Origin of the sequence: Parvibaculum sp. (assembly GCF_045863935.1) — a bacterium.
Taxonomy (GTDB): domain Bacteria; phylum Pseudomonadota; class Alphaproteobacteria; order Parvibaculales; family Parvibaculaceae; genus Parvibaculum.
Genome location: NZ_BTVP01000029.1, coordinates 1 through 46289 on the forward strand (window position 1 = coordinate 1; position 46289 = coordinate 46289).

Below are 46289 nucleotides of genomic sequence, written 5' to 3' on the forward strand. Positions count from 1 at the left end.
AGGGAATCATCAATCAACACCAGCCGCCACCCTCTTTTGCAGAGAAATCCGCAGGAGGGCTTGAGCGGGCCGGTCGCTCATGCGAGCTGCACCTATTCGATCCCGCCGCGCTAGAAATTGGGGTATCCTGTTACCGCATCGATAAAAGCCTGCGAATAAAGCGTTTTTCGGGCCATGGCCCGGTTCAATGCTGTTGACAGGGCGCACGCGACGCCCTAGAAGCAGCGCCGAACCGGGGCCGCGAGACGCGGCCCTCAGCCTTTTCATGATGCCCGGGATTTTCGCCATGAAGACCTACTCCGCGAAAGCCTCCGAAATCGAGAAGAAGTGGATCGTGATCGACGCCGAAGGCGTCGTGCTCGGCCGCCTTGCGTCGCATGTCGCCAATATCCTGCGCGGCAAGCACAAGGTGACCTACACGCCCCACATGGATTGCGGAGATCATGTCATCGTCGTGAACGCGGGCAAAGTCGCGCTCACCGGCAAGAAGTATGACGACAAGCGCTACTACCGCCACACGGGTCATCCCGGCGGCATCAAGGAAACGAGCCCGAAGCGCATTCTCGAAGGCCGTTTCCCCGAGCGCGTGCTCGAACTCGCCGTGAAGCGCATGATCCCGCGCGGACCGCTGGGCCGCCAGCAGATGACGCATCTGCACATCTATGGCGGCGCGGAGCATCCGCACGAGGCGCAGCAGCCGGTGAAGCTCGACTTCGCCGCCCAGAACCGCAAGAACGTCAGGATCGCATAGTCATGTCCGAAACAACCACGCTCGAAGACCTGAAGGGCGCAATGGAAGGCACGGCCGCGGCGCCGGCGGCGAGCGCCGCTCCCGCCGAACCGAAGCTCGACAAGTTCGGCCGCGCCTATGCGACCGGCAAGCGCAAGAACGCCGTTGCCCGCGTCTGGATCAAGCCGGGCTCCGGCCGCATCAAGATCAACGGCCGCGAGCTCGAAGTCTATTTCGCGCGTCCGGTGCTGCGCATGATCCTGAACCAGCCGCTCGTCGTGACCGCGCGCGAGAAGCAGTACGACATCACCGCGACGGTGGTGGGCGGCGGCCTCTCCGGTCAGGCCGGCGCGATCCGTCACGGCCTTTCGAAGGCGCTGACCTATTTCGAGCCCGGCCTGCGCGCCGCGCTCAAGAAGGAAGGCTTCCTCACGCGCGACAGCCGCGTGGTCGAACGCAAGAAGTACGGCAAGGCGAAGGCCCGCCGCAGCTTCCAGTTCTCGAAGCGCTGATCAGCGTTTACGGCGACGATCAGGGGCGCTTCGGGATTACCGGAGCGCCCTTTTTGTTTTGTATGCTTTCCCATTGCCGTCATGACCCGGCTTGTCCGGGTCATCCACGTCTTTGGCAAGAAGAGAAAAGAAAGACCCCGGCTTTCGCCGGGGCAGGCGTGGATGGCCCGCATAAAGCGGGCCATGACGAGTTGGTGGTTGGAGATGATGAGATGACCACGAAGGTTTTCATCGACGGCGAAGTGGGGACGACGGGGTTGCAGATCCGGGCGCGGCTCGAGGGGCGCGACGATCTCGACTTCATTTCGCTGGGCGAGGACAAGCGCAAGGATGCGGGCGCGCGGAAAGAGGCGCTGAACGAAGCCGACATCGTGATCCTCTGCCTGCCGGACGAGGCGGCGAAGGAAGCGGTGTCGCTGATCGGCAATGCGACGACGCGCGTCATCGACGCCTCGACGGCGCACCGGGTGGCGGATGGCTGGGTCTATGGCTTTCCGGAAATGTCGCCGGGGCAGCGGCAGGCGATTTCGGGCGCTACGCGCGTCACCAATCCGGGCTGCTATCCGACCGGCGCGATCGCGCTGACGCGGCCGCTTGTCGCGGCGGGCATCGTGCCGGAGACCTGGCCGCTCACGGTGAACGCGGTGTCGGGCTATTCGGGCGGCGGCAAGCAGATGATCGCCGAATTCGAGGACGAGGCGGCGCCGAACTACACGCTGGAGGCGTTCCGGGCCTATGCGCTCGGCCTCGCGCACAAGCATGTGCCAGAGATGCAGAAGAACATGGGGCTCGCGCACCCGCCGCTCTTCGCGCCGAATGTCGGGCGCTATGCGCAGGGCATGATCGTGGAAGTGCCGCTGCAGCTCTGGGCGTTGCCGGGTGAGGTTTCCGTGGCGCGGGTTCACGAGACGCTGGCGGAATATTTCGAGGGGCAACGCTTTGTGAGCGTCGCGCCGCTGGCGGAGAGTGCCGCGATGACGAAGCTCGATCCGGAGCAATTGAACGGCACGAATGCGATGAAGCTTTTCGTCTTCGGCAACGAGACGACGAAACAGGTGCGGCTTGCGGCGCTGCTCGACAATCTGGGCAAGGGCGCGTCGGGGCAGGCGGTGCAGTGCCTCAACATCATGACCGGCGCGGACGAGGGGCTGGGCGTCGACCTCTAAACTTTCAAGAGGATGACGCCGGCGGCGACGACGCAGGCGGCGGCGACCGCGCGCCAGCCGAGGCCTTCCTTCATCAGCAGGCCGGAGATGAGCGCGGCGAAGACGACGCTCGTTTCGCGCAGCGCCGCGACGGGGCCGAGCGGCGCGAAGGTCATCGCCCAGATGACGAGCCAGTAGGCGATGACGGACATGACGCCGCCCGCGAAGCCATAGGCCATCGCGCGCTGGGGCTTGAGGAAGGCGCGGCCGCGCCTGGCCAGCACGATCAGGAAGAAGATCAGCCCGTCGCCCGCGAAGAGCCAGATGACATAGATGTGCGGGCTTGTCGCTATGCGGCCGCCGAGGCCGTCGTTCAGCGTGTAGGCGGCGATGAAGAGCGAGGTGCCGAAGGCGTAGGCGAGCGCGCGCGGATCGTTCGGAAGGCCTGCGCCATTGGTGCGGCGGAAGGCGAGGCTGACAATGCCGAGCGCGATGAGGCCGACGCCGGCGAAGGCGAGGGTCGGGAGGATTTCACCGAGCCAGAGCGCGCCGACGATGGTGACGATGGCGGGGGCGAGGCCGCGCGACAGCGGATAGACCTGGCCGAAATCGCCATAGTGATAGCCCTGCACGAGGAAGAGCTTGTAGCCGGCGTGAAGCGCGAAGGAGAGGACGAGGATCTTCCAGACGTCGGCGGGCGGCACCGGCATGACATAGAGGAAGGGCAGCGCGACGAGGCCCGTCGCCGCCGCGATCCAGCCCATCATCATGAGACGGTCGGCGCCGGTTTTGACGAGCGCGTTCCAGCTTGCGTGGAGCAGGGCGGAGGCGAGGACGGCGAGGGTGACGGTGAGGCTCAAGATGCGGCATCCGGCAGGGGCCGCAGGATAGCGGCGGGACGCAAGCTAGCCGGTTGGGGCGAGTCTGCCGAGAGACCTTTTCTGCCAAAGGAATTGCTTAAATATAACGTATTGCGTTATATAACGTGATGCGTTATGTTTCGACATGATCCGGAGCTTTGCCGATTCTGAAACCGAACTGATTTGGACCGGCCAGCAAAGCCGGAAACTGCCGTCCGATATTCAGGCGGTGGCTTTGCGCAAACTGCGTCTGATTAATCAGGCCCGTGTGCTTCAGGATTTGCGTGTTCCACCCGGCAATAGACTGGAGCCCTTGAAGGGGCATCGTGCCGGACAGCACAGCATACGTATCAACGATCAATGGCGGATCTGCTTTGTCTGGCAGGAAGGAGGACCGAGCGATGTCGAAATCGTCGACTACCACAAATAGGCTTCTGCCCAACCCGCATCCAGGCGAAATTCTGCTTGAGGATTTCCTGAAGCCGATGGGGCTCAGCCAGAATGCGCTGGCGCGGGCGGTGCATGTGCCGCCGCGCCGGATCAACGAGATCGTGCTCGGCAAACGGGCGCTGACGGCGGACACGGACCTTCGTCTCGCGCGCTATTTTGGGATGTCGGAGGGGTTTTTTCTCGGCTTGCAGTCCGACTACGAACTGATGGAACGGCGGCGGGAGATCGAGCGCGAGTTGAAAAGCATCGAGCCGAGAGCGGCTTAGGATCGAGGGCCGTTTTGACTCACACTTAGGAGACGGCATGGATCAGTTTTTATCGGCAATTGCAGGAGCGATTGTTGGCGGAGGTATAGCTTTTGCCGTTCAAATGTATGCGCTGAGAGAAAATAGAAAACAGCGGGAAGAAGAACATTTGAGAGTGAAACAGGCGCTGGCACGCAGTTTGCTATTCAAACTTTCGAAGTTGTATTCGGACTTTCAAAGTATCTATACGCATATTGATGAGGGGCTAAAGCGCGAGGTGCCAGAGGGTCAAAACAATGAACCGTGGACTTCCGTCCGTCCTTTGGCCAATCCGCCTGAGAAAATTGCATTCTCGTCCGAAGAAATGGGATTGTTGCTCGAGTTGAAAGATGACGGTTTATTCAATTCCCTGTTTTCCCTGGATGTTGTTCACGGGGCGCTGGTCGAAGTTCTTAAGAACCTTCAGGTGGAACGGGATCGTCTCTTTTCACAAATGCCGCACAGGTCTCTTGGAGGTGCAAATGTCCAAGTTGCTCTTAATCGCGAGCAAGTTTTGGCATTGCGGCCTCAGATGGAGCTAATTAATTATTTGGTTCGCACAGCGCACGAGTGGTGTGTGCGGGACGCGAGAACCGCTTCTGATGCGCTCGCCCAATTGCAGGAGCTGTTTCGCGGAAAATTGAATCTCAACTACAAGATTGAGCTTTTAAAAACGATTCCTGACGAACACAGAGAAGAAGACGAAAGAGTAGCCGAGTGAAAGTCGCCACGTCCGTGGAACTCGGCTTTCGCCGGGACGACACTCGTTGGTCTGGCTAGGTTGGAAGCGTTAAAGAGTCTTCCGAAGAAAGACGCCGCTTCGCGGCTTCTGGATGGCCGGGTCAAGCCCGGCCATGACGTAGAAGGGGAGGCCTCAGTCTTCCGACTTCACCAGCACATATGAACCGGGCGCATCCTCCAGCACCTTGAGTTTGCCGCTGCCGGGTTTGCGCGCTTCGACCATGGGGCCGGATTTTTCCGCGAGCCAGGCTTCCCAGTCGGGCCACCAGGAGCCCTTGTGGTCGGTGGCGCCGGTCAACCATTCGTCGGGGGTGGCGGGGAGGTTTTCGTTTGTCCAGTAATTGTATTTGCCGCTGGAGGGCGGGTTGATGACGCCGGCGATGTGGCCGGAGCCCGCGCAGATGAAGCGGACCGGGCCGCCGAAGAGCCGGGTTGCCTTGTACACGGAGTTATAGGGCGAGATGTGGTCCTCGCGGCTCGACTGGAGGTAGACGGGGACCTTGACGTCGCCGAGATGCAGCTCCTCGCCGCCAAGCTCCATGCGGCCTTCGGCGAGCTTGTTCTCGAGATAGCATTCGCGCAGGTAGAAGACGTGCATGGCGGAGGGAAGCCGCGTCGCGTCCGAATTCCAGAACAGGATGTCGAAGGGCATCGGCTCGCGGCCGAGCATGTAGTTGTTGACGACGTAGTTCCAGATGAGGTCGTTGGAGCGCAGCATGTTGAAGGTCGAGGCCATGGTGGACCCCTTCAGATAGCCGCCCTTTTCGTGCATCTGGCGTTCGATGTCGGAAATCTGTTCCTCGTCGATGAAGACTTTCAACTCGCCCGCTTCGGTGAAATCCACCTGCGTGACGAGGAAGGTCGCCGACTTGATGCGGGTATCCTTGCGGGCAGCCATATGCGCGAGCGACGAGGCGAGCAACGTGCCGCCGATGCAATAACCAACCGCGTTCACTTCCTTTTCGCCGGTGGCTTTTTCCACCGCGTCGAGGGCGGCATAGACACCTTCGAACATGTAGTCCTCGAAGGTCTTGAGGGCGAGCCGCGCGTCCGGGTTCACCCAGCTTGCGACGAAGACGGTGTAGCCCTTGTCGAGACACCACTTCACCAGCGACTTATCGGGCGTGAGATCGAGGATGTAATATTTGTTGATCCAGGGCGGGAAGATGACGAGCGGGCGCTTGTGGACCTTCTCTGTCATGGGCTCGTACTGAATCAACTGCATCAGGTCGTTCTGGTAGACGACCTTGCCGGGCGTCGTCGCGACGTTCTCGCCGAGGCGGAAGGCGGACATGTCCGTCTGCTGGATCTGGATGTGGCCGTGGCCGCGCTCGATATCCTCCAGCAAATGTTCCATGCCGGAGACGAGGTTCTCGCCATTGGTGGTGAGCGTGGTGCGAAGGATTTCCGGATTTGTGAAGAGGAAGTTCGAGGGCGAGACGGCATTCGCCATCTGGCGGACATAGAAGTCGGCCTTTTCGCGCGTGTGCTGATCGACGTCCTCGGCGGTGCGAATGCGATCGGTGAGCCACTTGCTGGTGAGCAGATAGGACTGCTTCATCAGGTCGAAGACGATGTTTTCCTGCCAGTCGGGATCGCGGAACCGCTTGTCGCTGCGGCTCGGCGCGGCAACGGGCGGCACATCCTCGCCGAGAAGGCGGCGCGTCATGTTGGAGGCGAGGCCGAGATAGCCTTCGAAGAGGGCAGTCTGCGCCTCGACTATCTTCGCCGGGTTGCGCATGTAGCTTGCCGCGACATCCATCAGCGTTTTGCCGACGCGCTGGAGATCGTGAAAGGCATGGCTCGCGTCGGATTTCGAATCGTCGTTCTGCATCAGAAGGCGCGCGGCCTTTTGACCCAGGTTCGCCGCGTGAACGAGGTTGATCGCGAGGCGGGCGACATCCGGCATCACAAAATCGCGCGACGGCGCTTCGGGCGCCGCGGCCGGTTTTTCGGGGGCGGGGCCGGGTCCGGGCTTCGCCGAAGGCCCGCTGGATTCGGGGCGCGCCGCGGATTTCCTGCGGCGCGGCTTTTTCGGCTTACGGGTCTCTTCCTTCGCGGGCACGGCTTCCTTGTCGCCGGTCGTGTCCTTGAGGCTCATAAAAAGCGCTTCCCTGGGCTTGTCGTGGGTCTTGTCGCGAATCTCGTCCGGGGCGGGGTAAGGGCCCCTCTGCCGAGCGTTTTTGCCTTGAAACGCTCTAAAGGTTTCACCGGCGCAGCGTATACTATACGCTTGATCGTGTCCGCCAGATGACGCGGATATGGGAACGGAAAACCGGCGCGCAACGCGTCAGCAGCAGGAGTGCGGAAATGTCGGTACTGGCGAATGGCCGGGGTGTGAACAGGGTTGCCGCAGCGGCCCGCGGACGCGGATTTGCGGCGGTGCTGATCATGGCCGGTGCCCTGGCCGGCTGTTCGGCACTTTCGGACGACAGCAAGCCCGACGCGGCCTATGGGGGCACGCCCTCGGCGGCGCCCGAAGACGCTGCGTTCCCCGATCTGCGCGACGTGCCGCAGACGCAGCCTGCCGCGACGCCGCTCGATGAGCGCAAGGACGTCGCGAAGGGACTTGCGGCAGACCGGCAGAATGCGCTTCACAGCGACCAGGTGCTGCGCGGCGGCACGGAAGCTCCGGCGCCCGCGCCCGTGGTGGCGCAGCCGACGCCCGTGCCCGCGCTCGACGACGATGCGCCGGCGACGAAGGACAAGCAGTCGCTCTATGAAAGCGCGCCGGTCATTCCCATGCCGGGGGCGCGGGGCGGGCATAGCGATTACTCCAAGGTGCTGCCGCAGAAGGAAGTCCAGACCGCTGCCAAGGAGCCCGAAGGCGAGCCCGAGGTCGTGACCGAGGATGGCGGGGCGGCGGCTTCCGAGCCTGCCGTGGATACCGGACCCGAGGTGACGGCGGCGCCGACCAAGCGCGTGACCGTGAAACCCTCCGTCGGCGAGCCCTGAGCGGAGGGCGGCCCAAGGACGGGATAAACCCGGGCTTTCCGCCATAAATCAGCCATATGACTGCCGTCCTATTCGACGGCGACGGGCCGTTTTCGCATGGCCCGATTTCCCCTTTGGCGTTATAAGACGCCGTGAACCGCCGCGGGTCCGAATCGGGGGCCGCGGACGGTGTATTGCGTCTCCAGGATTGAGCCATGAGCGAAGAGTTTCATCGCATAAAGCGGTTGCCCCCTTACGTTTTCGAGAGCGTGAACAAGCTCAAGGCCAAGGCGCGGGCAGAGGGCAAGGACATCATCGATTTCGGCATGGGCAATCCCGACATGCCGACGCCGCCGCATATCGTGGAGAAGCTGATCGAGGCCGTTCGCGACCCGAAGACGCACCGCTATTCCTCGTCGCGCGGCATTCCGGGCCTCCGGCGCGCGCAGGCCGCCTATTATGAGCGGCGCTTCGGCGTGACGCTCAATCCCGAGACGGAAGTGATCGCGACGCTGGGCTCCAAGGAAGGGCTCGCGAACCTCGCCCAGGCCATCACCGCGCCGGGCGACGTCATCCTGTGCCCGAACCCGAGCTATCCGATCCATGCCTTCGGTTTCATCATTTCCGGCGCCGTCATCCGCTCCGTGCCCTTCGAGAGCGAGACGGGCTTTTTCGACATGCTGGAGCGGGGCATCCGCCACAGCGTGCCGAAGCCGACGGCGCTTGTCGTTTCCTATCCGTCGAACCCGACGGCGCAGGTGGCCGATCTCGACTTTTACCGCGAGGTGATCGCCTTCGCGGCGAAGCACGACCTTTATGTGATTTCGGACCTCGCCTATTCGGAAATCTATTTCGACGGCAATCCGCCGCCCTCGATCCTGCAGGTGCCGGGCGCGAAGGAGCGCACGGTGGAATTCACCTCGCTGTCGAAGACGTTTTCGATGCCGGGCTGGCGGATGGGCTTTGCGGTCGGCAATGAGCGGCTCATCAATGCGCTTGGCCGCGTGAAATCCTATCTCGACTATGGCGCCTTCACGCCGATCCAGGTGGCGGCGACGGCGGCGCTGAACGGGCCGCAGGACTGCGTGGCGGAAATCCGCGCCACCTACAAGCATCGCCGCGATGTGCTGGTGGACAGCATGGCCCGTTCCGGCTGGGACATTCCCTCGCCGCCGGCCAGCATGTTTGCCTGGTCGCCGATCCCGGAGAAGTTCCGGCATCTCGGCTCCATGGGCTTTGCGACGCTGCTGCTGGAACAGGCGGATGTGGCGGTCGCGCCGGGCATCGGCTTCGGCGAGTATGGCGACGGGCATGTGCGTATCGGCCTCGTGGAAAACGAGCAGCGCATCCGGCAGGCGGCGCGCAATGTGAAGCGCATGATGCAGAACGCCGACCAGATCATCGCGGAATACGAAGAACGTGTCGGCATTACCGCGAGCATCGTGCCTCACCCCAGTTCAACGAGGGCGGGGCGGACGTGACCAAACCTCTACGTATAGGCATTGCCGGCCTCGGCACGGTTGGGGCGGGCGTCGTCAAGATTTTGGCCGCGCGCGGCGAGCACCTTGCGGCTGCGTCGGGGCGCGCGCTTGAGCTTGTCGCGGTGTCGGCGCGCGACAAGACGAAAGACCGCGGCATCGACCTCACGGGCGTGCGCTGGGAAGACAATCCGATGGCGCTCGCGGCGGCGGACGATATCGACCTCGTGGTGGAATTGATCGGCGGCTCCGAAGGCGTCGCCCGCGACCTCGTGGAAGCATCGCTCAAGGCGGGCAAGCATGTCGCCACGGCGAACAAGGCGCTGATCGCACATCACGGCACGGCGCTTGCGCGGCTTGCCGAAGAGAAGGGCGTCGCGCTCAACTACGAAGCGGCGGTGGCGGGCGGCATTCCGATCGTCAAGACGATGCGCGAGAGTCTGGCGGGTAACGAGATCCGCAGCATTCACGGTATCCTCAACGGCACCTGCAACTACATCCTGACCGAGATGGAGACGACGGGGCGCGACTTCGCCGATGTGCTGAAGGACGCGCAGGATCTCGGCTATGCCGAGGCCGATCCGACCTTCGACGTGGGCGGGATCGACGCGGCGCACAAGCTTGCGATCCTGGCGAGCCTCGCCTTCGGGACGGAGGTCGATTTCGCCAATGTCCATATCGAGGGCATCGAGAAGATCAGCGCGACCGACATCGCCTTCGCGAAGGAGTTCGGCTTCAAGGTGAAGCTGCTCGCCATCGCCGAGAAGAGCGAGGCTGGGATCGTGCAGCGCGTGCATCCGGCGCTGGTGCCGGAGGGAACGCCGCTCGCGGCGGTGTCGGGCGTCTACAACGCGGTTGCGGTCGATGGCGACCGGGTGGGTCATCTGGTGCTCGAAGGGCGCGGCGCGGGCGAGGGGCCGACGGCATCGGCCGTTCTCTCCGACATCGTGGACGTTGCCCGCGGGCTCATCGTGCCACCCTTCATCGTGCCGGCGACGAAGCTCAAGGCGCCGGCGAAGCCGCTCATGGATACGCATAAGAGCTCGTTCTACCTGCGCCTCAGGGCGGTGGACCGCGCGGGCAGCATGGCCGAAATCACACGCGCGCTTGCCGAAGCGTCGATCTCCATCGAGCGGATCGTGCAGCGCGGCGGCAAGAGCGACGAGAGCGGGCGGATGCCGGTTGTTTTCATCACGCATGAAACCGACGAAGGCACGATGGCCCGCGCGCGGGCCTTACTTGCAAAACACGAAGATGTGGCGGGCACACCGCTTGTGATCAGAATAGAGGATGGCGAGCTCCGCTGAGCCGCCTGCGATACAGAACGCCCGCAAAACGGGCCGAAGAAACGGGGACTTGAGATGGTTGCGAAGAAGCCTGGCCTGAACCGGATGCTGGCGCTGGAGATGGGGCGCGTGACGGAACGCGCGGCCGTCTGCTCGGCGCTGTGGGTGGGGCGGGGCGACGAAAAGTCGGCCGACCAGGCGGCGGTCGACGCCATGCGCAAGGAGCTTAACGTGCTCGACATCGACGGCACGGTGGTGATCGGCGAGGGCGAGCGCGACGAGGCACCGATGCTCTATATCGGCGAGAAGGTGGGCACGGGTAAAGGCCCGAAGGTCGACATCGCGCTCGATCCGCTGGAGGGCACGACGCTCACCGCGAAGGCGATGCCGAACGCGATGGCCGTGCTGGCTGCGGCGGCCGGCGGCACGCTGCTGAACGCGCCGGACACCTATATGGACAAGATCGCCATCGGCGGCGGCTATCCGCAAGGGCTCATCGATCTCGATGCGAGCCCGGCCGACAACATCAAGGCGCTCGCCAAAGCGAAGAAGGTCGACGTGTGCGACATTACGGCGTGCATTCTTGACCGGCCGCGCCATGCCGATCTCATCCGCGCGGTGCGCGAGGCGGGCGCGAAGGTGACGCTCATCACGGATGGCGATATTGCCGGCGTAATCGCGACGACCGATCCGGCGGCGGGCGTCGACATCTATATGGGTGTCGGCGGTGCGCCCGAGGGCGTGCTCGCGGCGGCGGCGCTGCGCTGCATCGGGGGCCAGATGCAGGGCCGCCTCGTGACCTCGAGCGAGGAGCAGAAGGCGCGCGCGGCGAAGATGGGCGTGACGGACTTCAACAAGAAATTCGACCACACGGAAATGGCGTCGGGCGACGTCATTTTCGCGGCGACGGGCGTGACCGATGGCTGGCTGCTGGACGGCATTCATCACGAACGCGGCGGTGTGACGACCCATACCCTCGTCATGCGCTCGGCGACGGGCACGGTGCGGCACCTTAAGTCCTTCCACGCTTTCCTCGACAAGTTTCACTAGAGTTCTCGCGGCGCCGTGATCCGCCCGCTGTGAAGCCAGTCTGGGCGGGTGGGGCGTTCCCGCGCTAAGCTTGCGATCCGAGACGATTCCCGGTGAGGAAAATGGATTCGGATTCAACCACGGCAGGCAGGCCTTTTCTCGGCGTCGATCGTTCGGCGACGGGGCGCGCCTGGGCGAGCCGTCTTGCCGACGAGCGGCTGGCGCTGGCCATCGCGCAACGCGAGGGACTGCCTGAGATCGTTGCGCGCGTGCTGGCGGGGCGGGGCATTGCGCCGGAGGATTGTGCAGCCTATCTGGCACCGTCGCTGCGCTCGCTGATGCCGGACCCGCGCGAACTCACCGACATGGAGAAGGCGGCAACGCGCGTTGCCGAAGCCATCGTCGCGGGTGAGAAGGTGGCAGTCTTCGGCGATTACGACGTGGACGGAGCAACGTCGAGCGCGCTTCTCTATCGCTTCTTCAAGGCGGTGGGGAGCGATTTGCGCATCTATATTCCCGACCGCATCCGGGAAGGCTATGGGCCGAATGCACCGGCGCTCAAACGGCTGAAGGACGAGGGGGTGGATCTCGTCATCACCGTCGATTGCGGAACGATGGCGCACAAGGCGCTGGGGCTCGCGGCGGATTACGGCCTTCCCTCCATCGTCGTCGATCACCATCAGGCCGAGCCGGCCTTGCCGCCGGCCTTCGCGCTCGTCAATCCGAACCGGCTGGACGACAAGAGCGGCCTCGGGCAGCTGGCGGCTGTGGGGGTGAGCTTTCTTTTCATCGTCGCTCTCAACAGGGCGCTCCGCGAGGCGGGCTGGTATGCCGGGCGCGACGAGCCCGACCTCATGCAATGGCTCGACCTTGTGGCGCTGGGCACGGTTTGCGATGTGGTGCCGCTTACAGGACTCAACCGGGCCTTTGTCGCGCAAGGCCTTCGCGTCATGCAGCGCCGGCTGAACACAGGGCTTGCGGCGCTTGCCGACACCGCGCGCATGAACGGCACGCCAGCCCCCTATCATTGCGGCTTCCTGCTCGGCCCCAGGGTGAATGCGGGCGGACGCGTCGGCAGGGCCGATCTCGGCGCAAGACTGCTGACGACGGAGGATGCGATCGAAGCGCGCGCAATCGCCGAAGAACTCAATGTGATGAATGCAGAGCGGCAGGCGATTGAGGCGCAGGTGCTCGAAGAGGCGATCCTGCAAGTGGACGAACGGCTCTCATCCGCGCGGGCAAATGCCCTGCCGCCGGTGATCGTTGCCGCTGGCAAGGGCTGGCATCCCGGCGTCATCGGCATCGTGGCGAGCCGCCTCAAGGACCGGTATGAGCGGCCAAGCCTCGTCATCGCCTTCGACCGGAACGGCGAGGGCAAGGGCTCGGGACGCTCGCTTGCCGGCGTCGATCTCGGCCGGGCGGTGACGGCGGCGCTCGAAGCGGGGCTTCTCGTCAATGGTGGCGGACACGCGATGGCGGCGGGCCTGACGCTCCGCGAGGACAAGCTCGAGGCGCTGGAGGCGTTCCTCTCGAAGCGGCTCGAAGGCGATGTGATGCTGGCCTCGGAGGCGAAGGCGCTGAAGCTAGACGGCGCCATAGCGGCGCGGGGCGCCACGCGGGAGCTCTATGAGCTGCTGCAGCAGGCGGGGCCTTACGGCGCGGGAAATGCCGAGCCGCGCTTCGCGGTTCCTTCGGTGCGCGTGGTGAAAGCGGACATCGTGGGCAAGGCGCATGTGCGCTGCGTTCTTGCGGGCGAGGATGGGGGACGGATCAAGGGGATCGCCTTCCGGGCGGCGGAGTCGCCTCTCGGCGCGCTGTTGCTCGATAAAGGGGCGGGGCTTCTGCATGTCGCCGGGCGGCTCGGCGCCGACGACTGGCAGGGGCGGCGGGGCGTGCAGTTCACGATCGAGGACGCCGTGCCGACGCGCGATGCACAGCCTTGAAAATCGCAGGATTTGCGCGCCTTCGGAGATGAAATCGGGGGTTGCCAGAGGCGGTTTCGCCCCTTATAAGGCGCGCTCGTGGCCGGTGTATCCGGTTGGCCTTTCGAGGCCGTGCGCGCCCTTCGTCTATCGGTTAGGACGCCAGATTTTCATTCTGGAAAGAGGGGTTCGACTCCCCTAGGGCGTACCACTTTCTTCTTCTCTTCCGTCTGCTGCTCGATTTCCGTCACGGTCGCGATTTGCGGCCGGGGCTGCGCTATCGGATGAAACCAGCCGGACCGGATCACACAGCCCGGCCTCAGGGAATTCTCAGTAGGCGCCAAAGCTGTCTGTCGTGCCGCCTGGCACGACGTAACTCTTGCCCTCGCGGTCGTAGCATTCGGCGTAGCCGAAGCGGACTTCGCTGTCCGGATCGCCGGTCAGCTTCTCGCGGCATTCAGCGGGATCGAGGCCTGGGTCTCGCTGGTCGTAGTGGCCCCACTCGGGAGAAAGCCTGTTGTAGTAGGCATCCTGATTGCGGAGCTGGACATAAGGCTCCCAGCGGGAGTCGAGCTCGTTGCCGGTGCCGGGGCGAAATCCATTGAGGCCGGGGTGCATGGCGTCGACCTCATCCGCCGCCGCGACGGAGGCGGAGAGGGCAAGAAAACCGGCAATCAATGTGTGAGCCAGTATTCGCATCATAAATGTAAGTATAGCACGGAAGATCACCAGTGTCCCGTGTTCGGCATGGAGGTCCAGGGCTCGCGGGGGGCGAGTGGTTTGCCCGCCTGAAGGAGCTCTATCGAGACATTGTCGGGCGAGCGGACGAAGGCCATGCGCCCGTCGCGGGGCGGACGGTTGATGGTGACGCCGGCCTGCATCAGCCGGTCGCAGGTCTCGTAGATATCGTCGACCTGATAGGCGAGGTGGCCGAAATTGCGGCCTTCGCCGAGTTCTTCGGCGTCCCAGTTCCAGGTGAGTTCGACCTGCGCGTCCTTCTGGCCGGGAGCGGCAAGGAAGACGAGGCTGAAGCGGCCTTCCTCGATGTCGAAGCGGCCGAGGTTTTCGAGACCAAGCTTGTTGCAATAGAAGTCCAGCGATTTGTCGAGGTCGCTGACGCGCACCATGGTGTGCAGATATTTCATCGATGATCCTTGATGTGTTCGGCAATTGACGCATGATTCCCCATGACGGAGGGGAGGTCAAAGGGATGGAGCGGGAATGCAGCGCGATTTGAAGCGTGCCATCGAGGAAGCTTACCGCGTGGTGATTTTCACCGGTGCCGGGATCAGCACGGAATCGGGTATTCCCGATTTCAGGAGTCCGGGCGGGCTATGGACGAAGATGGCGCCCATCGACTTCCAGGACTATCTGCGCTCCGCCGAGATACGCGCCGAAGCGTGGCGGCGGAAGTTCGAGATCGACAAGACCATCGTGAAGGCGGAGCCCAACAAGGGACACATGGCGATTGCGAAGCTGGTGGACGAGGGGAAGGCGGCCCATGTCATCACCCAGAACATCGACAATCTGCATCAGGCGTCCGGTATCCCGTCCGGAAAAATCATCGAACTGCATGGCAACGGCACTTATGCGAAGTGCCTCGATTGCAGCACGCGCTACGAACTCGACTGGGTGCGCGCGCAGTATGAGGCATCCGGCGCGGCGCCGGACTGCACGTCCTGCGGCGGTATCGTGAAGTCGGCCACGATCTCGTTCGGGCAGGCGATGCCGGAGGAAGAGATGAACCGCGCGCATGAGGCGACGCTCGGCTGTGACCTGTTTCTGGCCATCGGGTCGTCGCTGCAGGTCTATCCGGCGGCGGGCTTTCCCATCCTCGCAAAGCGGAACGGGGCGACGCTCATTATCCTCAACCGCGAGCCGACGGAGCTCGACCAGATTGCCGATCTCGTGATCCATGACGAGATCGGACCGACGCTCGCGCCGATCGCGATGCTCAACTAGCGTGCGGTCGCCCAGCCGCCGGCGACGGGGATCAACTGGCCGGTGATGAAATCGGCGTTGGGGCCCGCCAGGAAGGCGACGATGGCGGCGGCCTCTTCCGGCTTGCCGAGGCGGCGGAGCGGGATGTTCGAGAGGATTTTCTCGCGCGATTTCGGGTTGTCGAGAAGGGAGGCCGGGAAGTAGTCCGGGCTTTCGATGAAGTTGAAGGCGAGCGCATTCACCTGGATGTTGAACGAGGCAAGCTCCTTGGCAAGCGTGAGCGCGAGCGAGTTCGCGGCGCCGCGTGCGGCCGCATAAAGGCTGTAGTTCGGGATGCCGTTCAGCGGCGCGGCGGAGGAGAGAAACAATATCTTGCCTGCCTGCTGCGCCTTCATCTGCGGCACGGCGGCGCGCGTCATCGCGAAAGATTTGAAGACCAGCGCCTCGAAGGTCTCGTGCATGTCCTTGTCGGTGGCCTCGTCGACAGGGCCGCGCACGGCAGGCCAGGCGTCGTTGTTGATGAGGACATCGAGGCGGCCCTCGGCCTCAATGACGGCGGCGACGGCTTCCTTCGGATCGGTCATGGAGAGGGCCTTCACGCCGGGCACCTTCTCCTCGAAGGCGGCGCGGGCGGAGGCATCCGAGAAGTTCGCATCGACGCCATAGACCGTGGCGCCCTCGGCGAGGAGGGCACGGGCGGAGGGGCCGCCGACGAAATGGGCGATGTCGGTGATCAGAATGCTGCGTGTCATATGTCCCCGCCAAATCAGGATTGTCAGTTCTTGTCTGGCCGTGAGACTGTGTTGCCTCGGGAAGAAGGTCAAGAACAAGCAGGGGATGCGGCGTGGGGAACAAGGCTGAGTGGTGGAAGGGCGCGGTCGTCTATCAGATCTATCCGCGCAGTTTCCTCGACACGAACGGGGACGGGATCGGCGACCTGAAGGGCATCGAGGAAAAGCTCGACCATGTGGTGGGGCTCGGCGCCGACGCGATCTGGCTGTCGCCGTTCTATCCCTCGCCCAACAAGGATTTCGGCTACGACGTGTCGGATTATTGCGACGTCGCGCCCGAGATGGGGACGCTTGCCGATTTCGACCGGCTGGTCGCGGCGACGCACAAGCGCGGGATGAAGCTCATCGTGGACCAGGTGCTCGCGCATACGTCGGAGCAGCATTCATGGTTTCAGGAGAGCCAGCTTTCGGCGAACAACGCGAAATCGGACTGGTATGTCTGGGCCGACGCGAAGGAAGACGGGACGGTGCCGAACAACTGGCTCTCGGCTTTCGGCGGGCCGGCCTGGTCGTGGAACCCGGTGAGGCGGCAGTATTATCACCACAAGTTTCTGAAGAGCCAGCCGAAGGTCAACTTCCACAACGAGGAAGTGGTGGAGGCCTGCATGAACGTGCTGCGCTTCTGGCTCGACCGCGGTGTGGACGGGTTCCGGCTCGATGTCGCGAATGCCTATCTGCACGATGCGGCGCTGACGGATAATCCGCCGCTGCCGATGGAGAAGCGGACATTCATGGACTGGGCGCATGCGCCGCGTCTGCAGCAGCACATTCACGATGCGAACCGCGAAGAAAACGAATGGGCGATGAAGCGCGTGCGCGCCGTGATGGAGGAATATGACGAGCGGCTGGCCTTTGGCGAGTTCTCCGAGCGGCAGGAAATGCTCGGGCTATACGCAGGCGGTCTGGAACGGCTGCACACGGGCTACACATTTCATTTTCTGGAGGACTGGAGCTTCGAGCCGCCGGTCTTCCGCGAATATTACGAGGAACTGCTCGCGCCGCTCGCCGATCTCTTTCCCTGCGTGACTTTCTCCAATCACGACATCGTGCGGCCGGTGACGCGTTGGGGCGGGGGGCAGGGCGACGATCGGCTCGCGAAGCTCGCGCTCACGATCCTCGTCGCGCTCAAGGGCACGGTGCTGATGTATCAGGGCGAGGAGCTGGGGCTGCCGGAAACGGACCTCGACCGGAAGGACATCAAGGACCCGGTGGGCGATCTCTATTTTCCGTGGGTGAAGGGGCGCGACGGTTGCCGCACGCCGATGCCGTGGGAGAGCGGGGCTGCAGGCGCGGGCTTCACGAGCGGCACGCCCTGGCTGCCGATCCCGGACTATCACAAGGTGCGGGCGGCGGATGTGCAGGCGGGGGACCGGAACTCGGTGCTGGCGCATGCGAGGCAAGTCGTGGCGCTCCGCAAGGCGCATCCGGCGCTGAAGCTCGGCGACATCCGGTTTGTGGATACGGAGGGCAAGGTGCTCGCCTTCACACGCGAGGTGGAGGGTGAGAGGCTGCTTTGCATATTCAATCTCGGCACGGAGGCGGCGAGCTTCGGTTTGCCGGAGGGTGCGGGTGAGGCGGTGTTTGAGGTTGGGGAGGTGATGCGGGAAAGTGGTGCGTTGTCGCTGGGAGCAAGGAGCGGGGCAATTTTCAAGCTGTAGCGCCTCGATCACTTCTGCCCTTGCGGCAAGAGGTTCCGCGAGTGGGCCCCGGCGTTCGCCGGGGTGACACCTTATTTTTTGTCTGCCCGCGCCTCGAACTCCGCCTGCGTGTCGATGTCGGTGAGTGCGGCGTCGTCGGGCATGGGGACTTCGCAGACGGCGTCGGCGTTTTCGCCGATCAGGTGTTTGGCGCCGGTGTCGCCTTTCACTTCCATCATGGCTTCGAACCAGTCGCGGCCCCAGAGGACGGGGTTGCCGCGTTTGCCCGAAACGGTCGGCACGCAGATGGTGCGGCCTTCTTCCGGATCGAAGGCGGCGATCAGTTTCTCCAGATGGATACTGCGGATGTCCGGCATGTCGCCGAGACAGACAAGGGCGCCGTCCGTCTCTTCGGGCAGGGCGGCGAGGCCGGCGCGCAGCGATGTGGAGAGGCCTTCGGCGTAATCCGGATTGTGGACGAAGGTGACGTTTTTTCCCGCGAGGGCGGCGCGGACTTGCGCGTCCGCATTGCCGGTGACGACGATAACGGGCGCGCCGCCGCTTGCGAGCGCGGCATCGACGACATGCGCGACCATCGGCTTCCCGTCGAGCGGCATCAGTAGCTTGCTCGGGACGCCTGCTTCTTCGCTCTTCATGCGGGTGGAGCGGCCGGCCGCGAGGACGAGGGCTGCGATGCGTGCGCGGGCGCCGGGCGCGGCGGCACCTTCGCGGGGCTGGGGCCGCGTCGGGATTTCCTTCAGGAGCCCGCCCAATCCCATTCCCATTATGTCCGCGGGCGAGACTTCCAGCCCCGCGACGAGGCGGGCGAGCACCCAGTCGAAGCCGTTGAGCTTGGGCGAACGGGCGCAGCCGGGAAGGCCGATGACCGGCGTCTCGCCCAGGCGCGCGAGGAGCAGCAGGTTGCCGGGGTCGACCGGCATGCCGAAATGCAGCACGTCGCCGCCTGCGAGCACGATGCCCGCCGGGACCACGTCGCGCCGGTCGACCGTCGCCGAGGCGCCAAAAACGAGGATGGGGGAAAGGCCGTCCCCGGCGAGTTCCTTTACCGCGTCGGCGACGGCGCGGATGTCATGCGGCACGCGGATTTCGCGGGCGATGCGGCTTCCCATGGCGTCGAGCCGGGCATCGAGAATGGCGCGGCTCTTGTCGAGGATGCTTTCCTTTGTGCCCGGAAGCTGCGTCGCGACGAGACCGGCCTGGCGCGGCTCGAAGCGGCGGAGCGTGACGGGAGCGGGGCCGTCGCGGGCGATGGCGAGCGCCTTGTCGAGATCGGCGCGAGGGACGGCGAAGGGGATCACCTTCACGGTTGCGAGCATCTGGCGCTCGGCGACGGTCTCGAAGGGCATGAGGGTGGCGACGGTCAGCGCCTCGCCGATGGCGTTGATGGCGCCGATGCGCTCCGGGTCGATCTCGATGACACCTGCCGTTTCGGCGTGGAGGTTGGCGCGGCCCGTGAATGGCGCGGAGGCGCGCACGGAGAAGCCCGCAAGGGCGGCGGCAAGCGTGCCGGCGGCTTCGTCCTCCGGGACGTCATCGGGCTCGAGCCGCGCGGCGACGATATGGCCGATGCCCGCTTCCTTGAGCGCCGCGATGTCGGCGCGCGTCAGGACGCGGCCCTTCTTGAAGGTGCCGCCGCCTGTCCTCTGCGAATGAGCAAGGATGGCGCCCTCGGCCTCGTCCGGTGTCATGTCGCCGAAGATCATCTGCGAAGCGTCTCCGTGATCTCGGCCATGATGGAAATGGCGATTTCCGCCGGGCTCTTCGCGCCGATGGAAAGGCCGACGGGGCCGTGGATGCGGGCGATATCGTCTTCCGCGAAGCCGGCCTCCGCGAGGCGGGCGGCGCGGGCGGCATGGGTCTTCTTCGAGCCGAGCGAGCCGATATAGAAGGCGGGGCTCCTGAGCGCCGCGTGGAGAGCCGGGTCGTCGAGCTTCGGATCGTGGGTGAGGGTGACGATGGCGGTGCGGGCATCGGGGGCGAGGGCGGCCATGGCCTCGTCCGGCCAATCCGTGACGAGCGCCACATCCGGGAAACGCTCGGCGGAGGCAAAGGAAGTGCGCGGGTCGATGACCGTTACGTCGTAACCGGCGAGCGAGCCGATGAGGGCGAGCGGCTGCGCGATATGGACCGCGCCGACAAGGATCAGGCGGAGCGGCGGGTTGAAGGGATTGAGGAACCAGTCGCCATCCGGGCCTTGGACGACCGCGCCACGGTCGCTGGCGAGCACTTGAGATACAGCTTTAATTAACCAGTTTTCTTCTTGTTTATCAGTAGGATAAACTAGTTTCTGGATTCCATTCATTAACCTTGTGGCGAGCACCACAGCGCGCTTTTCGGCGCGGTCTCGGACAAGCTGTTGGAGGATCGACGCTTCCATGTCAGCCCGTCACCGGCTCGACCATGACGCGGATGCGGCCGCCGCAGGCGAGCCCAACCTCCCAGGCCATGGCATCCGAGACGCCATATTCGATGATTTCCGGTTTGCCGGTTTGGAGCGCGTCGAGGGCGCGGGTCACGACATCGCCCTCGATGCAGCCGCCGGAGACGGAACCGACGAAGATCGCGTCGTCGCGGATCGCAAGCTGGCTGCCGACCGGACGAGGGGCCGAACCCCAGGTTTCGATGACGGTGGCGAGCGCCACCTTGCGGCCTTCTCCGATCCAGCGGGCAGCCTCTTCAAGGACGCGATCATGGTTCAGGGTTTCGCTCATGCAGCTTGCCTCCTGCCGGACCTTTCGGGCTTCCTGCCGATATGGGCATCGGACAGCGCTTCGACCAGAGAGGCAAGAGAGGCGATGTTGTGGACCGGGCGGAACTCGTCCACATGGGGGAGGATTGCCTTCACCCCCAGCGCCTTCGGCTCGAAGCGCTCATAGCGGAGCAGCGGGTTCAGCCAGATGAGGCGGCGGGCACTGCGGTGAAGCCGGGCGATCTCGGGCTCCACGCCTTCGCCCGCGTCGCGGTCGAGCCCGTCGGTGACGAGGAGGACGGTGGCGCCTTGCCCCAGCACCCGGCGCGCCCAATCCACGTTGAAGCGGTGCAGCGTCTCGCCGATGCGGGTACCGCCGTCCCAGTCCTCGACACGGGCGGCGACGCGGGCGAGCGCCTCGTCGGCATCGCGGTGCTTCATCTCGCGGGTGACATGCGTCAGCCGGGTGCCGAAGAGGAAGACATGCACCCGGTCGCGGTCATTGGTGAGGGCGTGGAGGAAGTGAAGGAAGACGCGGGCATAGGCCGACATCGAACCCGATATGTCGCAAAGGACGACGAGCGGCGGACGGCGGCGGCAGTAATCGCGGCGCCTCAGCGGGATGACGCCACCTGAGCGGAGCGTCGCGCGGAGCGTGGCCCGCATGTCGACCAGATGACCGCGCGCGGCCGGCCTCGTGCGGCGCGTGCGGGTCTCGTCCAGCGTCAGGCGGAGACGGGCGATGGCGGCCTTTGCTTCCGCGAGTTCCGCCACAGACATCTTTTCGAAGTCCCGGGTGCGAAGCAGTTCTTCCTTCGAGAAGGTTTCGCTCCGGTCGATCTCGATATCGGGTTCATCCTCGATGCGTTCGTGGCCTTCGCCGAAGAGCGCTTCCGCGAGGCGGCGGCTTTTTTCTTCCTCGGTGGCACCGGGTGGCATTTCGATCTCCGGCAGCATCAGGGACATCATCTTGTCGAGGAGCTTCGGGTTGCGCCAGAAGACGTGGAACGCCTGGGCGAAAAGCTCCTGCTCCTCGTGACGCTTCACCAGCGTTGCGTGGAGCGTCCAGTAGAAATCCTCGCGCGTGCCGATGCCCGCCGTTTCGACGGCTTCAACAGCGTCGAGTACCTGACGAGGGCCGACGCGAAGACCGGCGCGGCGCAGGACGCGCGCGAAATGAAGGATGTTTTCGGAGAGGCGGCCCGCAGAGGCTTCCATGTCATTCCGCCGCCGCGGCCATCCGGATTTCCTCCAGAATGCGCGCGGCCTCGCTGCCCGCGACACGGGCAATGTCGTCCTGATATTTCAGGAGCGCCCCCAGCGTGTCGTTGACGGACTGCCTGTCGAGGGAAACGGCATCGAGCGCCGTCAAGGCTTCCGCCCAGTCGATCGTCTCGGCGATGCCCGGGTTCTTGTAGAGATCGAGGCCGCGCAGCTTCTGCACGAAGGAGACGATCTCGCGGGAGAGTTTTTCCGGTGTGCCGGGCGCCTTCAACTTCAGGATCGCGAGCTCGCGTTCCGCATCCGGATAATCGACCCAGTGATAGAGGCAGCGGCGCTTCAAGGCATCGTGGATTTCGCGCGTACGGTTCGACGTGACGATGACGATGGGCGGATGCTCCGCCTTGATGGTGCCGATTTCGGGGACGCTCACCTGGAAGTCGGAAAGGACTTCGAGAAGATAGGCCTCGAAAGGTTCGTCGGTGCGGTCAAGCTCGTCGATCAGGAGGACGGGCGGGCCTTCGACGGCGGGTTCGAGCGCCTGCAGGATCGGGCGGCGGATGAGGAAGCGCTCGGAGAAGACATCCTTGCCGAGTTCCGTGCGGTCGCCGACGCCTTCGGCTTCCGCGAGGCGGATTTCGATCATCTGCGCCTGATAGTTCCATTCATAGACGGCGGCGCCGGTGTCGAGGCCCTCATAACATTGCAGGCGAATGAGGCGGCGGCCGAGCGCATCGGCCAGTACCTTCGCGATCTCGGTCTTGCCGACGCCTGCCTCGCCTTCGAGCAGAAGGGGACGGCCCATCTTGAGCGCGAGGAAGATGACGGTCGCGAGCGAGCGGCCGGCGGCATAATTGCCGCGCGCGAGAAGCTCGACCGTTTCGTCGATATTGGCGGGTAGCGTCATGGGCTCAATCCGGGCCGGCGGGCCTCTTTGTCAGGTTATCCAGCAGCCGCAACGGCGCGCTTCGCCATGACGGTGACGAGATGCGCCCGGTATTCGGCGGTGCCGTGGAGATCGCTGTTGAGGCCCGAGGCCGACACCTTGATGTTTGCCACGGCATCCGGCGACCAGTTCTTCGCGAGCGCCTCTTCCATTTCGGCGATGCGGAAGACGCCGTTCTGGCCAGCGCCTGTGACCGCGACGCGAACGCCCCATGGGCCTCTCGAAACGAAGACGCCGACCATCGCATAGCGTGAGGCGGGGTTGCGGAACTTCATGTAGGCCGCTTTTTCCGGATGCGGAAATGTCACTTCCTTGATGATTTCGCCGTCCTGCAGCGCCGTTTCGAACATGCCCTTGAAGAATTCGTCGGCTTCGATGAGGCGCCGCGTCGTGTGGATCTTCGCGTCGAGGCCGAGGCAAGCGGCGGGGTAGTCGGCAGCCGGGTCGTTGTTGGCGATGGAACCGCCCAGCGTTCCCATGTGGCGGACGGCAGGATCACCGATGCCGCCCGCAAGCGCGGCGAGCGCCGGGTTGTTCTTCTTCACATCCGTGGACTGCGCGACCGTCGCGTGGCGGGTTGCGGCGCCGATCATCACGGCATCGCCCTCGGCGCGGACGAAATCGAGCTCCTTGATGCCGCCAATATCGATCACGTCGCTCGGCATGGCGAGGCGCTGCTTCAATGTCGGTATCAGCGTCTGGCCGCCCGCAAGGATTTTCGGGTCGTCTGCCTTGCCGAGAAGAGCCTCGGCATCGGCCAGCGTCTTCGGGCGCTCATAGTTGAACTGGTACATATGCGATCTCCTATTCGGCGGCTGCGCGCGGGGTGGCGGACTGGAGCGCCGCCCAGACGCGCGCGGGCGTTGCGGGCATTTCGATGTCGCGGATGCCGAGGGCATCCGTTACGGCATTGATGATGGCGGGAGGCGAAGCGATGGCGCCGGCCTCGCCGCAGCCTTTCATGCCGAGCGGGTTGGACGGGCAGACGGTGGTCGTGAAGCCGAGGTCGAAGCTCGGCAGGTCGTCTGCGCGCGGCATGCAGTAGTCCATGTAGGAGCCGGTGATGAGCTGGCCGGAGTCCACATCGTAAATGCCGTGCTCCAGCAGCGCCTGCCCGATGCCCTGCGCGATGCCACCGTGGACCTGGCCTTCGACGATCATCGGGTTGATGACGGTGCCGAAATCGTCGACGGCGACGAACTTCGCGATCTTCACGATGCCGGTATCGGGATCGATCTCGACTTCGCAGATGTGGCAACCGGCGGGGAAGGTGAAGTTCACCGGGTCGTAGAAGGCGCCTTCCTTGAGGCCGGGCTCGATCTCGCCCGAGGGAAATCCATGCGCCGTGTAGGCGGCGAGCGAAAGTTCCGCCCAGGCGAGCGACTTGTCCGTGCCCTGCACGGCGAAGGTTCCGTTCTCGAAGACGATGTCTTCAACGGCGGCTTCCATCAGGTGTGCGGCGATCTTTTTCGCCTTTGCCTCGATCTTGTCGAGTGCCTTCACGATGGCGCTCATGCCGACGGCGCCGGAGCGCGAGCCGTAGGTGCCCATGCCGAACTGCACCTTGTCCGTGTCGCCATGGACGATTTCGACATTGGTGAGGGGAACGCCGAGGCGGGAGGCGACGAGCTGGGCGAAGGTCGTCTCGTGGCCCTGGCCGTGGCTGTGCGAGCCGGTAAGGACTTCGACATTGCCGGTCGGGTTCACGCGGACTTCTGCGCTCTCCCAGAGGCCGACACCGGCACCGAGCGAACCGACGGCGGCGGACGGGGCGATGCCGCAGGCCTCGATGTAGGAGGAGAAGCCGATGCCGCGCAGCTTGCCACGCTTTGCCGCTTCCGCCTTGCGGGCGGGGAAGCCCTTGTAGTCGCTCGCCTCCATGGCGGCGGTGAGCGATGCTTCGTAGTCGCCCGTGTCATAGTTCATGATGACGGGCGTCTGGTGGGGGAAGGTGCGGATGTAGTTGCGGCGACGGAGTTCGGCGGGATCGATGCCGGTTTCGCGCGCCGCCGTCTCGACGATGCGCTCGACGAGATAGGTCGCTTCGGGCCGGCCCGCACCGCGATAGGCATCGACGGGCGCCGTATGCGTGTAGACGCCATCGACCTCAACATGGATCGCGGGAATGTCGTATTGGCCGGAGAGCAGCGTGCCATAGAGGTAGGTCGGCACGGAGGCGGAGAATGTCGAGAGATAGGCGCCGAGGTTGGCGACGGTCTTCACGCGCAGGGCGAGGAACTTGCCGTCCTTGTCAAGCGCGAGTTCGGCGTGGCTCAAATGATCGCGGCCGTGAGCATCGGACAGGAAGGCTTCCGAGCGGTCGGCTGTCCATTTGATCGGGCGGCCGACTTTTGCGGCGGCCCAGACGCAGGCTGTCTCTTCGGCGTAGATGAATATCTTGGAGCCGAAGCCGCCGCCGACATCGGGCGCGATGACGCGAAGCTTGTGTTCCGGCGCGACGCCGACGAAAGCGGAGAGAACGAGGCGCGCCACATGCGGGTTCTGGCTCGTTGTGTGGAGCGTGTAGATGCCCGTGCCCTTGTCGAACTCGCCGAGGGCGGCGCGAGGCTCCATGGCATTCGGGATCAGCCGGTTGTTCTTGAGGTCGAGCTTCACGACACGACCGGCTTTCGCAAAGGCTGCGTCGGTTTCTGCCTTATTGCCGAGTTCCCATTCGAAGCAGGTGTTGCGCGGCGCTTCGGGATGAACCTGGGGCGCGCCGGCGCTCTGGCACGCGGAGAGAGAAACGGCGGCGGGAAGCGCTTCGTAGTCGACGTCGATCAGCTCCGCCGCGGCGCGGGCATCGGCAAGCGTTTCTGCAACGACCATGGCAACGTGATCGCCGACATAGCGGACGGTATCGAGGGCGAGGATCGGGTGCCGGCCGACCTTCATCGGCGTGCCGTCCTTCGAGGTGACGGTCCAGCCGCAGATGAGGCCGCCCAGCCCGTCATCGGCAACATGACGGCCGGTGAATATGGCGACGACACCGGGCGCGGCCTCTGCCGCCGAGGTATCTATCGACTTGATGCGGGCGTGGGCATGCGGCGAACGAAGAAAATAAGCCCAGGTCTGACGCGGGCGGCTGATGTCGTCGGTATAGTGGCCGTTACCCGTGATGAAGCGGAAGTCTTCCTTGCGGCGAACCGGCTGGCCTATGCCTTCTCCAGATGCTGCGTCCGACATTGGATTTCCTCCTCATGTGATTTTTTCGGCCGCGAAACCTCCCGTTCCCGCCGTCAGCGCATCTCCCGAGATGCGGCGAGGATCGCCTTCACGATGTTGTGGTAGCCGGTGCAGCGGCAGATATTGCCTTCGAGTTCGTCACGCACCGTCTCTTCGTCGATATCCGGCTTGCGGCGGATCATGTCCACCGCGGTCATGATCATGCCCGGCGTGCAGAAACCGCACTGAAGCCCGTGATGCTCCCGGAAGGCGGCCTGCACGGGGTGCAGCTCGCCGTTCTTCGCCAGGCCTTCGATGGTGACGATTTCCGCGCCTTCCGCCTGCGCGGCGAGCATGGTGCAGGATTTCACGGCGCGGCCGTCCACATGCACGACGCAGGCGCCGCACTGGCTGGTGTCGCAGCCCACATGCGTGCCGGTAAGCCCGAGCTGTTCGCGGATGAACTGGACAAGCAGCGTGCGCGCCTCGACATCGGCGCTTGCGGGCTTGCCGTTGACCGTCATGGACACAACGGGCATGCGACTACCTCCCTGAATTGGCTGGGTCTCTGGCGGAATTAGGCTTCCGCTGCGTTTTCAAGAGTCTCGACTGTCGGCCTGCCGCCGTCAAGCGCAAGCAGGTCGGCCCCTCAAATCCCGATGAACCAAACCAGCAAAATGAGGGCAATTATCAGCAGGGGCGCCCAGAGCCAGGGCGAGAAACTCATGCCAGCCTCCTCATCCGGCACGAGCGGCACGCCGGTTGGCGAAATGGCATCGTAATCCGGCGACTTGGTGGGGATGCCGTGCTCCATTTCGTCGATGAGTTCGGGCGTCCCGGATGTAGCCGGTTCGACGCGGCTACCGCCTGCGAGCTGCGAGAAATTGTCGAAAAATTCCTGCGACATGCGCGAAGCCGTGGAGTCGATGAAGCGCTGGCCGATCTGGGCGAGCTTGCCGCCGACCTGTGCGCTGACGGTGTAGGAGAGGAGCGTGCCTCCGTCGGCCTCGGTGAGAGAGACTTTCGCTGAGCCCTTCGCGAAGCCAGCCGCGCCGCCATTGCCCTCGCCGGAAATCGTGTAGCCGTTTGGCGGGTCGATGTCGGTGAGCTTTACCTTGCCCTTGAAGCGGGCGCTCACCGGACCGACCTTCGCCTTGGCGACAGCTTCGAACTCGTCGTCGGCGACCTTGGTGACGGATTCGGCGCCGGGGATCGACCTCTGCAGAACGTCAGGATCGTTGAGCGCCGCCCAGACTTCCTCGCGCGGGGCCGGAATCCTGTATTCGCCTGACATTTCCATGGGGCGTCTCCTTCCTGGTTTGGCTTCCGGCGCGCGCGGTGGCGCTTCATCCGAACATTATATGTAGGCAAGCACCAGCGTCATACCCAGAAGCACCGCGATCCACAGCACCATGGAGCCCGTTGGCCATGTGCGCGCGAGCGGGCCTTGCGGTCCATGCGCCCGGTAGACGCCTGCGATCAGACTGTCCACGCGTCCCATGACGATACGCGAGGCGAACCGCCATGTGCCCTGGACGAGATAGGCGACACCGGAGAGGGCCGCCGGCAGCAAGCGGCGATAGGTCCAGTCGAAGTCGAGGTTCACTGAACGGATTTCCGCCGGGTAGAGCCCCGTGCGAATGAGTACGGCAAAGGCGAGGCCGGCGAAGAGCAGCAACTGGAGCTGGGTGACGACGTGCGTGACCGTGTAGGGCGTGTAGTCCACCGCGTAGGGCAGGATGCCGTAGAGAAGCGACGGGAAGACACCGAGGCCGATGCAGAGGGCGGCTGTGATGCCCATGGCAAGCAGCATGTGGAACGGCGCTTCCTTCACGCGATGGCCTGCGTCATGCGCGAAAAAAGTGAAGTATGGAATTTTGATGCCCGAATGTTCGAGCACGCCGACCGAGGCGACGACAAGCGCGAGCCAGACGAAGAAATGCCCCGTATCGGCGCTCGCCGAGAGGATCAGGCTTTTTGAAATGAAACCCGAAAAGAGCGGAAAGGCGGAGATCGACATGGCGCCGACGACGCAGAAGATCATCGTGAGCGGCATGGACTTGTAGAGACCGCCGAGTTCGGACGCCTTGCTGGTTCCGGTGCGGTACATCACGGCGCCCACGCTCATGAAAAGCAGGGCCTTGTAGAGGATGTGGCAGAACGCATGCGCGACCGTGCCGTTGAGCGCGAGCGGCGTGCCGATGCCGACGCCAACGACCATGAAGCCAAGCTGGTTGTTCAGGCTATAGGCAAGCACGCGGCGCAAGTTGTTTTCGACGGCAGCGAAGAAGACGGGAAAGAGCGTCATCGTGGCGCCGATATAGATGAGAAGCTCGGTGCCGGGAAAACCACGTGCGAGCGCATAGACCGCAAGCTTGGTTGTGAAAGCTGAAAGCGTCACTGTCCCGGTTATAGTGGCTGCCGGATAGGCATCCTGCAGCCAGTTGTGAAGGAGAGGGAAAGCGCATTTGATGCCGAAGGCCAGGAAGATGGCCCATGTGGCCGGACTTTCGAGGTCCATCCTTGAAAAGGAGATCGAGCCGGTTTCCCGATAGAACAGGACGATGCCTGCGAGCAGGATCACACCCGAGCCGACCTGCACGATGAGATAGCGCATGCCTGTTGCATAGGCGCCCTCTGTCCTGCGCGCCCATATCAGGAAGACCGAGGCAATGGCCGTGCCTTCCCAGAAGACGAAGAGCGTGACAAGGTCCGCCGCAAAGACAGCGCCGAGCCCGGCGCCCGCATAGAGCAGCGTTGCGACCTGTTGAACGGTGTCGCGCACATGCCAGGCGTAAAGCAGGGCGAGGAAAGCGGCGAGAGAGAAGATCAGCCCGAAGACATAAGATAGCGCGTCGAGCCGCATGAGGCCGATGTGCATGTTCATCAGGTTGAAGGTGCCATAGGTCCCGTAGGGCAATTGCCAGAATGTGAGCAGCCCCAGCACCGGAACCGCAAGCAATAGTATCTGACGAAGCGTCGCCGGACGCACGAATGGTACGATCAGTGCCGCAACCATGTAGACAAGAGCGGGAGTTCCGATCTCAGGCATGCGGTTTGCCTCCCGTCGCTTCCGGGTCGCTTCCGGCAGCGCGCTCGTCTTCCGTGTCTATGGCAAAGGGCTCGTAGTAGTCCTCCGGACGCCTGATGATGAGGCGAAGGCCTTTGGCGAGAAAGATGACAGCCGCATAGGTGACGAAGCCGAAGAGACCATAGATCGCCGGAATCTCCTCGACCGCGAAATAACCGTGCTTGTGATAGAAGAAATCGGCGAGGCCAAGCGCGATGCAGACGGCGAGCAGCAGATAGAACAAACGCGTGACATTTCGCTGTTTGTCGATGCCCGAGAGGAGGCGCGCAAGCGGCGGCATGCCCTCGGTCTTGCCGTTCGGGTGATCGGTCATGGAGCGGTCTCCGGCAAAATCGGGATGCTGAGCAGGTATTCGTAAATGCCGCCGATGGCAAAGAAGAGCACGATGCAGCCCAATGCGGTGAGGCAGATCGGCACGAGGCAGAAGAGGGGCGCTTCCTCCCACCCTTTCGAGGGCGAAGCCGCGGCGCCAAGCGAATGCGCCATCTGTCCTCTCGGCGGCGCGAAGAAGGCGCGCGCCGGAATGGAGAGAAGATAGGCGACGTTGAGCAGCGAACTCAGCATCAGCACACCGATGATGACAAGTTGTCCGGCATCCGCCGCGGAGAGCAGGAGATACCACTTGCTCCACGCGCCGCCAAAGGGTGGCAGGCCGATGATGCTGAGCGAGGCGATGGTAAAGGCGATGAAGGTGAGGGGCATCTTGCGGCCGAGGCCGTCGAGCTCGCTCACTTTCGTTTTGTGCGCGGCGACGTAGATCGCGCCCGCGCACATGAAGAGCGTGATCTTGCCCATGGCGTGCATGACGATGTGCATCGAACCGCCAATGATGCCCATCTGGTTTGCGAGAGCCATGCCGAGGGTGATGTAGGAAAGCTGGCTGACCGTCGAATAGGCGAGCCGTGCCTTCAGGTCGTCCTTGGTGAGGGCGACGATGGAAGCGATCAGGATGGTTGCGGCCGCGAGCCAGACGAGCCATTCGGAGGCGCCGGTCCTGCCGAGGAAGCCGACGCCGAAAATATAGGTGCCGACCTTGAGCATGGTGAAAACGCCGGCCTTCACCACGGCAACCGCATGAAGCAGCGCGCTGACGGGTGTCGGCGCGACCATCGCGGCCGGCAGCCAGCGATGGAAAGGCATGAGCGCCGCCTTGCCGATGCCAAAGGCGAAGAGCGCCAGCAGGAACGGAACGTAGACCGGGTCGATGTTCCCCTCGAGAATACCGCCCGCGCGGAACTCCATCGTGCCGGTGAGGTTCCATGTCCAGATGACGGCAACCAGCAGAAACAGGATCGACGTCGTCATCAGGATGCCTAGATAGACGCGCGCGCCTGCGCGGGCCTCCGGCGTTTCCTTGTGCGCGACGAGAGGATAGGTCGAGAGCGTCAGCACTTCATAGAAGATGAAGAGCGTGAAGAGATTTCCGGAAAAAGCGATGGCGAGTGCGGCGGCGATGGCCAGTGCAAAACAGATATAGAAGCGCGTCTGTTTCTTCTCGTGTGCGCCGCGCATATAGCCGATCGAGTAGATCGCGGTCACGATCCACAACCCCGAAGCGACCGTGGCGAAGAGCATGCCGAGCGGCTCGATCGAGAAGTTGATCACGAGGCCGGGCATTACCTCGACCAGGGTCACCGACGGGCGCGCGCCGGCCATGACGGATTCGAGGAGGCGCAGGACGACGGCGAAGGTGGCAATGGAAGCCGTCACGCTTATGCCGTCGCGGATGTTCGGGCGGCTGCCGGAAGCCGCGATCAGGAACATGGTAACGGTCGGGATCGCAAGAGCGAGGAGGAGGGCGTTCGCATCGGTCATTGCGACTTACTCCTGCCAGAGAATTTGAGATGAACCGATAAGCGTATCGGCGGCGCGGCTGGCTGCGGTCGTCGTGAGCGACGCATCGATGCCGAACCAGATCGAAAAACCAACCAGTATCCACGCCGGTACAAGCATCGAGAGCGGCGCCTCCCGACGTGCAACGCCCTCGGGTGCGGGCTGAAGATAGGCCGCCTCGACGACGCGCCAGACATAGATGACCGCGAGGAGCGAGGAGCCCATGATGAGGAGCGCCACGGGCCACCAGCCGAGTTCGAGCGATGCCTGCACCAGATACCATTTGCTGATGAAGCCGACCGTGAGCGGAAGACCAATCAGGCTGAGGCCGCCGGCAACGAAGGCGGCGGTCGTCCATGGCATGTCCCGCCCGATGCCGCGAAGGCTCGATATCGAACTCGTGCCGGCAGACAGAACGAAGCAGCCGGCGACCATGAAAAGAGCACCCTTCGTTACGGCGTGATTGAAGAGATGCACGATGGTTGCGACGAGCCCCGTATGCGTCAGGAAGGCGAGGCCGAGAAGCATGTAGCCGATCTGTGCGATGCTGGAATAGGCAAGCATGCGCTTGAGGTCGTCCTGGAAGATGGCGACGAGCGATGCCGCGAACATCGCAACTATGGCGACGGGAAGAAGCACGTTTTCGAGCGTCGACGCCTGGAAGGCATAGTCGAAGCCGAAGACGGTGAACATGAAGCGGAGAAGAACGTAGACTGCCACCTTCGTTGCTGTAGCCGCGATGAAGGACGTGACGGCAGACGGAGCGTAGCTGTAGGCATTGGGCAGCCAGAGGTGCAGCGGGAACATGGCCAGTTTCAGACCAACGCCGACGAAGATGAAGACGAAGCCCATGCGCAGCGTCCGGCTATCGCCATGCTCGGCAATCCGCGCGGCGAGGTCCGCCATGTTGAGCGTGCCCGTTATCATGTAGAGCATGCCGATGCCGATGACGAAGAAGGTGGCGCCGACCGTACCCATGATCAGGTAATTGTAGGCCGCCGTCAGGGCGCGCTTGTTGCGCCACGCGCCAGACGCTACCAGCGCGTAAGTCGACAGCGACGAAATTTCGAGGAAGACGAAGACGTTGAATGCGTCTCCGGTGATCGTCACGCCAAGCAGGCCCGTGAGACAGAGAAGAAAGGCCGTGTAGAAGAAGGCCTGACGTTCTGCCGGAATTTCCGAAGCGACGCTGCGGCGGGCATAGGGCATTACGAGCGCGGCGATGCCCGACACGATCATCAGCACGAAAGCGTTCAGGACGTCGATGCGATACTCGATGCCGATCGGCGGCGCCCAGCTGCCCATTTCGTAGGAGACCGGCGAGCCGCCATAGGCAGTGGCGAAGAGCGAAACGGAGATCGCGAAGGTCAGGAACGATACAAGCGTGGCGAATGCCCAGGCCCGGTTGCCTCGGCCGAGCATCGCGCAGACGGGGGCCGCGACGAGCGGCACCACCACCTGCAGCGCGGGCAGATTTGCCTTGATGATGTCGAGCATCAGCGGCTGCCTCCATCCGGCTTGCGCACGCCGAAGTCCATCTCAAGCTCCATCTTCAGAATGTCGTCTTCCTCGACCGTGCCGTAGGTCTCGCGAATGCGTATGACAAGTGCGAGCGCGAGCGCCGTCGTGGCGATGCCGACAACGATGGCCGTGAGGATGAGGACGTGAGGCAGCGGGTTCGAATAGACGGTGTCCGGGTCGCCCGTGAGAATGGGCGCCGTGCCGCCGATGATCTTGCCCATCGAGATATAAAGCATGAAGACCGAGGTCTGGAACAGGTTCAGGCCGACAATCTTCTTGATGAGGTTTCCGCGGCTCACCGTCACGTAGAGGCCCGTCATCATCAGGATGACGAACATCCAGTAATTGTAGTGGCCGAGAACGAAATCGAGGTCGAGGACGATTTCAGGCATCACCATTCCTCGTCCTTGATAGGCGGATTGTGGCAGGCGAAGGCAATGAAGATGGACATCATCACGGACGCAACGGTCAGGCCGACGCCGATTTCGACGACGATGATGCCCCATTCCTGCCCGTGCTTCGGATCGTGCGAGAGCACGTTGTAGCCCAGGAAATTTTCGCCGAGCAGCATCGTCACGACGCCGGTGCCCGCATAGATCAGGACGCCGACCCCTGCAAGTGCATGCAACAGACGCGGCGGAAGAATGCGCATCATCTCATCCACGCCATACACGAGGGCATAGAGGATGAAAGCCACCGCGAAAACGACGCCGGCCTGAAAACCGCCGCCGGGTCCGTAGTCGCCATGCCACTGCACATAGAGCGCATAGAGGATGATCGGCGGAATGAGAAGTTTCGAGACGACGCGAAGAATGGAGTGATGTTTCACAGGCGATTACTCCTTGCCGCCGTCTTTGCCGGATTGCCGGATACCTGCACCCAGAAGGAGCAATACGGCGATGGCTGCCGTGAAAATGACCGCCGTCTCGCCGAGCGTGTCGTATCCGCGATAGCTTGCGAGCACCGCCGTCACGATGTTGGGAACGCCGGTGTCGATCGGTGTGCGTTCGATATAGGCGGGCGCGACATGCAGGTGGATCGGTGCGTCCGCGGATCCGAAGGCCGGCATGTCGAGCGTGCCGTAGATGAGAGCGGCACCTGCCACGAGACAGACCAGGACCGGCAGGAAAACCGAATGTGCCGGCTTCTTCTCCTCGCGCACCGTGAGTGCGAGGGTGCCGAGCATCAGCACGGTCGATATGCCTGCGCCCACCGCCGCTTCGGTGAATGCCACGTCGACGGCGTCGAGCGTCACGAAGAGGCCGGCCGAGAGCAGGCTGAAGACACCTGCGAGCATCACCACCGCGAAAAGGTTCCGCAGGTGCATGATGGCAATTGCCGTTACCACCAGGAAGGTGAAAAGCAGAATGTCGATGGTGGCGATACCGAGAAGATCAGCACTCATGATTTCGCTGCCTTGTTTGCCGTTTCGCCGATGACTTCGGCGGCTTCGTTGCGGCGCAGGCGCACGGGTCTGATGCCGGCAATGAAAGCCGCGTTTGCGACCGCGTGGGTGGCGGTCGGGCTGGTCACGAAGAGGAAGAGGCTGATCAGAAGAAGCTTCACCGTCGCTTGCGTGAAACCGGCCTGGATCATCATGCCGACAAGCATGAGTTCGGCGCCCACCGTGTCCACAATGCCCGCGGCGTGCAGTCGGGACCAGACGTCGGGCAGGCGGAGCATGCCGAATGTACCGATCAGCAAAAAGACGGCGCCGATGGTGAAGGCGATCCCGCTTGCGATGTCGCGCAAAAGGTCAATGCCGGGAATGTCCATCAGCGGTCCTCCACGTCTAGGGTCGCGCGGCCGAGTGCGCGATAGCGGAAGAATTTCAGGATGGCGATCGTGCTCACGAAGTTGATGAGCGCGTAAAGCATCGCAATATCGAGGAAGTCGGGCCTGCCGGTAATGAACCCAAGGATGCTCAGCAGCAGCACGGTCACCGTGCCGAAAGTGTTGACTGCAAGTACGCGATCGTAAAGCGTCGGCCCCGCAAAAAGCCGGATCAAGACGAGCAGGATGGCAACGAAAATCGCCGCGGTGGCCGCAAGAAGTATGGTCATTTCAGCGAACCTCGACGGCGGTTACGCGCTTGTCCATCTCCGCGAATCCCTCGGGTGCGGCGAAGTCTTCGGTCAGGGCATGAACAAGAAAGCGCCCGCCGCCCGCCTCCACGGTCACTGTGCCTGGCGTGAGCGTTATCGAGTTGGCGAAGATGACATGCCCCATCTCGGTCTTCTGCGTGCATGGAATGGCAACCAGTTGCTGGCTGATCGGCATTTCCCGGGCAAGGATGACCCTTGAAACGGCGACGGCGGACTTGAAGATTTCGCGCCCGAGCCAACCCCAGTAAAGGAGCAGGGACAGGCGAAGCTGCAGCGGTACGGCTTCGTCGTCGAGAAGCTTCATGCGCGCCGCCAGGAAGACGGTGAAAAGGCAGGAGAGGACGCCGAGCGTCAGCAGAAACGGCTTGAAATAGCCGGACAGAGCCAGCCAGAGCGCAAACAATGCGATCAATAACCCGACGGCCTTTGTCATGATCTCCCTGCTGGCAAGTGGCACGAATGGCCATGGCGGGGCGCCGGTTGCCCGGAGATGATGCCGGGACCGCACAAGCGCGCGGCTGACGAGAACCTCCAATCGCCCGAAGCGCCGGAACCCCTGTTGATTGGTGCCAATATGCAATGCGCCCGCGGGCAGGGCAAGAAAGACCGGAGTTTCTGCGCCAATTTCCGGCGGCCCTGCACGCTTTCAATGTTTAACCAACGCTGTTATAGTTGTCATAATAAAGAGGGGGCCTTGGGGGAGGAACCACGGGCCATCAAGAAATTCCGGTGCGGCCAATATTGAGGCCAAACCTTTCGTTGACTGTCCGGATGACGATCGTGGTGGGGATGGAAGAGCGTTTGGAAAGTGTGGCGGATTCCGTCGACGTGTCTTTCGAGGTCACGGGCGTCGTCAAATGGTTTGATGCGGTCAAGGGCTACGGTTTCATCATTCCCGATGACGGGCGGGACGATGTTCTGGTTCACTTGTCGTGCCTGAAGCAGGCGGGACGGGACGGGCTCGACGAAGGCACCACCGTGACTTGCGAGGCGGTGCGCCGCCCCAAGGGAAATCAGGCCATCAAGGTTCTCGAGATCGACGACACCACTGCCGTCAAGCCGACGGCGGAAGGCGCGCGCGCGGCCGGCCGTTCCGGTGTGGCGCAGGTCGTCCCGATCGGCGACTTCGAAACGGTAACGGTCAAATGGTTCAACCGGGCGCGCGGCTATGGGTTTGTCACCCGTGGCGAGGGAACGCCGGACATTTTCGTTCACATGGAAACGCTGCGGCGATTCGGGGTCCGCGACCTTGTGCCGGGTGAACAGGTGCAGGTGCGTTTCGGCGAAGGCCCCAAGGGACTCATGGTCGCCGAAATGATGCTGGACACGCCTCCGGGCAACTGATCGCGTTTCATCCCATCGGCAGTGCATGCTATCAGGACGGCGTCCGCCGTCTGGCGGCTGCATGTGCAACACCCCATTGAATTCGGCCGAATGAGCGAAACAGAAGACGATAACCCGCCGGACGGCTTCGTCCTTTCGACGAGCCGAGGGCCTTACACGACCCATAACGGGCCCTTCTATCACAAGGTGACGCCGGATGGTTTCGTGCATGGCGTGCGCGTGAAGAAGCGCCACTGCAATTCGCGAGGCATCACGCATGGCGGAATGCTCATGGCCTTCGCCGACGGGCTGCTCGGGACCGCCGTCTGGCGGGAGACGCAAACCGTCGCGCTGACCGTCCGGATGAATTCGGACTTCCTGTCCTCCGCCCGGCCGGGCGAGTGGCTCGAGGGTACGGCTCGGGTGACGCGGGCGACGAAATCGGTCGCCTTCTGCGAGGCGGACCTCTATGTCGGCGGCCGGGTTGTTCTGAAGGCGAGCGGCGTCTTCAAGCTGATGGCCCGGCACAAAGCCGGCGACTGATCGTTCGATTTACGCTGCGGAGTTGCGGCGGGCGCTTCAACGGGTGTATTTGCAAGGCATGTCGGGGCGTAGCGCAGCCTGGTAGCGCATCTGCTTTGGGAGCAGAGGGTCGGGTGTTCGAATCACCCCGCCCCGACCATTCCACTCCGAGATCGAATCCGAAAACAAAACAGGCGACCCCGGACGGGATCGCCTGAAGGGACACGCTCTCCGGGGCGCCGGATTCAGGCCGCCTGCGCCATGGCGAGGCCGATTTCATCCTTGTGGAGCCACCAGGCCCGCGCGGCGAGGCGCTCGACTGCCGAGGCCGGCCAGACGGGAGCCCCCTGGCGGTGCACCGGCCCGGTCAGATCGAGAACGCATTCGATGTCGAGATGATTGAACCCCCGCGCAGCAAGCAGGGAGATGGCGGTGTCGCGGTCGAGGTAGCGGGACGGAATGCTCATAGGGGTACTCCTTCGTCGCAGAAGTGCTGCGGTACTCATTTGCCGAAGTCGCCGTACCGAGGCGATGACCTTATTATCGCTTGCAAATTCGTCGCTTTTGGGGCGATAAGAATAATGTTTCGCGACGGTCCCCGGCAGGCGGGGCCAGAGTTTCAAGGGATCCGATTTGGCACGCGCACGCATCTACAGACCCGCCAAGACAGCCATGCAATCAGGACGGGCCAAGACCCGGAAATGGGTCCTGGATTTCGAGCCGGGCAGCGCGCGCAAGGTCGAGCCCCTGATGGGCTGGACCAGTTCGGGCGACACCAATGCGCAGGTAACGCTTCGCTTCGACACGAAGGAAGAGGCGGTTGCCTATGCCGTGAAGCACGGTATCGAGTACCAGCTTTCCGAACCCAGAATGCAGCGCCGCTCGATCAAGGCCTATGCCGACAATTTCAAATTCGGCCGCCAGAGCCTCTGGACGCATTGAGGCCGGTTCCCGGTCCCGTAGCTCAACCGGATAGAGCAACAGATTTCTAATCTGTCGGTTGCAGGTTCGAGTCCTGCCGGGATCGCCATCACAGGCGTCAACTCTCCACGTCGAGCGCGCGCAAGGCCGAAGCCTTCAGGGTCTGGCGGAGCTTGCGGTACTCTTCCCAAGGGTCCGGGCGCTCCTTTGCGAAGGCATTCTTCACCGTCATTTCATTTGCAGCCTTCGTTCTGCCGAGGTCGTTCCACGACAACGGCCAGGCGACCGGTGCACCCGCGCGAGCGCGCGGCGAGTAAGGCGCGATGGCCGTCGAGGCGCGATCGTTCCGGAAATAGTCGATGAAGATGCGGCCCTTGCGGATGGACTTGGTCATTTTCGCCACGTAGCGCTCCGGCATCTCATCGGCCATGCGCTTCGCGACGGCGGCCGCGAAAGCTTTCACGACAGGCCACTCGTGGCGCCGGACGAGCGGTGCGACGACGTGGATGCCTTTGCCGCCCGTCAGCATCGGGAAACTCCGGAGGCCGAGCGCGTCGAGGACATCCCGTATCTCGCCTGCCGCGTTTTTCACTTCCGTGAACGGGACGTCCGGACCGGGATCGAGATCGAAGACCAGGCGATCCGGGCGCTCGATATCGTCGATACGCGACCCCCAGATGTGAAACTCGAGAACGCCCATTTGCGCGGCCGACACGAGCCCCTTCGTGCCGGTTATGTAGAGATATTTCTCCCGTTCCTTCGTGCCTTTCACGTCGAGTTCGTGGAATCCCTCGCCAAGGCCCGCGCCCGCGTGACGCTGGAAAAAGCATTGCTTCTGGCGTCCCTCCGGACAACGGACGAGACTGACGAGCCGGTTCTCAAGATAGGGCAGCATCCAATCGGCGGCTGTTTCCAGGTAGCGGGCGAGCTCGATCTTCGTGATGCCCTGTTCGGGGAAAAGAATGCGGCCGGGGTGGGAAATACGGACACCATGAACTTCGCCGGATTCCGTTTCTGCGGGCATGTCTTCCACCTCTTCGATGGGTGTGGCTTTCTCGCGGACAACCGTCTCCGCTTTCTTGTCCTCCCGCAGCCCAAGATAGCGCGCATGGCGGACAGAGCCATCTCTCGTAAACTCGGCGAAAGCGACCTGAGCGACCAGTTCCGGTTTCAGCCATTGGGCTTTGCGCCGTATGGCGGCGGGTACTTCGCCCTTCACGGGTGGCGTCTTGCGGGCGAGGGCCTTGAACTTTTGTGAAAGGCGGTCGAGTTCGTCGTCCGAGAAGCCGGTGCCGACACGGCCGGCATAGCGAAGCTCCCCGCCTTCCCGCACCGCAAGGAGAAGCGAGGAGAAAGGCCGTTTCCGTTCCGATGGCGACCAGCCGGCGATCACGAATTCCTGCTCGCGGTGGCATTTGATCTTGAGCCATGATTTACCGCGCCCGGAGCGGTAAGGGTGGCTCGCACGCTTTGCAATAACGCCTTCAAATCCGCGGTCACAGAGCGCGTCGAACATTCTGCCGCCGTCGCTCTCTATATGGTCGGTATAGAAGATAGGGCCTTTTTTTCCGGCCGGGCCAAGGAGCTCTTTCAGCTTCGCCTTTCGTTCGCTCAGGGGTGCCTTGCGCAGGTCCCGGCCTTTCGCGGTGAGGAGATCGAAGGCGAAGTAGGAAAGGGCGCCTCCCTTTCCCTTGAGCGCGGCTTGCAGCGCGCTGAAGTCCGACCGGCCGGCGTTGTCCACGACGACCATCTCTCCATCGAGCAGAACGCCGTCCAGATCGAGTGCCGCGATCGCATCGGGAATAGGGGCAAAACGGTCCGTCCAGTCGAGACCGCCGCGCGTATAGATGCGCACATCGTCCCCGCTTGCCGCCGCGAGAGCGCGGTAGCCATCGAACTTCATCTCGAAGAGCCAGTCGCTACCGGCGGGGAGGCTATCGACAAGCGTGGCGAGCGCGGGCTTCATGAATCGCGGGCGCTTCGCGGAGGATTTGCCGCGCGTCGTGCGCACCGTCTTGCCGTCGTCTTTCTTGCCGGACTGCCATTGCCGCCGGGGATGCCGGGCGACTTCCTCAGCATCTTTTCCAGTGACGACGCTCGTTTCATATTCGTCTACCGGATCTTCGTCTTCGCTCGCTTCCTCGTCCCGTTCCTTGATAAGCAGCCAGTTCTCGCGCTTCGGGCCGCGTTTTCCCTTGAAACGTACGAGAGCCCATCTGCCCTTCAGCCGCTCTCCGTGCAGATCAAACTCGAGCTTTCCCTTCTCCAGCCCCTTGTGAGGATCGCCGATCGGCTCCCATTCGCCGCGATCCCAGAGAAGAACGGTGCCAGCGCCATAATGGCCCTCGGGAATGATGCCTTCGAATGCGATGTAGTCGATGGGATGATCTTCAGTCCTCACGGCGAGGCGCTTGTCGGAAGGATCGAGGCTGGGTCCCTTCGTAATGGCCCAACTTTTCAGAACGCCGTCCAGCTCAAGCCGGAGATCGTAGTGGAGCCGCCGCGCATCGTGCATCTGGATCGCATAGCCATTGCCCTTGCGGCGAACCATCCGGCCTTTCGGCTCGGGCGTCTCGTCGAAGCGCCGCTTCGCATGATAGGTGTCGAGGCTCGATTTCGATTTCCGATGTGCCATGGGTCAACCAGCCTTGCGTTTGGGAGAGCTGCGGCGACTGGGTGACGAGCGCTCCTGCGTGGAACGCTTGCTTTCTGCGGACGTGTTGCCGGATGTTTTCTTGTCGCCCCGGACCGAGCGTTTCAGCGCTTCGACCAGGTCGATGACCTGCGCACCACCCGAAGCGTCCGCCTCTTCGACCTCGACAGGTTTCCGGCGCTTCGCCTTCGCATCGATGAGGTTGCGCACTTCCTCTGTGTAGCGATCCTTGAATTCCTTGGGATCGAAAGGCGCAGACTTGCGCTCGATGAGTTCCGCGGCAAGCGAAAGCAATTCTTCGTCCGGTTCTCCGTCGTTGATCTGGGTGAAGTAAGGTGAAGCGCTGCGGACCTCGTCGGCAAAGCGCAGCGTTTCCAGAAGGAGCCCGTCGCCACACGGCTTCAGCGTCGCAATATGTTCGCGGCCCCGCATCACGAACTGACCGATGCCGACCTTGCTGCTCTCGCGCAATGCATCGCGAAGCACGCGGTATCCCTCCTCGGCAAGTTCATCATCGGCGACGACGTAGTAGGGTCTGTCAAACCACAGCGGGTCGATCTCGCCCTGTTTGACGAATTGTACGAGATCGAGCGTCTTTTTCGTTTCGAGCTTCAGGCTCTCAATTTCGTCGGGATCGATGAGGACATACTGTCCCTTCTGCAACTCGAAGCCTTTCACGATTTCATCGGTATCGATGGGACCGATGCCCGGGACCACCTTTTGGTATCGAACGCGTTTTCCCGATGGTTCGTGCACTTGGTGGAACTGGATGCGCGCGCCGCTTTTCGTCGCGGGAAAAATCTTCACGGGAATGGAGACGAGCGCCAGCCTCAAATTGCCGCTCCATGCTGCTCGGGCAGAGGAAAGCGCACTCGCGGAGGATTTCCGCGAGGTCTTCTTCGGAGCCGTCTTTTTTGATGCGCCTTTTCGGGCCGTGCTGCGTTTTGCCATCGGGGAGGTGCTCGTTCGGTCGTGAACTGAACAAAGGGAACGCGGGGAAGGTTGCTGCGGTTCCGGGTTGGAAAGGAGGCGGCCCGCGCTATCTCACGGAAGTCGACACCCTCCCTCAAGGAGGCGCAAATGGGCAAAGATGATCGCTACAACCCCGACAAGGAGCGACCGGGTTATGGGATTTCGCATCCCACCTATGACGCAGCTCACCGCCATACATTCCCGGGCGCCTTCTTCGAAGGGCAAGAACGTGACGATGGGACGATTGCCGAGGAGATCGACCGGAAGCTCGCGGCCGTGGAAGGGGTGGATGTCAGCGAAATCGACGTTCGGGTCTCCTGCGGCGAGGTGACGGTGGAGGGCGTCGTGAAGACCGAGGAGGAGCGGGTCCTCGTGGAGGATATTGCCTGCAACACGCCGGGTGTGTCCGATTGTCAGAACAACCTCCGCACTGCCTAGATGCCGCCTTATTTTTCCATATTGTTGATTGGGCGGGAATCTGACCAAGCTGTAACTTGAGGCAGGCCGACGGCTCCCGGATCATCGACAAGAATGAGAATGCGCCAACGGGCCGAAGATCGCCCGGGAGCGCGGAGGGAGGAAAGCTATGGACTACAACGCAAAGCGGGCGGTCGCCGTCCGGAGCGGGAATGCGCGGCTGCGGCCGGGTGTCATCGCGTGGCTCGTCGTTCTGGCCGGCCTCGTCTTCTCGATAAGTGTGGGCGCTTCCGGAGCCGAGGGGCTTGCCGATCCCAGCAAGCCCGATCCGGCCATCGAAGGGGCGCCGAACGAGGCGTCCGGAGAGGATCTCTACCAGCGCGGTTTCTATCCGGAGGCGATGGCCGAATGGAAGCGGGCCGTGGAGGAGAAGCAGGATGCCGGCGCAGCGTTCCAGCTCGCCGAAGCCTATTTCGATGCCGCCGTCGTCGAACGGAACATGGAAGAGGCCATCAAGTACTACGTGATCGGTGCGGAGTGGGGCGATGCGCGCGCGCAAGCCGATCTCGGCACGCTATTCGACAAGGGATGGGGCGTTCCCCAGGATCTCGCCAAGGCGGCCAAATGGTACGAAGCATCGGCCCGGCAGGGACATCCGAGCGCGCAATACAATATCGGCGTCATGTACGAAGAAGGAGCGGGCGTCGAGGCCGATAAGGTGAAGGCCTATATGTACTATCAACTCGCGATCGAGGGCGGGTTCCCGAAGTTTGCGACCGAGTCTCTCGAGAATCTCTCGGCGACGATGAAGCCGGGCGAAATCAAGGAGGCAACCAAGATGGCGCGTGCCTTCAAGCCACTGACCCGTGAAGAGAGCGCCGCTGAAGTGAGCGTGACGGCGAAGGCGGTGACTGACGAGATCAGCGTGGAATAATCCGCGAAGCATGGTGCGGATGCAGAAAACCCCGGCCGTCGCGCCGGGGTTTTTGTTTTCCCGCACATGATGTCTCCTCATTCGCTATCATCCACGGGATCAACGAGCGGAGGCAGCATGACGGACGTCTGGTCGAACTGGTCGGGTTGGGTGAAAGCCTGGCCGAAGGAACTGGCGGCGCCCTCGACGGAGGAGGAAGTTGCCGAGGTCCTGAAGACGGCCGCGGCTCCGGTTCGCGTTGCCGGGCGAGGACATTCCTTCACACCGCTTGTCGAGACCGACGGCACCATCATGACAATGTGGGCGCTGCGCGGGGTCGTGGACCACGACGAGACCACGCAGACCGCGCGCGTCAAGGCGGGAACGACGATCCGCGATCTGGGGCCTGAGCTTTTCGAGCGGGGACTTGCTCTCGTCAATCAGGGAGACATCGACCGTCAGGCACTAGCGGGCGCTGTCGGCACCGGCACGCATGGAACCGGCGGCGCACTCGGCTCGGTCTCCGCGGCAGTGGAAGGCTTTCGTCTGGCAACGGCGAGTGGCGAAATTCTCACCTGCAACCGAAATGAAAACGCGGACGTGTTCGACGCCGGGCGGGTGAGCTTCGGGAGCCTGGGCGTGATGACCGAGATTACCATGAAGTGCCGCCGGGTCTACGCGCTGGAAGAAACGGGCGGGCGTATGCCAATCGAAGAGGCGCTTGCGCGCGCGCCTGAACTTCGCGACAGCGAGCGGCATTTCGAATTCTTCTGGTTTCCTTTCGCGGATCAGGCGCTGGTGAAATTCCTGAAGGAGACGGACAAGGAGCCGCGGCCAAGGCGCCGCCGTCCCGACGGTGAAATGGCGCAAAGCGACAAGACGATGGTGTGGGCCTGCGAGGCATCGCGCTATCTGCCGTTCCTGCGCGCGCCGCTTCAGAAGTTCCTTACCTCGGCGAGCGGTTCGCGTTATTCCGGTGGCGCGGCGGAGGACGAGGATCGGGAGAAGAGCAAGGTGCGCTGGTCGCACGACGCGTTCCCGAGCGATCGCAATGTGCGCTTCAACGAGATGGAATATGCGGTGCCGGCCGAGAAAGGGCCGGAATGTATCCGCGAAGTCGGCGAGCATATGCGCAAGTGCGGGATCAATTTTCTGTTCCCGCTGGAGTTTCGTTATGTCGCGGCGGACGATGCCTGGCTCAGCCCCTTCTACAATCGCGACAGCGTCACGATCTCCGTGCACCAGTATCACAAGCAGCCCTACAAGGAGCTCTTCGCGGGCGTGGAAGACATCTTCCGCCGCTATGAAGGGCGTCCACACTGGGGAAAGCTTCACACGCTTGGCGCCGCCGACTTCGAAACGCTCTATCCGCGATGGGGCGACTTCCAGAATGTGCGGCAGCGTCTCGATCCCACAGGCAAGTTCCTCAATGCCCATCTGAAGCGGATATTCGGGGTGAGCTAGTCGAGGTCGACGATCGCGACAACCTGTCCTTCCGAAACGGCGTCTTCCTCTGCGACGAGGATTTCCACGAGGCTGCAATCCGCAGGCGCCGAAACGGGGATTTCCATCTTCATGGATTCGAGGATCAGGATTGGATCGTCTTCCTCAAGCCGGTCTCCCGGTTTCGTTTCGATCTTCCAGACCTTGCCGGTGATTTCGCTTTTCACTTCTTTCCGGGGCACAGCCTTCTCCTTCGTCTTCAGCTCTCGGCTGCCTGCAGTCGCGCAAAGCCGGCTTCGAGATCGGCGACAAGATCGCCGATATCCTCAAGTCCGACATGAAAACGCAGGATCTGGCCTTCCGCGTTCCACTCCGTCGCCGTTCTCATCTTCTTTGGATATTGCGGAATGACAAGGCTTTCGAAGCCGCCCCAGGAATAGCCCATGCCGAAAAGTTCAAGGCCGTCGAGAAATGCGGCCAGAGCCTTCTCCGAGTAAGGTTCGAGCTCTACCGAAAAAAGCCCGCAAGCGCCGGTGAAATCCCGTTCCCAGATTTTATGTCCCGGATCGTCCGGAAGTGCGGGGTGCAGCACGCGCTTCACCTCCGGCCGTTTCGCAAGCCATTGCGCAAGCGCGATGCCGGATTTCATGTGCCGTTCGAGGCGCGTGGAGAGGGTCCGGATGCCGCGCAGCACCAGATAGACGTCGTCAGGCGCGACGCATTGGCCGATGGCGCCATGCGTATCGAGCAAATTCTTCCACGCGGCTTCGGTGGTCGTGATCGAGCCCATCATCACGTCCGAGTGGCCGCACAGATACTTGGTGACGGCCTGTATCGAAACATCGACGCCGTGTTCGAAAGATTTGAAGTAGAGGGGCGAGGCCCAGGTGTTGTCCAGCATGACCGTGATGCCCGAGCGATGCGCAGCCTCGGCAATGGCCGGAATGTCCTGCACCTCGAAAGTCACGGAGCCGGGCGACTCCGCGAAGATAACTTTCGTCTCGGGACGGATCAGGCGCTCGATGCCGCCGCCGATGAGCGGATCGTAGTATTCGACGTTCACGCCGTAGCGAACGAGCACTGTGTCGCAGAAGTGGCGCGAGGGCTGATAGACGCTGTCGACCATCAGCAGGTGGTCGCCGGTCTTCAGGAAAGCGAGCAGCGCGGTCGTCACGGCCGAGAGGCCGGAGGAGGTAAGGGCGGTCTTGTAACCACCTTCGAGTTCGGCAATCGCATCCTGCAGCGCAAAAGTCGTCGGCGTGCCCCGGCGGCCGTAGGTGACGGGCTGTGCGCGGGCCTTCACCGCCTCGATCGTCGGATAAAGCACAGTCGAGGCATGATAAACCGGCGGGTTGACGATGCCGAAATTCGCCTCCGGGTCGCGGCCTGCCGTTACGATCACCGTATCCTGCTTTTTCTTCGCCATTCGTTCCGCCGTGCTCGATATCTGGGTCGCGTTCTGCGCATTTAAGGGTAAAACCGGGGGCGAGGCAAAAGGAGGGCGCCGTGCGGTCCCGGGGGTTTGCTCCAAAGGGTGTGGCGGGTAGTCTCATCGAATCGCAAACAGGCAGGCATCGGCTCCCGAAAGGAGAAGAATGAAGAATCCTCTGGTCGCCCTGATCGTCGGTATCCTGATCGGCGTCGGCGGACTTTATTTTTTCCTGCCCTACGATCCGCTCACCCTTGGCGGCGGGACGGCGCAGGTTTCGTCTGCCGGGGCGGGCGATGGCGCCGAACGTGCCTCCGCCGGCGAGACGCTGAGGCGGGTCCGCAATCGTGGCTTTGTCCAGTGCGGCGTCAGCCAGGGGTTGCCCGGCTTCTCCAGCCCAGACGAACGCGGCAACTGGTCCGGCATCGACGTCGATTTCTGCCGCGCGCTTGCAGCGGCGATCTTCGGTGATCCGGAAAAGGTGCGCTTCCGTCCGCTCTCCGCGAAAGACCGCTTCACCGCGCTTCAGTCTGGCGAAATCGACATTCTCTCGCGTAACACGACATGGACGATGTCGCGCGACACGCAGCTCGGTTTCGATTTCATCGGCGTGACCTATTACGACGGCCAGTCCTTCATGGTTCGCAAGGCGGCAGGCATCAAGAGCGCCAGGGGCCTTGCAGGCGGAACGATCTGCACCGAGACGGGCACGACGACCGAGCTCAACCTCGCCGACTATTTTCGCAGCCGCGGCCTCAGCTACAAGGTTCTCTCGTTCGAAAAGAACGAGGAAGCGCTCGTTGCCTACGACCGGGGACGTTGCGATGCCTATACGACCGATGCGTCCGGCCTTTATGCGCAGAGGCTGAAGCTGACAGACGCCGACGCCAACATGGTGCTCGACGATGTGATCTCCAAGGAGCCGCTCGGCCCGGCCGTTCGGCAGGGCGATCCTCAGTGGGAAGATATTGCGCGCTGGACACTCAACGCCTTGCTCAATGCTGAGGAGCTTGGCATCACCTCCGACAATGTCGACGAGATGCTCGAAAGCGGCAATCCGCGCGTGAGGCGGCTCCTCGGGCGTGAAGGCGCATATGGAGAGGCGGTCGGCCTCAGGGCGGACTGGGCGGTTCACGTGATCCGCGCCGTGGGCAATTACGGGCAGATGTTCGAGCGCAATGTCGGCACGGAAACGCCGCTCGGCATCAAGCGCGGCCTCAACGCATTGTGGTCGGATGGTGGCGTGCAATATGCGCCGCCGGTCCGGTAGACGCATGAGCCGGGGGCAGGGGCATAAAAGAGGTGGAAGCGCGGTGACGCCGCTCGGCTGGAACAATCCGCGCGTCCGCTCCTTCGTCTATCAG

50 protein-coding genes, 3 tRNA genes and 1 pseudogene are annotated in these 46289 nt (G+C 63.1%); 25 read left to right on the forward strand and 29 right to left on the reverse strand.

The genetic code is table 11. The annotated features are described in order from the left end of the window. The 4 genes from ACKUUH_RS12455 to argC all read left to right on the forward strand — a co-directional run. A partial coding sequence (locus ACKUUH_RS12455) for a hypothetical protein (RefSeq protein WP_407950244.1) occupies positions 1–197 on the forward strand: 197 nt, incomplete at its 5' end. Positions 198–286: 89 nt separating this feature from the next. Further along, complete coding sequence (rplM, locus tag ACKUUH_RS12460) at positions 287–751, forward strand: 50S ribosomal protein L13 (RefSeq protein ID WP_407950245.1); 465 nt, start codon at positions 287–289, stop codon at positions 749–751. 2 nt (positions 752–753) lie between these two features. Next, on the forward strand, positions 754–1242 hold the full coding sequence (rpsI, locus tag ACKUUH_RS12465; RefSeq protein WP_407950246.1) for a 30S ribosomal protein S9: 489 nt from the start codon (positions 754–756) through the stop codon (positions 1240–1242). A gap of 212 nt (positions 1243–1454) precedes the next feature. Further along, a complete protein-coding gene (argC, locus tag ACKUUH_RS12470) occupies positions 1455–2408 on the forward strand; it encodes an N-acetyl-gamma-glutamyl-phosphate reductase (RefSeq protein WP_407950247.1) in 954 nt (317 codons plus the stop codon). On the opposite strand, the gene ACKUUH_RS12475 is transcribed toward argC, so the two are convergent. Then, positions 2405–3247: an EamA family transporter gene (locus ACKUUH_RS12475; RefSeq protein ID WP_407950248.1), complete on the reverse strand. Its 843-nt coding sequence runs from the start codon at positions 3245–3247 to the stop codon at positions 2405–2407. The two genes, argC and ACKUUH_RS12475, sit on opposite strands and share 4 nt — an antisense overlap. A gap of 145 nt (positions 3248–3392) precedes the next feature. Here ACKUUH_RS12475 and ACKUUH_RS12480 point away from each other — a divergent pair, with 145 nt between their 5' ends. The 3 genes from ACKUUH_RS12480 to ACKUUH_RS12490 are packed head-to-tail and all read left to right on the forward strand — an operon-like array spanning position 3393 to position 4702. After that, positions 3393–3677: a type II toxin-antitoxin system RelE/ParE family toxin gene (locus tag ACKUUH_RS12480; RefSeq protein ID WP_407950249.1), complete on the forward strand. Its 285-nt coding sequence runs from the start codon at positions 3393–3395 to the stop codon at positions 3675–3677. Then, a complete protein-coding gene (locus ACKUUH_RS12485; protein WP_407950250.1) occupies positions 3649–3963 on the forward strand; it encodes a HigA family addiction module antitoxin in 315 nt (104 codons plus the stop codon). Before ACKUUH_RS12480 ends, ACKUUH_RS12485 begins: the two co-directional genes overlap by 29 nt. 37 nt (positions 3964–4000) lie before the next feature. Beyond that, entirely contained in the window at positions 4001–4702 is a 702-nt protein-coding gene (locus ACKUUH_RS12490) for a hypothetical protein (RefSeq protein ID WP_407950251.1), read from the forward strand. A gap of 153 nt (positions 4703–4855) precedes the next feature. Here the strand turns inward: ACKUUH_RS12490 and ACKUUH_RS12495 are convergent, their stop codons facing one another. Further along, on the reverse strand, positions 4856–6823 hold the full coding sequence (locus ACKUUH_RS12495; protein ID WP_407950252.1) for a PHA/PHB synthase family protein: 1968 nt from the start codon (positions 6821–6823) through the stop codon (positions 4856–4858). A gap of 209 nt (positions 6824–7032) precedes the next feature. Between ACKUUH_RS12495 and ACKUUH_RS12500 the strand changes: the two genes are divergently transcribed. The 6 genes from ACKUUH_RS12500 (at position 7033) to ACKUUH_RS12525 (ending at position 13582) form a co-directional block, all read left to right on the forward strand. Continuing rightward, positions 7033–7677: a hypothetical protein gene (locus ACKUUH_RS12500; RefSeq protein ID WP_407950253.1), complete on the forward strand. Its 645-nt coding sequence runs from the start codon at positions 7033–7035 to the stop codon at positions 7675–7677. Positions 7678–7871: 194 nt separating this feature from the next. After that, the gene (locus ACKUUH_RS12505) at positions 7872–9137 is read left to right on the forward strand and encodes an LL-diaminopimelate aminotransferase (protein ID WP_407950254.1); all 1266 of its coding nucleotides are present in this window, start codon (positions 7872–7874) and stop codon (positions 9135–9137) included. Beyond that, on the forward strand, positions 9134–10441 hold the full coding sequence (locus ACKUUH_RS12510; RefSeq protein WP_407950255.1) for a homoserine dehydrogenase: 1308 nt from the start codon (positions 9134–9136) through the stop codon (positions 10439–10441). The genes ACKUUH_RS12505 and ACKUUH_RS12510 overlap by 4 nt, the downstream gene beginning before the upstream one ends. A gap of 54 nt (positions 10442–10495) precedes the next feature. Beyond that, the gene (gene glpX / locus ACKUUH_RS12515) at positions 10496–11470 is read left to right on the forward strand and encodes a class II fructose-bisphosphatase (RefSeq protein ID WP_407950256.1); all 975 of its coding nucleotides are present in this window, start codon (positions 10496–10498) and stop codon (positions 11468–11470) included. 101 nt (positions 11471–11571) lie between these two features. After that, positions 11572–13392 carry a single-stranded-DNA-specific exonuclease RecJ gene (gene recJ / locus ACKUUH_RS12520; RefSeq protein WP_407950257.1) on the forward strand — a complete coding sequence of 607 codons (1821 nt, stop codon included), beginning with the start codon at positions 11572–11574 and terminating at the stop codon, positions 13390–13392. A 115-nt stretch (positions 13393–13507) separates the two neighbouring features. Further along, positions 13508–13582 (forward strand) — tRNA-Glu (locus ACKUUH_RS12525). Positions 13583–13701: 119 nt separating this feature from the next. Here ACKUUH_RS12525 and ACKUUH_RS12530 read toward each other — a convergent pair. Further along, positions 13702–14049: a hypothetical protein gene (locus ACKUUH_RS12530; RefSeq protein ID WP_407950258.1), complete on the reverse strand. Its 348-nt coding sequence runs from the start codon at positions 14047–14049 to the stop codon at positions 13702–13704. Between the two features lie 47 nt (positions 14050–14096). Further along, positions 14097–14516, reverse strand: coding sequence for a VOC family protein (locus ACKUUH_RS12535; protein ID WP_407950259.1), 420 nt, complete (start codon positions 14514–14516; stop codon positions 14097–14099). A 76-nt stretch (positions 14517–14592) separates the two neighbouring features. Between ACKUUH_RS12535 and ACKUUH_RS12540 the strand changes: the two genes are divergently transcribed. Beyond that, positions 14593–15333, forward strand: coding sequence for an SIR2 family NAD-dependent protein deacylase (locus tag ACKUUH_RS12540; RefSeq protein ID WP_407950260.1), 741 nt, complete (start codon positions 14593–14595; stop codon positions 15331–15333). Here the strand turns inward: ACKUUH_RS12540 and ACKUUH_RS12545 are convergent. Then, positions 15330–16064 (reverse strand): SDR family oxidoreductase, encoded by a 735-nt coding sequence (locus tag ACKUUH_RS12545; protein WP_407950261.1) that lies wholly within the window; start codon positions 16062–16064, stop codon positions 15330–15332. The two genes, ACKUUH_RS12540 and ACKUUH_RS12545, sit on opposite strands and share 4 nt — an antisense overlap. A 92-nt stretch (positions 16065–16156) precedes the next feature. Between ACKUUH_RS12545 and ACKUUH_RS12550 the strand changes: the two genes are divergently transcribed. After that, positions 16157–17761: an alpha-glucosidase family protein gene (locus tag ACKUUH_RS12550; RefSeq protein ID WP_407950262.1), complete on the forward strand. Its 1605-nt coding sequence runs from the start codon at positions 16157–16159 to the stop codon at positions 17759–17761. Between the two features lie 71 nt (positions 17762–17832). Here the strand turns inward: ACKUUH_RS12550 and ACKUUH_RS12555 are convergent, their stop codons facing one another. The 19 genes and pseudogenes from ACKUUH_RS12555 to ACKUUH_RS12645 all read right to left on the reverse strand — a co-directional run bounded on the left by ACKUUH_RS12555 (position 17833) and on the right by ACKUUH_RS12645 (position 34765). After that, positions 17833–19464: an NTP transferase domain-containing protein gene (locus tag ACKUUH_RS12555; protein WP_407950263.1), complete on the reverse strand. Its 1632-nt coding sequence runs from the start codon at positions 19462–19464 to the stop codon at positions 17833–17835. Further along, on the reverse strand, positions 19461–19988 hold the full coding sequence (locus ACKUUH_RS12560) for an XdhC family protein (protein WP_407950264.1): 528 nt from the start codon (positions 19986–19988) through the stop codon (positions 19461–19463). The genes ACKUUH_RS12555 and ACKUUH_RS12560 overlap by 4 nt, the downstream gene beginning before the upstream one ends. Before the next feature lie 151 nt (positions 19989–20139). Next, a complete protein-coding gene (locus ACKUUH_RS12565) occupies positions 20140–20472 on the reverse strand; it encodes an XdhC family protein (RefSeq protein WP_407950265.1) in 333 nt (110 codons plus the stop codon). Then, positions 20469–21668, reverse strand: coding sequence for a vWA domain-containing protein (locus tag ACKUUH_RS12570; RefSeq protein ID WP_407950266.1), 1200 nt, complete (start codon positions 21666–21668; stop codon positions 20469–20471). The genes ACKUUH_RS12565 and ACKUUH_RS12570 overlap by 4 nt, the downstream gene beginning before the upstream one ends. 1 nt (position 21669) lies before the next feature. Continuing rightward, a complete protein-coding gene (locus ACKUUH_RS12575) occupies positions 21670–22578 on the reverse strand; it encodes an AAA family ATPase (RefSeq protein WP_407950267.1) in 909 nt (302 codons plus the stop codon). A 35-nt stretch (positions 22579–22613) separates the two neighbouring features. Beyond that, a complete protein-coding gene (locus ACKUUH_RS12580) occupies positions 22614–23411 on the reverse strand; it encodes an FAD binding domain-containing protein (RefSeq protein WP_407950268.1) in 798 nt (265 codons plus the stop codon). A 10-nt stretch (positions 23412–23421) separates the two neighbouring features. Next, entirely contained in the window at positions 23422–25803 is a 2382-nt protein-coding gene (locus tag ACKUUH_RS12585) for a xanthine dehydrogenase family protein molybdopterin-binding subunit (protein WP_407950269.1), read from the reverse strand. Positions 25804–25856: 53 nt separating this feature from the next. Continuing rightward, positions 25857–26321 (reverse strand): (2Fe-2S)-binding protein, encoded by a 465-nt coding sequence (locus ACKUUH_RS12590; RefSeq protein WP_407950270.1) that lies wholly within the window; start codon positions 26319–26321, stop codon positions 25857–25859. Positions 26322–26644: 323 nt separating this feature from the next. Beyond that, positions 26645–27082: pseudogene (locus ACKUUH_RS12595) on the reverse strand (SRPBCC family protein); the annotation flags it as partial. A gap of 57 nt (positions 27083–27139) precedes the next feature. Further along, positions 27140–28834 (reverse strand): Na(+)/H(+) antiporter subunit D, encoded by a 1695-nt coding sequence (locus tag ACKUUH_RS12600; RefSeq protein ID WP_407950271.1) that lies wholly within the window; start codon positions 28832–28834, stop codon positions 27140–27142. Next, positions 28827–29186: a hypothetical protein gene (locus tag ACKUUH_RS12605; protein WP_407950272.1), complete on the reverse strand. Its 360-nt coding sequence runs from the start codon at positions 29184–29186 to the stop codon at positions 28827–28829. Before ACKUUH_RS12605 ends, ACKUUH_RS12600 begins: the two co-directional genes overlap by 8 nt. After that, positions 29183–30688, reverse strand: a complete 1506-nt coding sequence (locus tag ACKUUH_RS12610) for a monovalent cation/H+ antiporter subunit D family protein (RefSeq protein ID WP_407950273.1) — start codon at positions 30686–30688, stop codon at positions 29183–29185. Before ACKUUH_RS12610 ends, ACKUUH_RS12605 begins: the two co-directional genes overlap by 4 nt. 6 nt (positions 30689–30694) lie before the next feature. Then, positions 30695–32203 carry a monovalent cation/H+ antiporter subunit D family protein gene (locus ACKUUH_RS12615; protein ID WP_407950274.1) on the reverse strand — a complete coding sequence of 503 codons (1509 nt, stop codon included), beginning with the start codon at positions 32201–32203 and terminating at the stop codon, positions 30695–30697. Beyond that, the gene (locus ACKUUH_RS12620) at positions 32203–32619 is read right to left on the reverse strand and encodes a cation:proton antiporter subunit C (protein WP_407950275.1); all 417 of its coding nucleotides are present in this window, start codon (positions 32617–32619) and stop codon (positions 32203–32205) included. Before ACKUUH_RS12620 ends, ACKUUH_RS12615 begins: the two co-directional genes overlap by 1 nt. After that, positions 32619–33056, reverse strand: a complete 438-nt coding sequence (locus tag ACKUUH_RS12625) for a Na(+)/H(+) antiporter subunit B (RefSeq protein ID WP_407950276.1) — start codon at positions 33054–33056, stop codon at positions 32619–32621. The genes ACKUUH_RS12620 and ACKUUH_RS12625 overlap by 1 nt, the downstream gene beginning before the upstream one ends. 6 nt (positions 33057–33062) lie before the next feature. Further along, positions 33063–33632, reverse strand: coding sequence for a DUF4040 domain-containing protein (locus ACKUUH_RS12630; protein WP_407950277.1), 570 nt, complete (start codon positions 33630–33632; stop codon positions 33063–33065). After that, a complete protein-coding gene (gene mnhG, locus ACKUUH_RS12635) occupies positions 33629–34003 on the reverse strand; it encodes a monovalent cation/H(+) antiporter subunit G (protein WP_407950278.1) in 375 nt (124 codons plus the stop codon). Before mnhG ends, ACKUUH_RS12630 begins: the two co-directional genes overlap by 4 nt. Continuing rightward, the gene (locus tag ACKUUH_RS12640; RefSeq protein ID WP_407950279.1) at positions 34003–34290 is read right to left on the reverse strand and encodes a monovalent cation/H+ antiporter complex subunit F; all 288 of its coding nucleotides are present in this window, start codon (positions 34288–34290) and stop codon (positions 34003–34005) included. The genes mnhG and ACKUUH_RS12640 overlap by 1 nt, the downstream gene beginning before the upstream one ends. A gap of 1 nt (position 34291) precedes the next feature. Next, positions 34292–34765 (reverse strand): Na+/H+ antiporter subunit E, encoded by a 474-nt coding sequence (locus ACKUUH_RS12645; protein ID WP_407950280.1) that lies wholly within the window; start codon positions 34763–34765, stop codon positions 34292–34294. Between the two features lie 338 nt (positions 34766–35103). On the opposite strand from ACKUUH_RS12645, the gene ACKUUH_RS12650 reads away from it, so the two are divergent. From ACKUUH_RS12650 to ACKUUH_RS12660, 3 genes are all read left to right on the forward strand, one after another. Beyond that, the gene (locus tag ACKUUH_RS12650; protein ID WP_407950281.1) at positions 35104–35676 is read left to right on the forward strand and encodes a cold-shock protein; all 573 of its coding nucleotides are present in this window, start codon (positions 35104–35106) and stop codon (positions 35674–35676) included. 90 nt (positions 35677–35766) lie between these two features. Continuing rightward, a complete protein-coding gene (locus ACKUUH_RS12655; protein ID WP_407950282.1) occupies positions 35767–36198 on the forward strand; it encodes a PaaI family thioesterase in 432 nt (143 codons plus the stop codon). Between the two features lie 62 nt (positions 36199–36260). Next, positions 36261–36337 (forward strand) — tRNA-Pro (locus ACKUUH_RS12660). 85 nt (positions 36338–36422) lie between these two features. On the opposite strand, the gene ACKUUH_RS12665 is transcribed toward ACKUUH_RS12660, so the two are convergent. Beyond that, positions 36423–36644, reverse strand: coding sequence for a hypothetical protein (locus ACKUUH_RS12665; RefSeq protein WP_407950283.1), 222 nt, complete (start codon positions 36642–36644; stop codon positions 36423–36425). Between the two features lie 166 nt (positions 36645–36810). Between ACKUUH_RS12665 and ACKUUH_RS12670 the strand changes: the two genes are divergently transcribed. Both ACKUUH_RS12670 and ACKUUH_RS12675 read left to right on the forward strand, forming a co-directional pair. Beyond that, complete coding sequence (locus ACKUUH_RS12670; protein ID WP_407950284.1) at positions 36811–37119, forward strand: ETC complex I subunit; 309 nt, start codon at positions 36811–36813, stop codon at positions 37117–37119. Positions 37120–37130: 11 nt separating this feature from the next. Continuing rightward, positions 37131–37207 (forward strand) — tRNA-Arg (locus tag ACKUUH_RS12675). Positions 37208–37216: 9 nt separating this feature from the next. On the opposite strand, the gene ligD is transcribed toward ACKUUH_RS12675, so the two are convergent. Both ligD and ACKUUH_RS12685 read right to left on the reverse strand, forming a co-directional pair. After that, positions 37217–39733 carry a DNA ligase D gene (ligD, locus tag ACKUUH_RS12680; protein ID WP_407950285.1) on the reverse strand — a complete coding sequence of 839 codons (2517 nt, stop codon included), beginning with the start codon at positions 39731–39733 and terminating at the stop codon, positions 37217–37219. Between the two features lie 3 nt (positions 39734–39736). Beyond that, complete coding sequence (locus tag ACKUUH_RS12685) at positions 39737–40558, reverse strand: Ku protein (RefSeq protein ID WP_407950292.1); 822 nt, start codon at positions 40556–40558, stop codon at positions 39737–39739. Here ACKUUH_RS12685 and ACKUUH_RS12690 point away from each other — a divergent pair. The 4 genes from ACKUUH_RS12690 to ACKUUH_RS12705 all read left to right on the forward strand — a co-directional run bounded on the left by ACKUUH_RS12690 (position 40521) and on the right by ACKUUH_RS12705 (position 43517). Further along, positions 40521–40727: a hypothetical protein gene (locus tag ACKUUH_RS12690; RefSeq protein WP_407950293.1), complete on the forward strand. Its 207-nt coding sequence runs from the start codon at positions 40521–40523 to the stop codon at positions 40725–40727. The two genes, ACKUUH_RS12685 and ACKUUH_RS12690, sit on opposite strands and share 38 nt — an antisense overlap. A gap of 104 nt (positions 40728–40831) precedes the next feature. Further along, entirely contained in the window at positions 40832–41161 is a 330-nt protein-coding gene (locus ACKUUH_RS12695) for a BON domain-containing protein (RefSeq protein WP_407950286.1), read from the forward strand. Positions 41162–41309: 148 nt separating this feature from the next. Further along, a complete protein-coding gene (locus tag ACKUUH_RS12700; RefSeq protein ID WP_407950287.1) occupies positions 41310–42074 on the forward strand; it encodes a tetratricopeptide repeat protein in 765 nt (254 codons plus the stop codon). A 117-nt stretch (positions 42075–42191) separates the two neighbouring features. Next, positions 42192–43517: a D-arabinono-1,4-lactone oxidase gene (locus ACKUUH_RS12705; protein WP_407950288.1), complete on the forward strand. Its 1326-nt coding sequence runs from the start codon at positions 42192–42194 to the stop codon at positions 43515–43517. Here ACKUUH_RS12705 and ACKUUH_RS12710 read toward each other — a convergent pair. Both ACKUUH_RS12710 and metC read right to left on the reverse strand, forming a co-directional pair. Continuing rightward, positions 43514–43738 carry an acetyl-CoA carboxylase biotin carboxyl carrier protein subunit gene (locus tag ACKUUH_RS12710; protein WP_407950289.1) on the reverse strand — a complete coding sequence of 75 codons (225 nt, stop codon included), beginning with the start codon at positions 43736–43738 and terminating at the stop codon, positions 43514–43516. The genes ACKUUH_RS12705 and ACKUUH_RS12710 overlap by 4 nt on opposite strands. A gap of 17 nt (positions 43739–43755) precedes the next feature. Continuing rightward, positions 43756–44922: a cystathionine beta-lyase gene (gene metC / locus ACKUUH_RS12715; protein WP_407950290.1), complete on the reverse strand. Its 1167-nt coding sequence runs from the start codon at positions 44920–44922 to the stop codon at positions 43756–43758. A gap of 169 nt (positions 44923–45091) precedes the next feature. Between metC and ACKUUH_RS12720 the strand changes: the two genes are divergently transcribed. Then, entirely contained in the window at positions 45092–46195 is a 1104-nt protein-coding gene (locus ACKUUH_RS12720; RefSeq protein ID WP_407950291.1) for an amino acid ABC transporter substrate-binding protein, read from the forward strand. The last annotated feature ends 94 nt before the right edge of the window (positions 46196–46289 follow it).

Coding starts and splice junctions, on each gene's coding strand:
- ACKUUH_RS12690 (WP_407950293.1), top strand. CDS start 40,521: ATGCGCGCGCCGCTTTTCGTCGCGGGAAAAATCTTCACGGGAATGGAG.
- ACKUUH_RS12495 (WP_407950252.1), bottom strand. CDS start 6,823: ATGAGCCTCAAGGACACGACCGGCGACAAGGAAGCCGTGCCCGCGAAG.
- ACKUUH_RS12555 (WP_407950263.1), bottom strand. CDS start 19,464: ATGATCTTCGGCGACATGACACCGGACGAGGCCGAGGGCGCCATCCTT.
- ACKUUH_RS12570 (WP_407950266.1), bottom strand. CDS start 21,668: ATGGAAGCCTCTGCGGGCCGCCTCTCCGAAAACATCCTTCATTTCGCG.
- ACKUUH_RS12695 (WP_407950286.1), top strand. CDS start 40,832: ATGGGCAAAGATGATCGCTACAACCCCGACAAGGAGCGACCGGGTTAT.
- ACKUUH_RS12480 (WP_407950249.1), top strand. CDS start 3,393: ATGATCCGGAGCTTTGCCGATTCTGAAACCGAACTGATTTGGACCGGC.
- argC (WP_407950247.1), top strand. CDS start 1,455: ATGACCACGAAGGTTTTCATCGACGGCGAAGTGGGGACGACGGGGTTG.
- ACKUUH_RS12630 (WP_407950277.1), bottom strand. CDS start 33,632: ATGAGTGCTGATCTTCTCGGTATCGCCACCATCGACATTCTGCTTTTC.
- ACKUUH_RS12665 (WP_407950283.1), bottom strand. CDS start 36,644: ATGAGCATTCCGTCCCGCTACCTCGACCGCGACACCGCCATCTCCCTG.
- ACKUUH_RS12505 (WP_407950254.1), top strand. CDS start 7,872: ATGAGCGAAGAGTTTCATCGCATAAAGCGGTTGCCCCCTTACGTTTTC.
- ACKUUH_RS12705 (WP_407950288.1), top strand. CDS start 42,192: ATGACGGACGTCTGGTCGAACTGGTCGGGTTGGGTGAAAGCCTGGCCG.
- ACKUUH_RS12580 (WP_407950268.1), bottom strand. CDS start 23,411: ATGTACCAGTTCAACTATGAGCGCCCGAAGACGCTGGCCGATGCCGAG.
- ACKUUH_RS12585 (WP_407950269.1), bottom strand. CDS start 25,803: ATGTCGGACGCAGCATCTGGAGAAGGCATAGGCCAGCCGGTTCGCCGC.
- ACKUUH_RS12620 (WP_407950275.1), bottom strand. CDS start 32,619: ATGCCTGAAATCGTCCTCGACCTCGATTTCGTTCTCGGCCACTACAAT.
- ACKUUH_RS12700 (WP_407950287.1), top strand. CDS start 41,310: ATGGACTACAACGCAAAGCGGGCGGTCGCCGTCCGGAGCGGGAATGCG.
- rplM (WP_407950245.1), top strand. CDS start 287: ATGAAGACCTACTCCGCGAAAGCCTCCGAAATCGAGAAGAAGTGGATC.
- ACKUUH_RS12485 (WP_407950250.1), top strand. CDS start 3,649: ATGTCGAAATCGTCGACTACCACAAATAGGCTTCTGCCCAACCCGCAT.
- ACKUUH_RS12655 (WP_407950282.1), top strand. CDS start 35,767: ATGAGCGAAACAGAAGACGATAACCCGCCGGACGGCTTCGTCCTTTCG.
- ACKUUH_RS12565 (WP_407950265.1), bottom strand. CDS start 20,472: ATGAGCGAAACCCTGAACCATGATCGCGTCCTTGAAGAGGCTGCCCGC.
- rpsI (WP_407950246.1), top strand. CDS start 754: ATGTCCGAAACAACCACGCTCGAAGACCTGAAGGGCGCAATGGAAGGC.
- ACKUUH_RS12645 (WP_407950280.1), bottom strand. CDS start 34,765: ATGACAAAGGCCGTCGGGTTATTGATCGCATTGTTTGCGCTCTGGCTG.
- ACKUUH_RS12720 (WP_407950291.1), top strand. CDS start 45,092: ATGAAGAATCCTCTGGTCGCCCTGATCGTCGGTATCCTGATCGGCGTC.
- ACKUUH_RS12545 (WP_407950261.1), bottom strand. CDS start 16,064: ATGACACGCAGCATTCTGATCACCGACATCGCCCATTTCGTCGGCGGC.
- metC (WP_407950290.1), bottom strand. CDS start 44,922: ATGGCGAAGAAAAAGCAGGATACGGTGATCGTAACGGCAGGCCGCGAC.
- glpX (WP_407950256.1), top strand. CDS start 10,496: ATGGTTGCGAAGAAGCCTGGCCTGAACCGGATGCTGGCGCTGGAGATG.
- ACKUUH_RS12590 (WP_407950270.1), bottom strand. CDS start 26,321: ATGCCCGTTGTGTCCATGACGGTCAACGGCAAGCCCGCAAGCGCCGAT.
- ACKUUH_RS12575 (WP_407950267.1), bottom strand. CDS start 22,578: ATGACGCTACCCGCCAATATCGACGAAACGGTCGAGCTTCTCGCGCGC.
- ACKUUH_RS12490 (WP_407950251.1), top strand. CDS start 4,001: ATGGATCAGTTTTTATCGGCAATTGCAGGAGCGATTGTTGGCGGAGGT.
- ACKUUH_RS12535 (WP_407950259.1), bottom strand. CDS start 14,516: ATGAAATATCTGCACACCATGGTGCGCGTCAGCGACCTCGACAAATCG.
- ACKUUH_RS12650 (WP_407950281.1), top strand. CDS start 35,104: ATGACGATCGTGGTGGGGATGGAAGAGCGTTTGGAAAGTGTGGCGGAT.
- ACKUUH_RS12615 (WP_407950274.1), bottom strand. CDS start 32,203: ATGCTCGACATCATCAAGGCAAATCTGCCCGCGCTGCAGGTGGTGGTG.
- recJ (WP_407950257.1), top strand. CDS start 11,572: ATGGATTCGGATTCAACCACGGCAGGCAGGCCTTTTCTCGGCGTCGAT.
- ACKUUH_RS12500 (WP_407950253.1), top strand. CDS start 7,033: ATGTCGGTACTGGCGAATGGCCGGGGTGTGAACAGGGTTGCCGCAGCG.
- ACKUUH_RS12605 (WP_407950272.1), bottom strand. CDS start 29,186: ATGACCGATCACCCGAACGGCAAGACCGAGGGCATGCCGCCGCTTGCG.
- ligD (WP_407950285.1), bottom strand. CDS start 39,733: ATGGCACATCGGAAATCGAAATCGAGCCTCGACACCTATCATGCGAAG.
- ACKUUH_RS12640 (WP_407950279.1), bottom strand. CDS start 34,290: ATGACCATACTTCTTGCGGCCACCGCGGCGATTTTCGTTGCCATCCTG.
- ACKUUH_RS12540 (WP_407950260.1), top strand. CDS start 14,593: ATGCAGCGCGATTTGAAGCGTGCCATCGAGGAAGCTTACCGCGTGGTG.
- ACKUUH_RS12600 (WP_407950271.1), bottom strand. CDS start 28,834: ATGCCTGAGATCGGAACTCCCGCTCTTGTCTACATGGTTGCGGCACTG.
- ACKUUH_RS12610 (WP_407950273.1), bottom strand. CDS start 30,688: ATGACCGATGCGAACGCCCTCCTCCTCGCTCTTGCGATCCCGACCGTT.
- mnhG (WP_407950278.1), bottom strand. CDS start 34,003: ATGGACATTCCCGGCATTGACCTTTTGCGCGACATCGCAAGCGGGATC.